Annotated in this window: 62 protein-coding genes and 1 riboswitch (2 of these 63 cut by a window edge); of the genes, 55 read left to right on the forward strand and 7 right to left on the reverse strand. The window is 35.6% G+C overall.

Annotated features, from left to right (window positions below; all coding sequences use genetic code 11):
- From JOE23_RS13425 to JOE23_RS18205, 3 genes are all read left to right on the forward strand, one after another.
- Positions 1-495 carry the 3' portion of an alpha-ketoacid dehydrogenase subunit beta gene (locus tag JOE23_RS13425; protein ID WP_204439126.1) on the forward strand. It extends 492 nt beyond the left edge of the window, so 495 of the gene's 987 nt are visible here — the last part of the coding sequence; its start codon lies beyond the left edge, outside the window; its stop codon occupies positions 493-495.
- Between the two features lie 19 nt (positions 496-514).
- A complete protein-coding gene (locus JOE23_RS13430) occupies positions 515-1,741 on the forward strand; it encodes a dihydrolipoamide acetyltransferase family protein (protein WP_204439128.1) in 1,227 nt (408 codons plus the stop codon).
- A gap of 297 nt (positions 1,742-2,038) precedes the next feature.
- The gene (locus tag JOE23_RS18205; protein ID WP_204439130.1) at positions 2,039-4,081 is read left to right on the forward strand and encodes a methyl-accepting chemotaxis protein; all 2,043 of its coding nucleotides are present in this window, start codon (positions 2,039-2,041) and stop codon (positions 4,079-4,081) included.
- Between the two features lie 43 nt (positions 4,082-4,124).
- Here JOE23_RS18205 and JOE23_RS13440 read toward each other — a convergent pair whose 3' ends face one another.
- A complete protein-coding gene (locus JOE23_RS13440; RefSeq protein ID WP_204439133.1) occupies positions 4,125-4,466 on the reverse strand; it encodes a DUF5634 family protein in 342 nt (113 codons plus the stop codon).
- Positions 4,467-4,562: 96 nt separating this feature from the next.
- Here JOE23_RS13440 and JOE23_RS13445 point away from each other — a divergent pair, with 96 nt between their 5' ends.
- Positions 4,563-5,522 (forward strand): aromatic acid exporter family protein, encoded by a 960-nt coding sequence (locus JOE23_RS13445; RefSeq protein WP_239585429.1) that lies wholly within the window; start codon positions 4,563-4,565, stop codon positions 5,520-5,522.
- A 657-nt stretch (positions 5,523-6,179) separates the two neighbouring features.
- Here the strand turns inward: JOE23_RS13445 and JOE23_RS13450 are convergent.
- Complete coding sequence (locus JOE23_RS13450) at positions 6,180-6,329, reverse strand: DUF4044 domain-containing protein (protein ID WP_204439135.1); 150 nt, start codon at positions 6,327-6,329, stop codon at positions 6,180-6,182.
- A gap of 152 nt (positions 6,330-6,481) precedes the next feature.
- Here JOE23_RS13450 and JOE23_RS13455 point away from each other — a divergent pair, with 152 nt between their 5' ends.
- Entirely contained in the window at positions 6,482-7,600 is a 1,119-nt protein-coding gene (locus JOE23_RS13455; protein ID WP_204439136.1) for a M20/M25/M40 family metallo-hydrolase, read from the forward strand.
- A 221-nt stretch (positions 7,601-7,821) separates the two neighbouring features.
- A complete protein-coding gene (locus JOE23_RS13460; protein ID WP_204439137.1) occupies positions 7,822-9,069 on the forward strand; it encodes a DNA polymerase IV in 1,248 nt (415 codons plus the stop codon).
- 21 nt (positions 9,070-9,090) lie between these two features.
- On the opposite strand, the gene rnz is transcribed toward JOE23_RS13460, so the two are convergent.
- Genes rnz through JOE23_RS13475 form a run of 3 tightly spaced genes read right to left on the reverse strand, consistent with a single transcriptional unit; the run spans position 9,091 to position 11,791 of the window.
- The gene (rnz, locus tag JOE23_RS13465; RefSeq protein WP_204439138.1) at positions 9,091-10,014 is read right to left on the reverse strand and encodes a ribonuclease Z; all 924 of its coding nucleotides are present in this window, start codon (positions 10,012-10,014) and stop codon (positions 9,091-9,093) included.
- On the reverse strand, positions 10,011-11,033 hold the full coding sequence (namA, locus tag JOE23_RS13470; protein WP_204439139.1) for an NADPH dehydrogenase NamA: 1,023 nt from the start codon (positions 11,031-11,033) through the stop codon (positions 10,011-10,013). The genes rnz and namA overlap by 4 nt, the downstream gene beginning before the upstream one ends.
- Positions 11,030-11,791: a glycerophosphodiester phosphodiesterase family protein gene (locus JOE23_RS13475; RefSeq protein WP_204439140.1), complete on the reverse strand. Its 762-nt coding sequence runs from the start codon at positions 11,789-11,791 to the stop codon at positions 11,030-11,032. Before JOE23_RS13475 ends, namA begins: the two co-directional genes overlap by 4 nt.
- A 119-nt stretch (positions 11,792-11,910) precedes the next feature.
- Between JOE23_RS13475 and JOE23_RS13480 the strand changes: the two genes are divergently transcribed.
- The 27 genes from JOE23_RS13480 to JOE23_RS13610 all read left to right on the forward strand — a co-directional run bounded on the left by JOE23_RS13480 (position 11,911) and on the right by JOE23_RS13610 (position 34,313).
- Positions 11,911-12,267: an iron-sulfur cluster biosynthesis family protein gene (locus JOE23_RS13480; RefSeq protein ID WP_204439141.1), complete on the forward strand. Its 357-nt coding sequence runs from the start codon at positions 11,911-11,913 to the stop codon at positions 12,265-12,267.
- On the forward strand, positions 12,254-12,799 hold the full coding sequence (locus JOE23_RS13485; RefSeq protein WP_204439143.1) for an NUDIX hydrolase: 546 nt from the start codon (positions 12,254-12,256) through the stop codon (positions 12,797-12,799). The genes JOE23_RS13480 and JOE23_RS13485 overlap by 14 nt, the downstream gene beginning before the upstream one ends.
- 8 nt (positions 12,800-12,807) lie before the next feature.
- Positions 12,808-13,974 (forward strand): endonuclease Q family protein, encoded by a 1,167-nt coding sequence (locus JOE23_RS13490; protein ID WP_204439144.1) that lies wholly within the window; start codon positions 12,808-12,810, stop codon positions 13,972-13,974.
- 105 nt (positions 13,975-14,079) lie between these two features.
- The gene (spoIIM, locus tag JOE23_RS13495) at positions 14,080-14,721 is read left to right on the forward strand and encodes a stage II sporulation protein M (RefSeq protein WP_204439145.1); all 642 of its coding nucleotides are present in this window, start codon (positions 14,080-14,082) and stop codon (positions 14,719-14,721) included.
- Between the two features lie 105 nt (positions 14,722-14,826).
- Positions 14,827-15,282 (forward strand): ferric iron uptake transcriptional regulator, encoded by a 456-nt coding sequence (fur, locus tag JOE23_RS13500; RefSeq protein ID WP_204439146.1) that lies wholly within the window; start codon positions 14,827-14,829, stop codon positions 15,280-15,282.
- A gap of 548 nt (positions 15,283-15,830) precedes the next feature.
- Complete coding sequence (locus tag JOE23_RS13505) at positions 15,831-16,031, forward strand: hypothetical protein (protein ID WP_204439147.1); 201 nt, start codon at positions 15,831-15,833, stop codon at positions 16,029-16,031.
- Positions 16,031-16,921, forward strand: a complete 891-nt coding sequence (xerD, locus tag JOE23_RS13510) for a site-specific tyrosine recombinase XerD (RefSeq protein ID WP_204439334.1) — start codon at positions 16,031-16,033, stop codon at positions 16,919-16,921. Before JOE23_RS13505 ends, xerD begins: the two co-directional genes overlap by 1 nt.
- A gap of 98 nt (positions 16,922-17,019) precedes the next feature.
- Positions 17,020-18,183 carry a D-alanyl-D-alanine carboxypeptidase family protein gene (locus JOE23_RS13515; RefSeq protein ID WP_204439148.1) on the forward strand — a complete coding sequence of 388 codons (1,164 nt, stop codon included), beginning with the start codon at positions 17,020-17,022 and terminating at the stop codon, positions 18,181-18,183.
- Positions 18,184-18,342: 159 nt separating this feature from the next.
- Complete coding sequence (gene spoIIAA / locus JOE23_RS13520; protein ID WP_204439150.1) at positions 18,343-18,693, forward strand: anti-sigma F factor antagonist; 351 nt, start codon at positions 18,343-18,345, stop codon at positions 18,691-18,693.
- Complete coding sequence (gene spoIIAB, locus JOE23_RS13525) at positions 18,690-19,142, forward strand: anti-sigma F factor (protein WP_204439152.1); 453 nt, start codon at positions 18,690-18,692, stop codon at positions 19,140-19,142. The genes spoIIAA and spoIIAB overlap by 4 nt, the downstream gene beginning before the upstream one ends.
- A gap of 2 nt (positions 19,143-19,144) precedes the next feature.
- Positions 19,145-19,894, forward strand: coding sequence for an RNA polymerase sporulation sigma factor SigF (gene sigF / locus JOE23_RS13530; protein WP_204439154.1), 750 nt, complete (start codon positions 19,145-19,147; stop codon positions 19,892-19,894).
- A gap of 112 nt (positions 19,895-20,006) precedes the next feature.
- On the forward strand, positions 20,007-21,467 hold the full coding sequence (locus JOE23_RS13535) for a spore germination protein (RefSeq protein WP_204439157.1): 1,461 nt from the start codon (positions 20,007-20,009) through the stop codon (positions 21,465-21,467).
- A 180-nt stretch (positions 21,468-21,647) separates the two neighbouring features.
- A complete protein-coding gene (gene lysA, locus JOE23_RS13540) occupies positions 21,648-22,949 on the forward strand; it encodes a diaminopimelate decarboxylase (RefSeq protein ID WP_204439159.1) in 1,302 nt (433 codons plus the stop codon).
- Positions 22,950-22,964: 15 nt separating this feature from the next.
- A complete protein-coding gene (locus JOE23_RS13545) occupies positions 22,965-23,402 on the forward strand; it encodes a peptidylprolyl isomerase (protein ID WP_204439160.1) in 438 nt (145 codons plus the stop codon).
- A gap of 133 nt (positions 23,403-23,535) precedes the next feature.
- Positions 23,536-23,886: a GNAT family N-acetyltransferase gene (locus JOE23_RS13550; RefSeq protein ID WP_204439161.1), complete on the forward strand. Its 351-nt coding sequence runs from the start codon at positions 23,536-23,538 to the stop codon at positions 23,884-23,886.
- Positions 23,887-24,231: 345 nt separating this feature from the next.
- On the forward strand, positions 24,232-24,969 hold the full coding sequence (locus tag JOE23_RS13555; protein WP_204439162.1) for a segregation/condensation protein A: 738 nt from the start codon (positions 24,232-24,234) through the stop codon (positions 24,967-24,969).
- 3 nt (positions 24,970-24,972) lie between these two features.
- The gene (gene scpB / locus JOE23_RS13560) at positions 24,973-25,563 is read left to right on the forward strand and encodes an SMC-Scp complex subunit ScpB (RefSeq protein WP_204439163.1); all 591 of its coding nucleotides are present in this window, start codon (positions 24,973-24,975) and stop codon (positions 25,561-25,563) included.
- 416 nt (positions 25,564-25,979) lie between these two features.
- Positions 25,980-26,882 carry a D-alanyl-D-alanine carboxypeptidase family protein gene (locus tag JOE23_RS13565; protein WP_204439165.1) on the forward strand — a complete coding sequence of 301 codons (903 nt, stop codon included), beginning with the start codon at positions 25,980-25,982 and terminating at the stop codon, positions 26,880-26,882.
- Positions 26,882-27,469, forward strand: a complete 588-nt coding sequence (locus JOE23_RS13570; protein ID WP_204439336.1) for a nucleoside recognition domain-containing protein — start codon at positions 26,882-26,884, stop codon at positions 27,467-27,469. Before JOE23_RS13565 ends, JOE23_RS13570 begins: the two co-directional genes overlap by 1 nt.
- Positions 27,469-27,999, forward strand: coding sequence for a spore maturation protein (locus JOE23_RS13575; protein ID WP_204439338.1), 531 nt, complete (start codon positions 27,469-27,471; stop codon positions 27,997-27,999). The genes JOE23_RS13570 and JOE23_RS13575 overlap by 1 nt, the downstream gene beginning before the upstream one ends.
- A gap of 105 nt (positions 28,000-28,104) precedes the next feature.
- Positions 28,105-28,842 (forward strand): pseudouridine synthase, encoded by a 738-nt coding sequence (locus JOE23_RS13580; RefSeq protein WP_204439340.1) that lies wholly within the window; start codon positions 28,105-28,107, stop codon positions 28,840-28,842.
- 164 nt (positions 28,843-29,006) lie between these two features.
- Entirely contained in the window at positions 29,007-29,723 is a 717-nt protein-coding gene (locus JOE23_RS13585; protein WP_204439167.1) for a response regulator transcription factor, read from the forward strand.
- Between the two features lie 71 nt (positions 29,724-29,794).
- A complete protein-coding gene (locus tag JOE23_RS13590; RefSeq protein ID WP_239585433.1) occupies positions 29,795-31,414 on the forward strand; it encodes a HAMP domain-containing sensor histidine kinase in 1,620 nt (539 codons plus the stop codon).
- Positions 31,403-31,571, forward strand: a riboswitch (cobalamin riboswitch). Its footprint overlaps the gene before it by 12 nt.
- Positions 31,572-31,653: 82 nt before the next feature.
- Positions 31,654-32,019, forward strand: coding sequence for a DUF4430 domain-containing protein (locus tag JOE23_RS13595; protein ID WP_204439171.1), 366 nt, complete (start codon positions 31,654-31,656; stop codon positions 32,017-32,019).
- Entirely contained in the window at positions 32,019-32,516 is a 498-nt protein-coding gene (locus JOE23_RS13600; RefSeq protein ID WP_204439173.1) for an ECF transporter S component, read from the forward strand. The genes JOE23_RS13595 and JOE23_RS13600 overlap by 1 nt, the downstream gene beginning before the upstream one ends.
- A 59-nt stretch (positions 32,517-32,575) precedes the next feature.
- The gene (locus JOE23_RS13605) at positions 32,576-33,088 is read left to right on the forward strand and encodes a sigma-70 family RNA polymerase sigma factor (RefSeq protein WP_204439175.1); all 513 of its coding nucleotides are present in this window, start codon (positions 32,576-32,578) and stop codon (positions 33,086-33,088) included.
- 16 nt (positions 33,089-33,104) lie between these two features.
- Positions 33,105-34,313, forward strand: coding sequence for a hypothetical protein (locus JOE23_RS13610; protein ID WP_204439176.1), 1,209 nt, complete (start codon positions 33,105-33,107; stop codon positions 34,311-34,313).
- A 153-nt stretch (positions 34,314-34,466) separates the two neighbouring features.
- On the opposite strand, the gene JOE23_RS13615 is transcribed toward JOE23_RS13610, so the two are convergent.
- Positions 34,467-34,712 (reverse strand): ferredoxin, encoded by a 246-nt coding sequence (locus tag JOE23_RS13615; protein ID WP_204439178.1) that lies wholly within the window; start codon positions 34,710-34,712, stop codon positions 34,467-34,469.
- 130 nt (positions 34,713-34,842) lie between these two features.
- Between JOE23_RS13615 and JOE23_RS13620 the strand changes: the two genes are divergently transcribed.
- The 5 genes from JOE23_RS13620 (at position 34,843) to JOE23_RS13640 (ending at position 39,885) form a co-directional block, all read left to right on the forward strand.
- Entirely contained in the window at positions 34,843-35,895 is a 1,053-nt protein-coding gene (locus JOE23_RS13620; protein WP_204439179.1) for a YpbB family protein, read from the forward strand.
- Positions 35,896-35,905: 10 nt separating this feature from the next.
- Positions 35,906-37,438: a RecQ family ATP-dependent DNA helicase gene (locus tag JOE23_RS13625; protein WP_204439181.1), complete on the forward strand. Its 1,533-nt coding sequence runs from the start codon at positions 35,906-35,908 to the stop codon at positions 37,436-37,438.
- A gap of 2 nt (positions 37,439-37,440) precedes the next feature.
- Positions 37,441-38,007: a CPBP family intramembrane glutamic endopeptidase gene (locus tag JOE23_RS13630; RefSeq protein ID WP_204439183.1), complete on the forward strand. Its 567-nt coding sequence runs from the start codon at positions 37,441-37,443 to the stop codon at positions 38,005-38,007.
- Between the two features lie 109 nt (positions 38,008-38,116).
- Positions 38,117-38,707 carry a hypothetical protein gene (locus JOE23_RS13635; protein ID WP_204439184.1) on the forward strand — a complete coding sequence of 197 codons (591 nt, stop codon included), beginning with the start codon at positions 38,117-38,119 and terminating at the stop codon, positions 38,705-38,707.
- A gap of 206 nt (positions 38,708-38,913) precedes the next feature.
- A complete protein-coding gene (locus JOE23_RS13640; RefSeq protein ID WP_204439186.1) occupies positions 38,914-39,885 on the forward strand; it encodes an asparaginase in 972 nt (323 codons plus the stop codon).
- A 328-nt stretch (positions 39,886-40,213) separates the two neighbouring features.
- On the opposite strand, the gene JOE23_RS13645 is transcribed toward JOE23_RS13640, so the two are convergent.
- Positions 40,214-40,789: a genetic competence negative regulator gene (locus JOE23_RS13645; RefSeq protein WP_204439187.1), complete on the reverse strand. Its 576-nt coding sequence runs from the start codon at positions 40,787-40,789 to the stop codon at positions 40,214-40,216.
- A 286-nt stretch (positions 40,790-41,075) separates the two neighbouring features.
- Here JOE23_RS13645 and JOE23_RS13650 point away from each other — a divergent pair, with 286 nt between their 5' ends.
- From JOE23_RS13650 to aroC, 17 genes are all read left to right on the forward strand, one after another.
- Entirely contained in the window at positions 41,076-42,131 is a 1,056-nt protein-coding gene (locus tag JOE23_RS13650) for a cell wall hydrolase (protein WP_204439189.1), read from the forward strand.
- An 18-nt stretch (positions 42,132-42,149) separates the two neighbouring features.
- Entirely contained in the window at positions 42,150-43,502 is a 1,353-nt protein-coding gene (gene ypeB, locus JOE23_RS13655; protein ID WP_204439190.1) for a germination protein YpeB, read from the forward strand.
- Positions 43,503-43,963: 461 nt separating this feature from the next.
- The gene (locus JOE23_RS13660; RefSeq protein WP_204439191.1) at positions 43,964-44,617 is read left to right on the forward strand and encodes a flagellar brake protein; all 654 of its coding nucleotides are present in this window, start codon (positions 43,964-43,966) and stop codon (positions 44,615-44,617) included.
- Positions 44,618-44,641: 24 nt separating this feature from the next.
- Complete coding sequence (gene cmk, locus JOE23_RS13665) at positions 44,642-45,322, forward strand: (d)CMP kinase (protein ID WP_204439192.1); 681 nt, start codon at positions 44,642-44,644, stop codon at positions 45,320-45,322.
- A 1-nt stretch (position 45,323) separates the two neighbouring features.
- Entirely contained in the window at positions 45,324-45,911 is a 588-nt protein-coding gene (locus JOE23_RS13670) for a lysophospholipid acyltransferase family protein (protein WP_204439193.1), read from the forward strand.
- Positions 45,912-45,999: 88 nt separating this feature from the next.
- Positions 46,000-47,142 carry a 30S ribosomal protein S1 gene (gene rpsA / locus JOE23_RS13675; RefSeq protein ID WP_204439194.1) on the forward strand — a complete coding sequence of 381 codons (1,143 nt, stop codon included), beginning with the start codon at positions 46,000-46,002 and terminating at the stop codon, positions 47,140-47,142.
- A gap of 499 nt (positions 47,143-47,641) precedes the next feature.
- The gene (locus JOE23_RS13680; RefSeq protein WP_204439196.1) at positions 47,642-48,202 is read left to right on the forward strand and encodes a YphA family membrane protein; all 561 of its coding nucleotides are present in this window, start codon (positions 47,642-47,644) and stop codon (positions 48,200-48,202) included.
- A 97-nt stretch (positions 48,203-48,299) separates the two neighbouring features.
- Positions 48,300-49,610, forward strand: coding sequence for a ribosome biogenesis GTPase Der (gene der, locus JOE23_RS13685; RefSeq protein WP_204439198.1), 1,311 nt, complete (start codon positions 48,300-48,302; stop codon positions 49,608-49,610).
- 14 nt (positions 49,611-49,624) lie between these two features.
- Positions 49,625-50,665 (forward strand): NAD(P)H-dependent glycerol-3-phosphate dehydrogenase, encoded by a 1,041-nt coding sequence (locus JOE23_RS13690; protein WP_204439200.1) that lies wholly within the window; start codon positions 49,625-49,627, stop codon positions 50,663-50,665.
- Positions 50,666-50,863: 198 nt separating this feature from the next.
- Entirely contained in the window at positions 50,864-51,124 is a 261-nt protein-coding gene (locus JOE23_RS13695; protein ID WP_204439202.1) for a stage VI sporulation protein F, read from the forward strand.
- A 318-nt stretch (positions 51,125-51,442) separates the two neighbouring features.
- Entirely contained in the window at positions 51,443-52,921 is a 1,479-nt protein-coding gene (gene spoIVA, locus JOE23_RS13700) for a stage IV sporulation protein A (RefSeq protein ID WP_204439204.1), read from the forward strand.
- A gap of 1,249 nt (positions 52,922-54,170) precedes the next feature.
- A complete protein-coding gene (locus JOE23_RS13705; RefSeq protein ID WP_026065213.1) occupies positions 54,171-54,443 on the forward strand; it encodes an HU family DNA-binding protein in 273 nt (90 codons plus the stop codon).
- A gap of 102 nt (positions 54,444-54,545) precedes the next feature.
- The gene (mtrB, locus tag JOE23_RS13710) at positions 54,546-54,758 is read left to right on the forward strand and encodes a trp RNA-binding attenuation protein MtrB (protein ID WP_204439205.1); all 213 of its coding nucleotides are present in this window, start codon (positions 54,546-54,548) and stop codon (positions 54,756-54,758) included.
- Between the two features lie 61 nt (positions 54,759-54,819).
- Positions 54,820-55,593 (forward strand): heptaprenyl diphosphate synthase component 1, encoded by a 774-nt coding sequence (locus JOE23_RS13715; protein ID WP_204439206.1) that lies wholly within the window; start codon positions 54,820-54,822, stop codon positions 55,591-55,593.
- 4 nt (positions 55,594-55,597) lie between these two features.
- Positions 55,598-56,581 (forward strand): polyprenyl synthetase family protein, encoded by a 984-nt coding sequence (locus JOE23_RS13720; protein WP_204439207.1) that lies wholly within the window; start codon positions 55,598-55,600, stop codon positions 56,579-56,581.
- 62 nt (positions 56,582-56,643) lie between these two features.
- A complete protein-coding gene (locus JOE23_RS13725) occupies positions 56,644-57,417 on the forward strand; it encodes a CheR family methyltransferase (protein WP_204439209.1) in 774 nt (257 codons plus the stop codon).
- Between the two features lie 180 nt (positions 57,418-57,597).
- A protein-coding gene (gene aroC, locus JOE23_RS13730) for a chorismate synthase (RefSeq protein ID WP_204439211.1) crosses the window boundary here: on the forward strand, positions 57,598-57,671 show its start. Its footprint extends 1,093 nt past the window's final position; the window shows 74 of its 1,167 coding nt (coding positions 1-74); it begins with the start codon at positions 57,598-57,600; the stop codon falls past the right edge of the window.

Below are 57,671 nucleotides of genomic sequence, written 5' to 3' on the forward strand. Positions count from 1 at the left end.
CCAGATCCTGTCTTATATTTTGAACATAAAAAGGCGTATCGCCTACTTAAAGAAGAAATTGACAACAATGAAGAAGTAATTGAAATAGGAAAAGCAAACCTCCTACAAGAGGGAGCAGATATAACGGTAATTACTTATGGACTTTGTGTGCATTATGCTAAAGAAGCAGCTAAAGAGTTAGCTGCAGAACAAGGGATAGAAGTAAACCTACTCGATTTAAGAACGATTTATCCGCTTGACCAAGAAGCGATTATCAATGCTGTTAATAAAACAGGAAAAGTATTATTAATAACCGAAGACAATAAAGAAGGTAGTATAATCAGTGAAGTGTCAGCGATTATTGGTGAACATTGTTTGTTTGAACTCGATGCCCCGATTAAGCGCCTAGCTGGACCTAATGTACCTGCGATGCCTTATGCACCCACATTAGAAAAAGCGTTTATGGTTAATCAAGATCAAATAAAACAAGCAATGTTAGATTTAGCATTATTTTAATTGCTTGGGAGGGAATAAGATGACCGTTAAAACAATAACGATGCCACAGCTTGGTGAAAGTGTTACTGAAGGGACCATTAGTCAATGGTTAGTACAAGTAGGTGATGTAATTGAGAAGTATCAACCACTGGTAGAAGTGATGACTGATAAAGTCAATGCAGAAGTCCCAGCTAGCTTTAGTGGAAAAATTACCAAACTTTTAGTAGAAGAAGAAACAACTATTGATGTCGGTACACCTTTGTGTGAAATAGAAGTTGAGTCAATGGAATCAACCGGGTCCAATCATCCGGAAATGGAGCATAATCACGAAGAAATAAGCTCTACTAAAGAGATAAACACGATGAAGAATCGATATTCGCCAGCTGTATTAAAATTGGCTTCAGAGCACCAAATTGATCTTGATTCTGTTCAAGGTACAGGAATGGGCGGACGTATAACGCGTAAGGATATCAATAATCGCATTAACCAAACGAAACAAGAACAAAAGCCTGTTACAGAAACGCCATCATCAAATACTTTAACAATTGAAAGATCAACAAGTATATTAGCGGATAAAGAAATCCCTGTTACTGGTATGCGAAAGGCAATTGCAACAAATATGGTAAAGGCCACTTCAGAAATTCCGCACGCTTGGATGATGATTGAAGTGGATGTAACGAATTTGGTCCGCTATCGAAACGAAGAGAAAGATCAATTTAAGCAAAGTGAGGGGTATAACCTATCTTATTTTGCCTTTTTCTTAAATGCAGTGGCTAAAGCTTTGAAAAAATTTCCTGAGTTAAATAGTTCTTGGGCGAATGATAAAATTATTCAGCATAAAGATATTAATTTATCTATCGCTGTGGGGAATGAAACAGAGCTCTTTGTGCCTGTTATTAGAAATGTTGATGAAAAAAGCATTAAAGGTATAGCGAAGGAGATACACGTTCTAGCTCAGAAAGCCAAGAGTGGTACCTTAACCCATCAGGACATGGCCGGGGGTACTTTTACCGTGAACAACACAGGGACATTTGGTTCTGTTCAGTCAATGGGTGTTATTAATTACCCACAAGCAGCTATCCTACAAGTTGAATCAATTGTAAAAAGACCAGTTATCATTGATGATATGTTTGCTGCACGGGATATGGTTAATTTATGTTTATCGCTTGATCACCGGATACTCGATGGTGTTATTTGTGGTCAATTTATGTCGCACGTGAAAGCCATTTTAGAAAACATTTCAGGTAATACTACCCCTATTTACTAAATTAAATTGGGATATGAAAAGTGATAAGTATTCCCCTAAATATGAGCTCGATCCTCATATTTAGGGGTTAAATGTTGAGAAGAGATTTTTGCCATTGCCATCCATCGATATAGCATTTACTAAATGACTCGCTGAATTTTACTTCGTTATGAAGTGAACAAAATGTGAACAAATTAACATATTAAATTCAAGAAAAAGCTTACAAAATATTAAAAATAAGGGTAAATCATCCGATATTACGATAGTCTGATTGTGATAAATTCACAATTTAATTCAAGCTATAAAAGGGTGATTTAAGTGAAAAGAAAAAGACAGAGAGAAGAAAAACGTGGAGGGATTAGACAGAAATTAGTTTTGTCATTTAGTATTATATCGATTATTCCAGTTTTACTGATAGGGAGTATTGTCTATCAATTGGCTGCTCATTCGCTTGAAGATGAAGTGGGTGAGAAGGTGGAAAATTTCGCTCAACTTCACATGGAGAAGTTAGATCGTTTTATGTATGAACGAACACGAGAAATAAAGAACATAACTAAATTAGAATCAGTAGAAGCTCTGCTATCTCATGATTATGATATTGAAGAAGAATTGAACCATCAATTGATCACTTCTACATATTTTAAGTCGTTTTCCATTTTAGATGCTTCTGGTGCAGTAGTTAGTCAAACAACGAGTCAGCTATCAACTAACTACTCTGTGGATCAACCTTGGTGGGAGCAAGCCATCGAGGAGGGGCAATCTTATTCTGATATTATCTACGACGCTTCCCTCGATGCTTATGTTATTATGTTTTATGTTCCGATATATCAAGGAGAAACATACTTAGGTATGATAGAAGCAGCTTTTGATGTCGAATACATCTGGAATGATATCAATGCGATCACATCAGATCATAATATTGTAGAATTGGTAAATCGCGATGGTAATAAAATTGCTGATACGATTTCTTCAGCTAGTATTGATCAAGATAGCTCAGAAAATTCCGAAGAATTAGATCCCAATGGCAAGGTTTATCAACAAATTCATAAAGCCAATCCAGATCAATCGGGTATTATAAATAGCCAATCAAGTATAGGTGTGGATTCTATTATAGGATACGCGACAAGTGCAGGTTATAGTGATTATCCGGGGAATGATTGGGTACTTCTAGTCAGTGAACCACGAGATATAATGCTTAATAGCATTAAACAACTGAGAAACATCGTGGCGTTAATTGCTGTCGTGACGTTAATTATCGTTATTCTAAGCTCGATTCTTATTGCTAGTAATTTATCTAAGCCATTAATTACATTGAAAAATAAAGCATTAAATGTAGCAGCAGGAAAGCTTAATGAGAAGATCGTGGTTAAAGGCAGTGGAGAAGTGAGACAATTAACTTTAGCCATGAATAAAATGATAGAAAATCTCCATTCAACTTTAAAAGAAACAAAACAGGCATCAACGGATATCAGTAATCAAGGACTTCACTTAGATAAAGTAAGTAGCGAATTACAAGTTGGAAGTGACCAAATGGCGTCAACGATGCAAGAGATTGCAACAGGAGCCGAAGATCAAGCAAATACATCAAGTGATATAGCCAAATCAAGTGAACAACTTGGTCAGCAGATACATTTAGTCGAAAAACAATCAAGTCTTCTGCAACGAATGGCAGGTGACGTTGATCAATTGTCTCATCAAGGTTCAGTGCAAATGAATCGGTCATTAGAGCAAATACATCAAGTCCATCAAGATGTTTTAAATTCTGTTACTAATATTAAAGCGCTAGAGCAGAGCACAGATAGTGTTGTATCATTAACTGAAGTGATTCATCAAATCACCGAGCAAACGCATTTACTTGCATTAAATGCTGCGATTGAATCCGCTCGTGCCGGCGAAGCTGGAAAAGGATTTAATGTTGTGGCTAATGAAATAAGAAAATTAGCTGAACAAGTGAGTCATTCCTCAGTTGATATTTCCAATGTTATTAATGGAATAAAAGAAGCGTCATCACTATTAGTACAAACATTAAACCATACAGCCTCACAATCTCATGATAGCCTCGAACAAATTAAACAAACGAAGGAAAGTTTTGACGATATAAGAAAACAAATGTTGGCAATGAATCAAACGATTGAAGCTGTTGCATCATCAATGACTCACATTGAGAAAAATAGTCAATCAATCCATAAAGGTATGCATCAAGTGGCGAGCATTTCAGAAGACAGTCTGGCCGGGATTGAAGAAACTGCTGCTTTTACCGAAGAACAAAAGGATCTGATGGATCAATTGAAAGCACAATCTGAATATTTCTTAACGCTGGCCGGGGAGTTAGATGTTATGGTTAAAAAGTTTCAATTGTAACAGAAAATAAGCAGCTGTATTTTTAGTATAACTGCTTATTTTCCTATGAACTTTGCTTTTCATCAGGTGAGTAGGTTTGTTTATTGATTGATAATAATGCTTCTAAAAAGCTGTCATACCCTCTTTTGGTAAGATGATTGTCTTCAATTTTTTCACATGTCCAAACAGGTGTAAATGGTAATAAAGATTGTTGCTCTAATTTTAGATAACGCAAATAAATTCTAAAAGTGGTTTGCTTGTGTTTTATTTCATAGCCAAGGTGTAATATTTCATTTTCAATATTTTTTTCATAAATGGTTAAATGTTCGATTTGGTGTTGTTGCTGAATTTGTTTAAGGTTATTAGCTAAATGACGATACACATCAGCATAATATAACTGTTGCAAGTTTATTCCTCCTATCGTTTAAATTGTTGTATAGTTTTATCATCACCGTTAATATGTAAATATATACATTGCTCAAGTAAGTTAATTAGGAAAGGAATGAAAGTATTGAAAATTGGTTATCGTACATTAAAAACAGCTATTGCAGCTCCTATGGCAGTTTTAATTGCTGAATGGTTACAACTTGATCATTATGGCTCAGCTGGTATTATTGCTGTATTATGTATTCAGCCTACACGGAAACAATCTTTTTTAACAGCATGGCATCGAATTGCAGCTGGTTTATTATCTATTGTATTTGCTTATCTTATTTTTGAATTTATCGGCTATCATCCAATTACTATTGGTTTATTGCTCTTATTATTTATTCCAGTAACCAATGCATTACATATAGCTCCAGGTATTGTGACGAGTCTTGTTATCTTATTTCATTTTTACGGTGATCGGGCTGTTACTTGGCCGCTGATTATCAATGAAGTAGCGATCATGCTTATTGGAATTGGTTCAGCGTTAATTTTAAACTTATACATGCCTAGCTTAGACGTAAAACTAATGAAAGTTAAAAGGGAAGTAGAAGCAAATTATCAGCTGTTATTTCGTGATATCTCTGCTTATTTAAAGGGAGAAAAACAGGCGTTAACAGATGACCTTATTGCAAATACAAAAAAACATCTCATCGCAGCTAATGAATTAGTTCAGCGCGATATAGAGAATACATTTAGCCAAAACGCTTATCGACAACAGCGTTATTTCTCGATGAGAGAGGTACAACTGGATTCGCTCGAACGCATGTTGTCAATTATTAAACCATTAGATGTTACGGTAGAACAATCACATAAAATAGCGGATTTATTTGAAGATTTGGCTGATGCGATCTATCCAGACAATGCTGTAAATTACCACCTACAGCAAATTAAGAAAATGCGCAACTATTTTGAACAAGACCAATTGCCGCAAACAAGGAAAGAATTTGAAGTGAGAGCTAATCTGTTTCAATTATTATTCGAGGTTGAACATTATTTGCTGATTAAGAATCGAGCATTAACGGATTTAAAATGAGTGAAGTGTCCAGGCACGAGCAAAATATCTTATCCTGCTTTAATTAAAAGAGGTTGGAACATAACAAAAATATGCTCTCCAAATACGAATGATGTTAGAATGTGTAGGTTAATCACATACCCGCAGAGGAAATATACTCCCTTTCTGCGGGCACGGCTTCAGCTAATTCAGTAAAGCCAAAAGCGCTTTACTGAATGGATCTTCAGCTCGTGCTGTTCCCGCTAGAGTGTCGCATATTTCCTCTGCTATTTGGTATCATTCGTTTTAATATAATAAAGACGAATCATCCATTCACTAAACAAACGGATCATTCGTAATTGATCTTATGTCTTTTACTTTTGACCCAACCTCAATTTTCTTATGTTTGATAGAACAATTAAAAATGGTCTCCCAAATCGATTAATTAATCGTTTACGGGAGACCATTTTAGTTTAAACTTTATCACAGATAACGGGCGCTAATGTTCGGATTCACTCAACTAACTAAACCATCAGTGGGTGGGTAAGATCGTAGACTGAAACCGCCCACGTCCTTAAGAAGGATTACAGACTAAGGCCGCCACGTCCTGTGGCAACGTCTGCATAACCTACATCCTGTAGGCCCACGTCTGCATGACCTACATCCTGTAGGCCTCCGCCCGCTGATTGAAGGTTCGTTTTATAAAATAATCGCTAATCCTGTTGTGAAAATAGAGCCGATCATTGCTATAATCATAAGGTAAACAATCATCTTGTTGCGACGTTCACGCTTTGAAGGTTTACGTGATTTCTGATTTTGATCTTGCTTTTGTTTTTTTGTTTTAGCCATGCTAATACCTCCTTTAACAAGGGAAATCTCATCCCTATTTTATCTTTATTTAGTTAAGCTGACAAGCGTTTCGTCTGTTTTTAATTAATTGACAATCAAAAAATAGTACGCTAACGTTAAAGAAACTATAATTATGGAAGAAGGCATAGAAAGTGATAAATAAAGAGCGTCTAGTTAATACATTTATCGAACTTATTCAAATTGATTCAGAAACAGGTGAAGAGAGGGAAATAGCAACCGTATTAAAAACATTATTTATTGAATTAGGTTTAACGGTCATTGAAGATCAATCTCAATCAGAAACAGGCCATGGTGCGGGTAACTTAATCTGTACCCTACCAGGGGACACGTCGATTAAACCGATTTACTTCACTTCACATATGGATACAGTTGTACCCGCTAAGGGAGTTGAGCCAGAAATCAAAGGGGATTGGATCACATCAGATGGAACGACTATATTGGGGGCAGATGATAAAGCGGGTATGGCTTCAATGATTGAAGCCATACGCTGTGTAAAAGAACAACAAACAAACCACGGACCTATTCAACTTGTCATTACAGTAGGCGAAGAATCTGGATTAGTTGGGGCAAGAGCCCTGGATTCCTCATTATTAAATGCTGAATTCGGCTATGCTTTAGATAGTGATGGAAAAGTTGGAGAAATTGTTGTTGCTGCACCTACACAAATTAAGTTATTAGCTAAAGTAAAAGGGAAAGCTGCGCACGCCGGTGTCGCTCCCGAAAAGGGGATCTCCGCTATTACGATTGCTTCAAAAGCAATTGCTAACATGCCTTTAGGAAGAATCGATGAGGAGACCACAGCTAATATTGGCCGCTTTGAAGGTGGCCAGAAAACAAATATTGTTTGTGATTATGTCGAAGTATTTGCTGAAGCCCGTTCATTAGATGAAGATAAAGTAAATCAACAAGTAGAAAGAATGAAGCACGGATTTCAAGAAGCGGCAGCAAAGCTAGGTGGGGAAGTAGAGCTCTTTTCAAAAGTTATGTATCCGGGTTATAAGCAATATCCTGAGGATCCCGTCGTAAAAGTTGCCCAGCAGGCAGCCAAGGCGATTAATAGATCAGCAACTTTAACACAAAGTGGTGGCGGGAGTGATGCAAATGTCATATCCAGTTATGGCATTCCAACGGTTAATTTAGCTGTTGGATATGAGAATATACATACGACAGCTGAACGCATGTCTATTAATGAACTTTGCAAACTTACTGAACTTGTTCTTGCTATTATTGATCAAGTCAATCAGCTATAACGATTAATGGTATTGGATCAATCTTTTTTATCAACAGATAACCGACCGTAAAACCCCAAAAAAATAGAGCGTAGAGCAAATCGATTGAGGTGGGTGATTGTCCTGATTCACTCAACGAACCCGCAACCAGTGGGAAACGAACAAGGTCCGTTTTATAAATGCGTTTAATATGGTATAATAACCAAAAAGAACAAACGTTCTCAAGTAAAGGAAGCGATTTTATGTCGAAGTGGTATCCTAAAAACGGGCGAGTCATTCTTCACGTTGATATGAATAGTTTTTATGCCTCAGTTGAAATGGCCTACAATCCTGAATTAAAAGGAAAACCACTGGCTATAGCTGGAAACCCTGAAGAACGTCGTGGAATTATTGTAACAAGTAGTTATGAAGCACGTGCTAAAGGGGTTAAAACAACAATGCCACTTTGGCAAGCGAAACGATTATGTCCAGAATTATTGGTGATGCGCCCCAATTTTGATCGTTATCGGAAAGCATCAAGTGAAATGTTTAAGATGATGGCAGAAATCACGCCATATGTTCAACCTGTTTCAATTGATGAGGGGTATATGGATATTAGTCATTGTCATGATTTAGGTTCACCATTAGATATTGCTAAAGACTTGCAGTTACGAATTAATAATGAGTTAGATTTACCTTGCAGTATTGGAATTGCACCAAATAAATTTTTAGCGAAAATGGCTTCTGATATGAAGAAACCTATGGGATTGACTGTTTTAAGGAAGCGAGACTTAAAAACAAAACTATGGCCTTTAGCTATTGAAGAAATGTATGGGGTTGGAAAGAAAACAGCTGATAAATTAAAAAATGTTGGCATTAATAAAATTGGTGATTTAATTGATGCTAATACGTTTGAGCTCAAGCGTATTTTAGGAATAAATGGTGAACGACTACAGCAGCGTGCTAAAGGTGAAGACATGAGCCCGGTCGATCCTAATGCAATTTATGATTTTAAAAGCATTGGAAATTCAGAAACCCTGAGAGAAGATACCATTGACGAATCAACAATAACGATGTTACTAAGAAAATTATCAAGGAAAGTGGCGACACGATTAGCACGAAAAGAAGTTGTCGGTCAAACGGTGCAAATCATGATTCGTTATTATAATCGTAAGACGATAACTCGAAGTATAACGAAATCTTCTTATCTATCTAGCGAGACAGACATATTTTCTGTTGCTACTGATTTATTTGAATTACATTGGAATGGTGAGCCGATTCGTTTATTAGGTGTGACCGTTCAAGGTTTAATTGAAAAATCACAAGTTGCTGAACAACTGGATTTGTTTCGCTACCAAGAACAGGTCGGTAACGAAGCTTTACATGAAGTTGTTGAGCAACTAACGACAAAATACGGGAAAAACCCATTTCAATCCTTTACACCAAGTGTTGATAAGGACCAACCAAGAACAAGTTTTCAAAAAGATTTTTTAGATGATTTTAGAAAATAAGCCAAAGCTAGCTAATGATCACTAACTTTGGCTTATTTCTATTTCCATAAAATCCTCTGCAATAATCGTATTCTCGAAGTAAACTTGGGCCTCTTTTTTAAAATCTTTGAGTTCTTCACCTTGATATCGGGCAGAAATATGGGTAAGAACTAATTTTTTCACATCAACAGCATCAGCTAATTTAGCCACCTCTGTATTCGTACTATGATAATATTGGTAGGCTAGCTGATCATCTGTTGACTGAAAGGTTGCCTCATGAACCAGTAAATCGCTTTCCGCAACAAAATCTAAAAATTGCATTGCATTTCTAGTGTCTCCCATGATCACTATTTTTCGTCCTTGCTTATCAGGACCAATTACATCTTCTCGTTTGATTTCTCTGCCATCTGGAAGAATGGTGCTCGGATTGGCCTTGATTTGCTGATAAATCGGGCCTGGTTCTATACCGTAATCTTTAAGTTTGTCCACTTGCAGAGCGCCACGTTGATTTTTTTCCATAATCCGATAACCAAAGCCATTAATGCCATGCTCTAATGCAATGGCGTCAATAATAAACTGACCTGTATCTAAATAAAAATTATCTGTAACTTCAATCACATGTAATGGATACTTCAATTTGGTGCAGCTAATTTCCAAACTTATACTTATAAATTGCTTTATTCCTTTAGGGCCATAAATGGAAACGGGCGTTTTCCCTTCTTGAAATGAGCGACTACTTAATAAGCCAGGGAGTCCATAAATATGGTCACCATGTAAATGGGTAATAAAGATTTTTTCGATTTTTCTCGGTTTAATACTTGTACGAAGAATTTGATGCTGAGTAGCTTCACCGCAATCAAACAACCAAATTGCACCTTGCTCTTGCATCAAATCTAAGGCGATTGCACTTACATTACGCTGACGCGAAGGTAAGCCAGCACCAGTCCCTAAGAATGTTAATTTCACGTCAGCCAACCTCTTTTGTAGGATAGAGGCGCTTCAAGATTATAACCGAGTTTAACTGCTGCTTGATGCGGCCAATAAGGCTCTCTTAACAATACACGTGCTAGGCAAACTAAATCAGCCCGTTTATTTTTAAGGATTTCTTCAGCCTGTTCAGCTTCAGTGATGAGCCCTACTGCAGCTGTTGGGATATTCACACGTTGCTTTATTACCTCTGCCTGTGGAATTTGATAACCTGGATAAACATCTATGTCTGTCTGTATCACACCACCTGTACTCACATCCACTAAATCAATCCCTTGTTTTTTCATCTTTTGGCTAAAATAAATCATATCATCTCGTTGATTACCATTTTTATGATATTCATCTGCCGAAATACGGACAAATAATGGTCCGTTCCACACTAACTGTATAGCCTCAATAACCTCCTCTAATAAACGATAGCGATTATCTCTGTTGCCCCCGTACTTATCGTTACGTTGATTGGTAAGAGGGGAGAGGAATTGATTTATTAAATAGCCATGCGCTGCATGGATTTCAATTACATCAAAACCTGCTTGCTTAGCTCGTAGTGCACCTAAACGAAAGGCATCTATCGTTTGCTCGATATCCTTAGCGGTCATGGCAACGGTGTGATCATCGTGATGATCTATCGCACCAACACTAGGAGCCATCGCAGCCATGTTCGTGCTTGCTTTGCGACCAGCATGCCCCAATTGAATGCAACTTTTAGCTTGATGTGCATGAATGCGTTTATTTAAATAGTTGAGTCCGCTGATGTGCTCATCGCTCCAAATGCCTAAGTCATTGAGTGAAATCCGACCTTCCGGTTGCACAGCTGTAGCTTCAACAATGATCAAACCTGTTTGTCCGACCGCTCTCGTTTCATAATGTGTCGTGTGGAACGGGGTGACCATACCATCTTGCTGTTCAACTGCGTACATACACATAGGCGCCATCACAATCCGATTTTTTAAAGTTACATCACGAAAAGAAATCGGATCAAATAATTTCACAGTCATTTATATGCCTCCAAACTTTGTAAATATAATGCTCTTTTTTTAATTGCCAAATCAGGTCTATCTGTTATGATCATATCACAATTTAATTGAAAACACCTTCTTAAATGATTAGGATGGTTGACCGTATAAGGCGCAATATACAACTGATTATCATGTAGGGTTTGAATAATACGACGATTTAAATGACGATATTTTAAATGTAAACCATTTGCTTTAAGAGCCATTAGCTCTTTCATGATCGGTCTATTTAAGTGCGAAGTTAACAAGGACACTTTATTATTTTTATTCATGACTTTTAATTTTTCAAGGGATGCTTTGTTAAAGCTTGAAAAGATAACACGATCTCTTAGGTTGAATTGATCAATTTGTTTAGATACAATTTTTTCAATGCCCTCATACGCTATTTTATTGGTTTTTAATTCTATATTCAATAATAAGTTAGTTGTAGACAGCCATTCTAATAATTCACTTAAACTTAGAATTCTTTCATCATGATACTGTGGGTCAAACCATGAACCTATATCCAGTTCTTTTAGGTCTTTATAAGTATATTGATGAACATACCCACTATTAATGGTTACACGATCGATTGTCTCATCATGAATCAGTACAGGAATGTTATCTTTAGTAAGATGGACATCAGTTTCAATTCCATCTGCCCCCAGTTGATTGGCAAACTTAAAAGCGGAAAAGCTATTTTCGGGTCTGTAAAAACTTGCTCCTCTATGAGCAATAATCAGTGATGAAATGGTAATCACATCCTTAAATTTGCGGTCTTATGAAAATCGTAGCATAATATAAAGTATATATATATATGCTGATTCATACGCATCTGTGTTCAATAAGAATTATAATGTAGAGGAAAGGATTAAAACAAATGAAATTAATCATCGATAGCCAGGCGACAGCAAGGTTAAAATCTTATCAAACAGAAGCTAAGCCTTATTTACTGTTGTACTTTGATTCTTCCGGCTGTCAATGTACGGTTACAGGTACACCAACATTAAGGTTTACTGCTAAGGTAGAGAAAAGCTATCACATAGTTGAACAAGCTAACTTTTGCGTATATATCAGTGATTTTGATCAGATGTTTTTTGAAGATGTAGTTGAATTAAAAGATTTAGCATACGGATTTAAACTGACCAGTCCATCAGGGCTTTTAAATCCAATGATTCCAAATCAACATTTGTTAAATGAAAACGAAAAGGTGGTAAAAGCTAATGAAAAAATTTGAAGAAAAAACAATTAAAACGGAAGAGATTTTTAAAGGTAAAATTATTAATGTGACGGTTGATGATGTTGTATTGCCAAATGGTCAGAAAAGCAAGCGGGAGCTAGTTAGACATCCTGGTGCAGTAGCTATTATTGCTGTAACTAAAGAAAAAAAATTAGTCATGGTTGAACAATATCGAAAACCACTAGAGAAAAGCATATTAGAAATTCCAGCAGGTAAGCTTGAACCTGAAGAAAATCATGCAGTTACTGCACGAAGAGAACTAGAAGAAGAAACCGGTTTTACATCGGCGGATCTCGAATATGTAACGTCTTTCTATACTTCACCTGGCTTTGCTGATGAGTTATTACATATCTATTATACTGATCAATTAGAGGTTATGGAAGAAAAGCGAGAACTTGACGAAGATGAATTCGTAGAAGTACACGAATATAATTTAAGTGAATTGAAAGCATTGCAAGAGTCAGGACGTATTCATGATGTGAAAACCGTATTTGCCATCCAATATTTACAGCTGCGCCATTTACAGTAGGTGGTACGATGACTTTAAATCACTATTTTGCTGATTTGCATATACATATTGGACGTGATCAATTTAATAAACCTATTAAGATTACTGGATCTAAAAACCTTACTTTGCCCCGCATTATTAAAGAAGCTAGGGAGAGAAAAGGACTAGATATGATAGGGATAATTGACTGTCACGTCCCTTCGATTCAAGATGAACTTAAACAATTGATTAAAAATAAACGAGCTTTTGAGAAAGAAGGAGGCGGTATTCATTTCGGTGACCTAACGTTGATACTAGGTACCGAAATGGAGATTTATGACATCAATTGCAACGGTCCTATTCATGTGCTCTGTTATTTTCCAACCCTAGCGGATATTGAACAGTTTACAGAATGGCTATCGCCTTTTGTAACTAACATAACACTTAGTTCACAGCGCGTTTACTTATCTGCTCAAACATTCCAAAAGGGTGTCAAAGCACATAATGGTTTATTTGTTCCTGCACATGTTTTCACACCATTTAAGAGTTTATACGGAAAAGGTGTGAATAAAACGTTGACAGAAGTATTTGATCCTGACTTTATAGATGCAATTGAATTGGGATTGAGTGCGGATACATCGATGGCTGATCGAATAAATGAATTACATCGATTCACATACCTAACGAATTCAGATGCCCACTCATTAAAAAAAATCGCTAGAGAATATCAAACCTTTAGATTAGAAAGTAATGATTTTACTGAATTAAAATTAGCGCTCGAAGAAAAACAAGGAAGAAGTGTATATGCAAACTATGGTATGCATCCAAGGTTGGGTAAATACTATCAGTCAGTCTGTAGAAATTGCTTGAGCCAAAACTTTGATAACGATCGATGTTGTCATTGTGGTCAAGCTAAAAAAATTAAAGGGGTTTCTGAACGAATTGAAGAAATAGCTGATCCTACAACAGTAGCAATGCAACGTCCACCTTACTATTATCATGTGCCGCTTGATTATATAAATGGGCTTGGTAAAAAGACCTATGAAAAGCTTTTAAATCACTTCGGAACAGAAATGTATATCCTTCATTATATAAAAGAGGATGACTTGGAAAAACTAGTAGGCCCACGTATTACAAGACAATTGATGATGATTCGAGCAGGTGAAGCTAATATTCAAATGGGTGGAGGCGGAAAATACGGTTCATTAATAGAATAATATAACATTGTTCTATTTTCGCTTATTTCGTCATAAGTTTCTTTATAGATTTAAAATAAGAAAGTTAATATTTTATCTTATTTTACTATAATGGAGGCGAAAAGCGTGCGGACAACGTATAACAGAGAATTTTTCAAGCATTTGCAAAATCACCATTTAAGCTATTTTTTTATTTGTATTTTATTTTTAATGGGATTAATATTTGGAGCGATTATCGTCATTACCATGCATTTTTCTCAGAAGCAAGATTTGCTTTTCTACTTCAATCAATATATTAGTCAAATAGATAATCATGTACTTGCTTCAAGTCATGAACTTTTTAAAACAGCCTTGTTTACACATGTTCAATATTTATTGATTTTCTTTTTGTTGGGTTTGTCGATTATTGGCTTACCCGCGATTTGGATCATGATCTTTGTTAAGGGAACTTTTATAGGTTTCTCTGTTGGTTTTTTTGTTAATCAATATGGAATAAGAGGTTTATTGCTAAGTGCTGCTGCTGTTTTACCACAAAATCTAATTGTTATTCCTGTCTATTTATTGGCTGGTGCAATCGCGATGATTTTTTCATCACAATTATTAAAGCGTTTATTAGCTAAGCGATTATCTCGTTTCACTTTTCAACCCTTTGTTCAATATTGCCTTATATTTGTAGGATTTTGTTTTCTCTGTGCTATCGCTGCTTTAATCGAATCTTATATTACGACTTATTTGATTGAACAGGTAACGAATACTATTACATTATAATTATTATTAATTATATAATTAAAGATTATTTTTTAATTATAATAATTTTAATTGACACTTTTTCACTCTCTGATTATAATTGAGAAAGTGAGGGAGGTTTCCGTTATGGAACATCGAATTGAACGTATAAAAAAGCATTTACATTCACAAAGTTATAAGCTGACTCCGCAACGCGAAGCTACCGTTCGAGTTTTATTAGAGCGTGAAGAAGATCATCTTAGTGCTGAAGATGTTTATTTGCTAGTTAAGGAAAAAGCACCTGAAATTGGTTTAGCAACCGTTTACAGAACACTCGAATTATTATCTGAGTTGAAAATTGTTGATAAAATAAATTTTGGTGATGGTGTGTCGCGTTATGATTTAAGAAAAGAAGGGGCAACGCATTTTCATCATCATCTTGTGTGTATGGAATGTGGAACCGTCGAAGAAATTATAGAAGATTTATTAGAGGATGTAGAAGAAATCGTCGAACGTGATTGGGGATTCAAAGTAAAGGATCATCGCCTTACTTTTCATGGGATATGCAAAAATTGTCAAGAAAAGGACTCCTTTTCTCTTTAAATGATTTTATGTGTTAGGGATGATTAGGGATGAGTACAGTTAGCTCATCTATTTGCTTACACAACAAGTAGCACTGGTGGGTAAAACTCATTGGTGCTATTTTTTTAATGCCATATAAGATGGATTTCAAGTTAACTGAATCTTTACTTCCGGTCGGCATGGGGCATGACATCGCTTTATTTTTTCACCGTGTTGTGGATTTGAACGGAGGGCAGTTGATAAGCACTTATGATCCTATCAAATGCGAGCGTTAAGAAATAGGTATAGAGCAAGACTATCAAGTTATACGCTCTGTCGTCTCACCATTTCTTCTGTTCATAAAACGAACCTTGTTTTCTTTCTATTCCCACTGATTGCAGGTTCGTTGAGTGAATCAGGTCATTAGCGTCTGTTAGCACCCATCTCAATCGATTTGCTCTACGTTATGGACGGTTATCTATGATAAACGGGTGTGTGCTTCTATTTGTTGTTAGCGATATAGGTATAAAAGGAAATCTTTTTGTCAAAAGTGGTAATGACAAGAATAATAGTTGAAAGGAGACAAGCAGATGGGTAAACTAAAGGTAATCATGATTGATGTAACCAAATTAATTATTATTTTTATGACTGCAATTTTTATTTTCTCATATGGTGTAGTGGTGATGAGAAATGAATATCAACAACGGATTAGAGAATTAACACCAGAGCGAGCCGCAGAAGAGGTTAGTTTATTTAAAACTTATTTTACACTCGATCATTTAGGAGATTGATTATGCAACTAGAATTAGAAGACTTTATCCATTATATTCAAATCGAACGTGGGCTATCTGTTAATACTTTAGAAGCTTACCGGCGCGATTTAAAAAAATATATTAAATTTTTGAACAATAAAGAATTAATTGACCAGTGGGATGGCATCGAGCGTACGTCAATAACGAATTTTCTCTATGACCTAAAGGATAATGGTGCTTCAGATGCTACCATTGCTAGAACATTATCTTCAATTCGTTTATTCCATCAATTTTTGTTGCGAGAGCATGTACTTACGACTGATCCAAGTATACATATTGAGACACCTTCAAAAAAACGCTCACTTCCCAAAGTACTTTCTTCAGAAGACGTCGAGCAATTATTAAAGATCGAAACAAATGATCCACTTTCAATAAGAAATAAAGCAATGATTGAGACTTTATATGCTACTGGTTTACGTGTTTCCGAATTGATCCAATTAACTGTTAGTGATCTTCATTTAATGATGGGCTTTGTCCGTTGTTTTGGAAAAGGTGGGAAAGAAAGAATTGTTCCACTCGGTGATTTGGCTAAGGAATCGATTGAACATTACCTTGAAGACGGACGCCCTTACTTAATTAAAGGCAAAGCTATTGATCAAATATTTGTTAACCATCATGGTCGAGCCCTATCAAGACAGGGATTCTGGAAAATCTTAAAGGCAGTAGCAAAAGATAAACAAATTGAAAAAAATTTGTCGCCTCACATGTTACGACACTCATTTGCAACTCATTTACTAGAAAATGGAGCTGATTTACGAGCTGTACAAGAGATGTTGGGTCATGCCGATATTTCAACGACACAAATCTATACCCATGTCTCGAAAAAAAGATTAAAAGATATTTATAGTAAGCACCATCCTCGTGCTTAACATAAGACATAAAGAATTAAATTCTTTATGTCTTTTTTTGTTATAAAAACTGATGAGGATGGCAAAAATGAAAGTACTAACAATAGGAGGTTTAGACAATGAAAAAAATAGCCGCGATTCTTGGATCTATCATGTTGTTGATTTGTCCATTAAATCTATCTGCTCAAGAAAATGATCAGGTATTAGATTTAAATGCCAAAAGTGTTGTTCTTATTGAACGTAATACAGGAGAAATTCTCTATCAAGATAACAGTAACGAATCGCTTCCACCAGCAAGTATGACGAAAATGATGACTTTATTATTAATCGCTGAAGCGATCGATCAAGATAAACTAGACTTAGCAGAAATGGTTCGCATTAGTGAGTATGCAGCGTCAATGGGGGGATCACAAGTTTTCTTAGAAGAAAATGAAGAAATGTCAGTTGACGATCTATTAAAGGCAATTGCTGTTGGATCAGCCAACGATGCTAGTGTAGCTTTAGCTGAACATTTATATGGTAGCGAATCAGCATTTGTAAAAGCTATGAATGAAAAAGTTGGGCAACTAGATTTAAAGCATACACATTTCAATAACACAACAGGATTGCCAGCCAAAGAACATTATTCATCAGCTCACGATATGGCTATGATAGCAAGAGAACTGCTGAAATATGACTTTATTACGGATTATACTTCGATTTATGAAGATTATTTAAGAAAAGGTACAGAGGACGAGTTTTGGTTGGTTAATACAAATCGTTTGATTAAATTTTATCCAGGCGTTGATGGACTCAAAACAGGGTTTACACAAGAAGCAAAGTATTGCCTTACAGCAACAGCGGAGAAAAATGATATGCGTTTAATCGCAGTAGTAATGGGAGCAGAAACCCCTAAAGAGCGTAATGCTAACATCACCCGACTGCTCGATTATGGTTTTTCACAGTTTGAACATCATAAAGTTTACGGTAGACATGAGGCTGTTCAAGAATTAGATGTTCTAAAAGGAAAAAAATCTAGAATTGCTCTCGTGACTGATGATGCGGTTTCTATCGTAACTAAGAAAGGCGGGAACCTTGATCAACTAGAGGTCAAAGTGAAGATTAATGAGAACGTCATGGCTCCATTAAAAGCAGGTGAAATGCTCGGATCTCTTATGTTGTATTGGGATGAAGAACTTGTTGATGAAATTGCATTAATTAGTAAGGAAGCAGTTGATCGAGCAAGTTTTTGGCAATTGATGAAAGATTCAGCAAAGCATATTTTAGAATTAGGACAATCATAATATGATGAAAAAAAACACAAGTTTTTACTAGTTTTGTCGACATAGAGGTATTTGCATTTCATATAGCGAAAACAAAAAGGCAAATGAAATTATATTTTGAAAAGAATAAAGGAATTTTCTTTTCATAGTATTTCAAAGTAATAAGGGAGGAAATCGACTATGCTGAAAAAAGAATTTGTGGTAAAAGATGATGTTCTATTAGTGCGTTTAATTGGAGAACTTGATCACCATGAAGCTAATACGTTAAAGGATGCCTGGCAATTAGAAATAACAAGTAAGCGAATCAAGCACATGATATTGAACTTAGAAGAGTTAAACTTCATGGATAGTTCTGGATTAGGAGTTATTTTAGGACGTTACAAAGAAATTAAGCAACGAAATGGTGAAATGGTGATTTGCGCAATTTCACCTTCAGTTAAACGGCTATTTGATTTGTCTGGATTGTTTAAAATTATGCGTTTAGAACAAAGTGAAAAAGAAGCCTTTGTATATTTGGGGGTGGCTTCATGAATAACACCATGCAAGTTTCATTTAAAAGTAAAAGTGAAAACGAGGCCTTTGCTCGTGTTGTGATTGCTTCTTTCCTTGCTCCGCTTGATCCGACATTAGATGAACTAACAGAGATAAAAACCGTTGTTTCTGAAGCTGTTACGAATGCCATCATACACGGCTATGACCAATCAGATGCGTTTGATGTGTATTTGAGTTGTGAAATAAATGAGCAAAATGTAAAAATTGTCATAGAAGACCTGGGAGTAGGGATTGAAAATGTTGAAAAAGCGGTACAACCTCTTTATACGTCGAAACCAGAATTAGAGCGATCCGGAATGGGATTTACCATTATGGAAAATTTCATGGATAAAGTGACTGTCGAATCTGCTCCTAGTCAAGGGACTAAGGTGACACTTGAAAAAACATTTCAAATGACACATTCCTATTGCCGTAACGGGAGCGAATGAAGATGTCCATGAATCAAGTGAAAAAGCAAAAACCTTTGACTAATGAAGAGGTCAAGTATTATATAAAAAAGAGCCAAGCAGGTGATCAAGCGGCAAAGGATATTCTTGTTGAACGCAATATTCGTCTTGTTTGGTCGGTTGTTCAACGCTTTTTAAATCGAGGCTATGACCAAGAAGACCTATTTCAAATCGGTTGCATTGGATTATTAAAGTCTATCGATAAATTTGATTTAACCTACCAAGTCAAGTTTTCAACCTATGCTGTTCCAATGATAATTGGAGAAATTCAACGTTTTATTAGAGATGATGGCTCAATTAAAGTAAGTCGCTCGCTTAAGGAACTTGGTCATAAAATAAGAAGAGAAAAAGAATTATTATCTAAAGCATTTGGTAGATCGCCGACTATTTCTGAACTTGCATGTTCACTTGAAATAACGCCTGAAGAAGTCATCCATGCTGAAGAAGCAGTTAAGCAACCGCACTCCATTCATGAAACAGTATATGAAAATGAAGGAGATCCAATCACCTTGCTTGATCAGTTGGCGGAAGATGAAGAGAAATGGTTTGATAAATTATTAATTGAAGAGATGCTTAAAAACTTAGGTAAAAGAGAACAACTCATTGTTTACTTACGCTATTATCAAGATAAAACACAATCTGAAGTGGCTGAGCGATTAGGTATTTCTCAAGTTCAAGTCTCTCGACTCGAAAAGAAAATTTTAATGTACATGAAAGATCAGATCAGTCATTAGCGGTAAATCTAAAGGTGCGTCATCACTTAACGCACCTTTATTTGATTTTAAAGTATAGTTGAAATCATTTTATCTATACTAAGTATAGTTAAAGATAAAGGATGTGTACAGCATGATTAAACGTAAGGACGCACCCTTCAAGTTGGGACAAATCAAAAAAGTAGAAGACTATATGCGTGAATGTGTGGGCGTGGGTGAGTCATTTGACGTGGACTTTCGAGAAATTATTTTGTTAAAACAGAAAGTCCACTTATACTATGTTAATGGTCTTTGTGATTCTCTTATTATTGTTGAGTTATTAAAAGTTTTAATTGCTATTAATGACAATGAACATGAAGCTGAACAGTTGCCAGCTATTGTGAAAAACCGTCTTGTTCATCAGCAATTTGAAGAGACTGATCAAATCGATAAAACGATTACTGATGTATTGTCTGGGCTTATTGCTGTTTTCATTGAAGGTTACGATCAAGCTATGATTGTTGACGTGAGAACCTACCCAGGTCGAAGTCCAGAAGAGCCGGATACCGAAAGAGTTGTAAGAGGTTCGAGAGATGGTTATACAGAAAATATTATTGAAAATACAGCATTAACGAGAAGACGGGTACGTGACCCGCGTTTGCGTCATGAAATTATAAAAGTTGGCGAGCGTTCTAAAACAGATATTTGTTTGGCGTATATCAAAGATTTAGCTGATCCCAAATTGGTAAAGTTGATTAAAAAAGAATTAGAAATGGTGAAAACAGATGGTTTATCAATGGCTGATAAATCCTTAGAAGAATTCATTGTTCATCAAGGCCTTAATCCGTTTCCTTTGGTGAGGTATACTGAACGTCCAGATGTGGCTTCAAATCATTTGTTTGAGGGACATATACTTATTATGGTTGACACCTCACCAAGTATGATTATTACACCGACTACGTTCTTTCATCATTTGCAACATGCTGAGGAATATAGACAATCTCCGGCAGTTGGAACATTTGTAAGGTGGGTAAGATTTTTTGGTATATTAATTTCAATTTTTCTACTGCCTTTCTGGTATTTATTATCGATAGAAGAACAATTATTACCTGAAATGCTTCAGTTTATTGGCCCTAATGAGGAAGGAAATATTCCTTTGTTTTTACAGATTATATTTGCAGATGTAGGTATTGAATTTTTACGTATGGCAGCTATACACACCCCTGCCCCGTTATCAACTGCGATGGGGTTAATTGCCGCCGTATTAATTGGAGAAATTGCTATTGACGTTGGTCTTTTTTCGCCAGAAGTCATACTGTATGTTGCCTTAGCAGCGATCGGTTCCTATGCAACACCAAGTTATGAACTAAGTGTCGCAAATAAATTAGCTCGATTAGCGATTGTTATTACAACGGCGATCTTTGGATTACCTGGTTTCGTTGCTGGAACAACACTATATATATTAGCGCTGGCTAAAATTAAATCATTAAATACGCCTTATTTATGGCCTTTTATCCCGTTTAATCTGAAGGCGCTACTTCAGATACTCATTAGATATAGTGTACCTGCTACTGAAACACGTCCAAGTATAACTCACCCTAAACAGAAACGTTGATCATTTGACTTACTAGTTGATTAGTCCAAGTAGTTATGATAAATTAATTCTATTCTTATAGAAGCATAATAATATCTTAAATCAGCATCCCTTACTTAAGTTTGATGATTTGAATTTAAATCTTACTTAAAGGGATGTTCATTTTTGAATGTTTAGTGGTTAGATAAAAAAGGGGGGGCAATGGTGCTTGGACACGAGGCAATAAACGAGAAGGGTCATCTTACTATTGGAGGTATTGATACGACTTATTTAGCTAAAAAATATGGAACGCCATTATTTGTTTATGATGTTGACAAGATCAGAGCAAATGCCCGAGCATTTGTTAATGGCTTTAAGAATCTTGGTGTTACTGCTCAAGTTGCATATGCTAGCAAAGCATTCTCTTCTATAGCTATGTTACAAGTAGCTAAACAAGAAGGGCTAAGTTTAGATGTGGTCTCACAAGGAGAGCTTTATACAGCGTTAGAAGCCAACTTTCCTGTTGATAAAATCCACATGCATGGTAACAATAAAAGTGTAGATGAGTTAGAAATGGCGATAAAAAATAAAATAGGTTGTATTGTGGTAGATAATTTTCACGAAATAGAATTACTTGACCATTTATTAACTGTACATGATCAAGAAATTGACGTATTATTACGTGTTACTCCTGGAATTGAAGCACATACACACGATTATATATTAACGGGTAACGAAGATTCAAAATTTGGTTTTGATTTAACTAACGGACAAGCTGACAAAGCATTCAAGCTAGTTAATCAGAATAAAAGGATTCAAATGAAAGGTTTACACTGCCATATTGGCTCGCAAATCTTTGAAACGGATGGGTTTATTATGGCTGTGCGTCGACTTTTTGATGCATTAGCGCAATGGAAAGAGAACGAGAACTATCAGCCTAAAGTATTAAATCTTGGTGGTGGATTTGGTATTCAATATACCGAAGAAGACCAGCCTTTAGCCTTAGATCAATACGTCACAGCACTTGTAGATGAAATAACGATTCAAACAAAACAACATGAAATGAACTTCCCGGAAATTTGGATCGAACCCGGTCGAGCGATCGTAGGGAATACAGCACTAACGCTATATCAAGTAGGTTCAAAAAAAGAAATACCAGGCGTTCGTAACTATGTTTCCATCGATGGGGGAATGACTGATAACATTAGACCTGCACTCTATCATGCAAAATATGAAGCGACTATAGCTAACAAAGTAAATCACGCCAAAACGTATAAAGCTTCTATTGCGGGGAAATGTTGTGAATCAGGTGATATGTTAATATGGGATATTTTGTTGCCAGAAGTGGAAGCTGGTGATATACTAGCAGTGTTTAGCACAGGAGCTTATGGCTATTCCATGTCGAGCCACTATAATCGATTTCCTAAATCGGCGGTAGTTTTTGTAGAAAATGGTCATGATCAACTGGTTATGCAAAGAGAATCTTATCAAGATCTCATTCGATATGATCTATCATATGAATAAATGGAGGATGTTAGTATGGCAAAACAAGCAATAATTACTTTTGAAAATGGTGAAGAAATTAAAATCGAATTATATGAAGAAGCTGCCCCGAACACCGTTGCTAACTTTGAAAAACTTGCCGATGAAGGGTTTTATGATGGGGTTACTTTTCATCGTGTCATCCCTGGGTTTGTTGCACAAGGTGGCGATCCTACGGGAACTGGAGCGGGTGGACCTGGTTACACGATAAAATGTGAAACAGAAGGAAATCCGCACAAGCATGTCGCTGGTTCTTTATCGATGGCACATGCAGGAAAAGACACAGGAGGTAGCCAGTTTTTCCTTGTCCATGAACCCCAACCACATTTAGATGGTGTACACACCGTTTTCGGGCAAGTTACTGAGGGAATGGAAACTGTACTACGTATTCAGCAAGGCGATGTTATGGAAAAGGTCGTTGTAAAAGACGTTTAAAGCGACAAGGGTGAGCGTAGAACGAACAAATGGCATGATCAAAATCATATCTACATGTTTACACTTTTATACGATTAGTTTTCTATTCACAATAAAGTTATAAGACCTTATCACGGTCTAGTAAGGGGTTAATATGTTAATAAGATTCAAAAAATCGATGGAAAAGATTGCAATGGGTCTGTTGTCTTTTATGCCTGAAGAAAAAGATGTTAAGAAATTGCAACAAACGATGAGAGCTTATGAGGAAAATGACGCTTGGCAACTTTATTTATGGAAAGAGGAAGAAGATGTATTAGGTGCTATTGGTATTTATATTGATGAATCATCTCAAAAAGTGGTTGTACAACATATTTCTGTCAATCCATCACATCGAGATTTGGGAATTGGTCACAAGATGATTGATGCCATTCGTTCTAGTTATCAAGAGAATTATCAAGTTAAACCTAATGATTTGACCGAGGACTTTCTTAATAAATGTGAATAGTGGGAAATATAGCCTTGAAGCACTACAGTAATCTACTGTAGTGCTATTTTACTTCGATGATGATATAGCATGTAGAGCGATTGACTCTTAAACTTATCCTATATCTAGATTATGTAATTAAAACGGATATAAGATGGTAAGTTATAAAATCAATGTGTTATAATAAAACGAACCTTCAATCAGCGGGGAAAATTCATCCTTCACTGATTGGTCGTTGAGTGAATCTGGACACTTGCGTCCGTTATCTCCAGCCTATATAGATGATCTCTGCTCTCTATTTTGAGGCGTACGGTTATTTGTAATAAAGGCTGATTTAGGAGAATGATATTGAGGGGGCTTAACATAATGTTAGAATCTTATAGTGTTAGTGTAGAAGGTTTCGAAGGGCCACTCGATCTCTTGTTACATCTTATCAATCGTTATGAAATAGACATCTACAATATTCCGGTAGCTAAAATATCAGAGCAATATATGCAATACATTCATACGATGCAACAACTTGAATTAAATATAGCAAGTGAATATTTGGTTATGGCGGCAACCCTTTTAGCTATTAAGAGTGCGATGCTTTTACCGAATCAAGAAATAGAGGAAGGCGACGATTACGAGGGTGAAGATCCACGCGATGAATTAATTGCTCGATTAATCGAATACCGAAAATATAAGGAAGCAGCCCAGACGCTTCAGGAGCTAGAGGGTGAAGAGAAGGAAAGCTTTACACGACCTCCAGAAAAATGGACAGAGGATAAAAAATTAATCTCAAAACCTAAAAAAGGAGCAGTTACGGTTTATGACATGCTATCTGCCATGCAGAATGTTTTTGATCGAAAAAAATGGAATCGGCCAATGACAACAACAATTGAAAAGATAGAAATTCCGATTAAACAGCGCATGAAAGAAGTACTATCTCAAGTCGAAACAGCTAAGCAAGGCATACCGTTTGACCAACTTTTTCCTTACCCTTCAAAAAGCCATATGGTAGTGACATTTATGGCTGTGCTTGAGTTAATGAAGGATAAATTGATATTTTGTGAGCAAGAGCGCACCTTTGATTCTTTAATAATACATAGATGGAGAGGATAAAGATTGGACATAAATCATTATAAAGCCATTATAGAAGGATTATTATTTGTATCGGGCTCAGACGGATTAACGATCAAGCAAATAGCAAATATTCTAGAAACAGATAAAGATACAGTTGATCATCTGATTAATGAATTAAAGTATGATTATGAAAGTGTCTATAGGGGAATACAAATACTTGAATCTGAAAGCCATTATTTTCTGTCTTCCAAGTCTGAACATGCTGAATATTTTAAAAGGTTAATGACAGACTCACATACAACTAAGCTTTCACAAGCCAGCCTCGAAACATTGGCGATTATAGCGTATAACCAACCCATTACCCGGACTGAAGTCGAAGAGATAAGAGGAGTCAAGAGTGACCGACCGATTCAAACGTTATTATCACGTGGTTTTATTGAAGAAATGGGTAGAAGAGATACAGTAGGAAGACCGATGATGTTTGGAACAACATTGGATTTCTTGACTTATTTTGGACTGAAATCAATTGAAGAATTACCACCTTTAACTGAACAATCGATGATCGATGATGAAATAACAGAAGAAGCAGATTTATTTTTTAATCAATTAAAAAATAAAGAACAAGAAAAGTAAAGAGGTTCTACATATGTAGAACCTCTTTACTTGATGTTGAACTCCATTTTTTGTATGTTAGCAAACTATAAAAAATTCAATGAAAGAAATTTGAGCAACAAAGTAAACATAGAAGTGTTCCATTATAAGACCATTTTTTAAAAAAATTCATCTCAACCGTTCAGATAACCGTCCGTAAAACACCCTCTCAAAATAGAGCGTAGAGCAAATCGATTGAGGTGGGTAACAACGGACGTTAATGTTCGGATGCTCTCAACTAACCATTAGTTTGAACCATTAGTTTGAAGGTTCGTTTTATAAAATAAAATGCAGAAGGGGTAAGTTTTGATAATCACTTCAATCAGCGCATAACTTAAATTTTCTCACATAAATTGATTAGAGAAAACAATAAATTGCGACGATAAAGAAGGTGTATTATGCAAAACACAATGAAAAAAAAGTTAATTACAATTATAGTTTTAATTGGTGTTGCATTTTTAATCCCGCAACAAGTACAAGCTAAGCCGTTCGTTTCTGCGGAACAAGCCGTTTTATTGGATCAAGCAACCGGTGAAATTCTTTATCAAAAAAATACAGAAGAACCACAATTAATTGCAAGTATTACAAAAATAATGACAGCGCTCATTGCCATTGAATATAGCGAATTAGATGAATACGTAAAAGTCAGTAATGATGCTGTATTAACAGAAGGATCGTCTATTTATTTAATCGAGAATGAACGGATCTTATTAAAAGATCTTGTTTATGGTTTAATGCTTAGATCAGGCAATGATGCGGCGGTGGCTATTGCAGAGCATGTGGGAGAAAGTCTTGATGGATTCGTTTTTTTAATGAATGAAAAAGCAAAATGGCTCGGTATGAATGATACATCTTTTGCTAATCCTCATGGGCTTGATGCGGACAACCACTATTCGACAGCCAAGGATATGGCGATTTTAATGCGTTATGCGATGGGAAATGAGTTATTTGCTGAAATAACCGGTGCCAAATCTTTTCAATCCGAGAATCGAACGTATGCATGGGGAAATAAAAATAAACTTTTAACGACCTATTATCCGCCTACAATTGGTGGAAAGACAGGTTATACAAAAGCCGCAGGAAGAACGCTAGTCTCAGTTGCTGAGAAAGAAGGCAAACAATTGATCGTTGTAACGATCAATGACCCTGATGATTGGCAAGATCATATGCGCTTATATGAGTGGGGCTTTGAACAAATTGAAGATCAAGCCTCGTCCACATTTCCATCAGAAGCTGAACATCGATATACGACTTTAGAGCAAACAAAAATGCTATTTAAAAAGATGGTGGGTTTACCATGATGGTACACCTTATTTGGGCTGGTTTGGCTTGCATCGGTATTATATATGGTTTATTTAACGGAACAATTGCCGATGTTAATGAAGCGATTTTTTCAAGTGCACAAGAAGCGATTCAATTAATCATTGGACTGGCTAGTGTATTAGTATTTTGGTTAGGCATCATGAAAATAGCTGAAGAAGCAAATATTCTAAAACAGTTAAGTCGTGCATTTAAACCTTTCATTGCAAGGCTATTCCCTGATATACCTAAAGATCACCAAGTTATTGGTTATATTACATCTAACTTTATTGCTAACTTATTTGGTTTAGGAAATGCTGCAACACCATTAGGACTTAAAGCAATGCAAGGGATGCGAGAGCTATCTCAAAATGATGAAGCAACACGGTCAATGATTACATTTTTAGTTATAAACACATCAAGTTTAACTTTAATCCCAACAACTGTAATCGCACTAAGAATGCAATATTTATCACACAGTCCGACTGAAATTGTATTAGCGACGTTAATTGCAACTTGCTTATCAACTTCCGCTGCAATTTTAATTGATCGCTTATTCTATTTTAAAAGGGTGAACAAAAAAAGATGATGAGTGTAATTTCAAATATAAGCTTGTTGTTTATTCCAATGTTTGTACTCGTTGTGCTCAGTGTAGCTACATTTAAAAAGTTACCAACCTATGACTTGTTTGTAGAAGGGGGTAAGGAGGGACTATCTATGGCCATCTCTTTACTTCCTTATTTGTTAGGTATGCTCGTATCTGTTTCAATATTTAGAAGTTCAGGTGCACTCGATGCGTTTGTGCAGTTGTTACAACCACTTTTAACATTTTTGCACGTGCCCAGTGAAATCATTCCTCTTGCGCTTACCCGTCCTATTTCCGGTACAGCAGCCTTAGCCATTACATCTGATCTTTTGAAAACGTTTGGACCTGATTCCTTTATTGGGCGTTTAGCTTCAACAATGCAAGGGAGTACCGACACGACATTTTATATTATCACGATATATTTCGGCTCTGTCGGTATTAAAAAAATGGGGGATGCCCTAAAGGTTGGACTATTAGCCGACCTAATTGGTATAATAACAGCAATTATAGTTGTATCGATTTTGTTTGGGTGAACATTTTGAACTATACAGTAAAGAAATCAAGTTGTGTTATACTATAATTTCTGGCAAAATAAGAGATGTTAAGATAAAATAATTAAAGTGAAAATTGGTGATCGGATGTCTGCAAATGAAGAAAGACTCCAAAAAGTAATTGCTCATAGTGGGATTACTTCTAGGAGAAAAGCTGAAAAATTAATTGAACAAGGTAGAGTTAAGGTAAATGGTACAACGGTTACAACGCTTGGATTTAAAGTGACAAAAGATGATAAGATTGAAGTAGATCATGTGCCTATCACAAAAGAAAAACCTGTTTATTACCTTATTTATAAACCTCGGGGTGTAATCTCAAGTGTAAAAGATGATAAGGGACGCAAAGTGGTTACTGATCTTATCCCTCATATTGATGAACGTGTATACCCAGTAGGACGCTTAGATTATGACACGTCAGGCTTAATTTTATTAACAAATGATGGTGAATTAGCACAATTACTTATGCACCCAAGCCATCAAATTGACAAAGTATATATAGCTAAACTTGAAGGTGTCCCAACTAAAACAGCACTGAGTCAACTAAAGAAAGGGATTCAATCAAATGGAGAACGTTTGAAGGCTGTTAATGTCATCATACAGTCGGTTGATCAACAAAAACAAACGTCGATTGTTGAAGTGACGTTGCATGAAGGTAAAAACCGCCAAGTAAGACGTATGTTTGAATCGATTAACTTACCCGTGCAGAAATTAAAAAGAGAACGTTATGGGTTTTTAAATTTAAACGGTTTACAATCTGGAGATTATCGAGAGCTCACTCCTCATGAAGTTAAACAATTAAGAGCAGAAGCATTAAAAAATAAATAATTGGTGTTGCTCTATGGTTTATAGGTGCGTGGATTGAAATTAACGCAGGTTATCCTCACATCGCATATAAATTATGACATCACCGCTTTTATGCAAAAAATGTTGAAATAGACTTGATTACGGGTGGGGAATGTTAGTTGGTGTCAAAGAAAGGGGTATCTGGGATGGAAAACGAACAAACGATATTAATTATTGAAGATGAAGACCGGATTCGACGTTTGCTATCCATATATTTAGAACGAGACGGCTTTCACATTATAGAGACGGATAATGGTAATGACGGTATAACCTATGCATATGAACAATCTTTTGCGTTAATTATTCTAGATTTAATGTTACCGGGTATTGATGGTATAGAAGTATGTAAAGCTATTCGAGAGCAGCAAACAACACCGATTCTTATGTTGACAGCTAAGGGAGAAGAAGCGAACCGGATTGAAGGATTTGAAGCTGGAGCAGACGATTATGTTGTGAAACCTTTTAGCCCAAGGGAGGTTGTTCTCCGAGTGAAAGCCCTCCTACGACGGTCGCATCATTTAAAAAGCACTGTGCAAGATAAGCCGGTTAAAAATGTGTTAGCTTTCGATCATTTAACGATTGATAATGACGCCCATCGTGTGACGGCAAATGATGTTGAAATTACATTAACACCTAAAGAATATGAACTTCTTTATTTTTTAGCAAGTAATCAAGATCGCGTATACGATAGAGAGCAGTTACTTAAGGAAGTTTGGAAGTATGAATTTTTTGGTGATTTACGTACGGTCGATACCCATATTAAGCGATTAAGAGAAAAATTAACTAAAGTATCAGAGGATGCTGCACAGATGATTGTGACTGTTTGGGGCGTTGGTTATAAATTCGAAGTGGACGACCTCTAATGCTTTGGCGAAGTATTGTTGTTAAATATTGGTTTTTCTTTATCCTTATATTTATCATATGTTATACTTCTATGAGTTTCATTATCTATTCTCAATTTAACGCGCACTTAATTAATCAAGCTGAAAATGAGCTAACATTAACCGTTAAAAGCGTTAATAAACTTATGAATAACACGACCAACCGTCAGATTGATGAGATCCGCGATCACGAATATGGTATTATTATGTTCAATAAGAATAATCAAGTTGCCAATGAAAGTGAATGGCTTTCCTTTATAAATGAAGTGAGTGGGGTTAAACAAATACATAGTGATCAAATTAACATGCATGATAAGCAATTATTGATTGTCGGTCATTTTAGCCCTCAGTCAACGATAATGGCATACCGATCTTTAGATACTATTGCACAGACGCTTACTAAAGTTGAACAACTTTTGTTCATGATTGGGCTATTGCTATTAATTGTTTTCAGTGCGTTCAGTTATCTATTGTCGAAACGTCTCTCTGAACCTTTGTCTAAAATGAGAAAAACAGCTCTCACTTATGCGAAAGGAGACTTTAATTTAAAATTACCGATGAATAACCCAGATGAAATCGGTGAATTAGCAATGGCATTTAATCGAATGGGCAGACAATTAAGTTATCAACTTAATGCATTAAAGCAAGAAAAAGAAATCTTATCTAACATACTTCGCTCTATGCATGATGGTGTGCTCACGTTGAATCTTGATGGGGAAATAATTATCTCAAACCCGCAAGCTAATCAATTTATTGCTGATTTTCTTTATCAGGAAAATCAGGTATCAACCAGACAGATTCCAGATCAATTATACGACTTTATTCAAGACGTGATTAAAAAAAGCATTCCTCAGAGCTATCATTTAAAAATTCAAGGACGAGATTGGACGATGGTCATATCACCCTTGTATGAAGAGCAAAGCATTCGAGGCGTTGTAGCTATTGTTCGAGACGTGACAGAACAGAACCAACTTGACCAACTTAGAGAATCATTTTTAGCAAACATTTCACATGAGCTAAGAACACCGATATCTTTGATGCAAGGTTACAGTGAGGCTATTATTGACGGTGTTGCGAGATCACGGGAAGAACAAATCGATTTAGCACAAATCATTTTAGATGAATCGTTACGAATGGGACGTCTTGTTAATGAACTATTAGACTTAGCTAAACTTAAGTCAGGACAAATCGATTTAATCATTAATAGCTACTCCATTTCTGAATTTTTAGCAAGAATTATAAGGAAATTTAAAGTCAAATGTACGAATAATGGTATCTCGTTCTCATTTGGGAATAATGCAACCGTTGACGAAATACCGTTTGATAGGGATCGATTAGAACAAGTACTAACAAATTTAATTGATAATGCGATTAGACATACACCTGTAAACGGAGAGATTAAACTAATCTTAACGGAGGCCAATGACAACCTTATTTTCGAACTTCATGATACAGGTTCAGGTATACCAGAACAAGATTTACCTTTTATCTTTGAACGTTTTTACAAAGCTGATAAGTCGAGATCACGGACACAATTGAACAAAAAAGGCACGGGTTTAGGCCTGGCTATTGCTAAACAAATTGTTGAAGCACATGGCGGACAAATATCCGCGCAAAGCAAGTTAGATAGAGGAACGACTTTTAAATTTAGTTTACCCAAAAATAATCTATAATATATTGGTGTATAACAGGGAATTTGGTGTGAATCCAAAACTGTCCTCGCAACTGTAAATAGTTACGAAATGAAGAAAGCCACTGGAATTTGATTCTGGGAAGGACTCAGAGTAGCATGCTATAAGTCAGGAGACCTACCAATATATATCAATAAATGCTTCGGGGATTGGGCGTTTTGTTATTCAAAAATAGAATATAGACGTTTAATTCTCCATATTAAATTGGAGGAGATTTCACAATGAAGAAATTAATTGGAATGTTTTGTTTTGTTTTATTATTGACAGGCTGTCAAGCTGGCAATCAAATTGAAGGAGAAGCCATTGATATTGAAATATTGATTTCAACGAATCATCAAGAAGAAATCATACAGCAAGACCAGTTAGAGGTAGAAGACGGCGCGATTTTATTAGATGTTCTAAAAGAACATTACGAAATTGAAGCGTCTCCTGATGGTTTTATTACAGCAATTGAAGGTATAGAGCAATATGATGATTTTTATTGGTTGTATGAAGTTAATCAGGAAGAAGTATTTGTAGGAGCAGGTGAGTATGAACTTTCTGATGGTGATGAAGTGAACTTTGATTTACATGAATGGGAAGAGTGATGCGGTTTAATTTACATAAATTAACTCTCGTTTCCATTATAGCTGCTATAAGTGCTGTCGGAAGAATCGCTTTTCAGTTCATTCCTAATTTTCAACCGACGACTGCGATTATTATTATCGCTTCTTACTTTCTCGGCCCTCTATCTGGTGTATTATTAGCTATAGTATCAACTTATTTGTCTAACCTTGTACTGGGTATTGGATTATGGTCAATTTGGCAAATGTTTGCTTGGGCAATGATCAGTTTATTATCATCCTTACTTAAAAAAATAAACTTAAAAAAAACATTACCGATCTTAATAATAATTGGTGTTTTTGCTGGTTTCTTTTATGGGGCTGTTTTCGCTTTCGTTAATTTGTTGATAACGAATAAGTTCTGGCCTTATTATTTGGCTGGGCTAACATTTGATTTAAATCATGCAATAAGTAATGTCATTTTCATTGTGATTTTATACAAACCGATGACGCGTTTGTTTGCAAACATCAGTATACTTTAATCATGTAACTTTTTTGTAAGCATGTCGACTAATAAATTGAAGACAGGGGGTCTTATCTTGTGAAGACCACATTTGATTCGCTTTATGACCAGTATCATAATGACTTATTTCAATATGTTTTTTACTTAGTTAAAAATCGAGAGGCGACAGAAGATATTGTGCAAGATGTCTATATCAAAGTATTGAAGTCATATGATAGTTTTCGTGGTGATAGTAGTGAAAAGACTTGGCTTTTTTCTATTGCAAGGCATACCGCGCTGGACTATTTTCGAAAACAACATCGACAACAAAATAGATTGGCCCATTTCTTCAACAAAGATCAAGAAATAGGGAAGTTAAAAGATCAGGATCCCTTGCCTGAAGAAATTGCAGAAATGAATGATGAAATGAAAATGATATATAGACTTTTGGATCGGTGCACATTGGATCAGAGAAATGTGCTTATCCTACGTTATATTCAATCATTGACTATCCATGAGACTGCTCAAGTACTAGAATGGTCAGAAAGCAAAGTGAAAACAACACAACATCGAGCGATTAAGAAACTTCAACAATTGGTTGCTGAAGAATAAAAGGGGTGAGGCAGTGATGGATCAAAATAAAAGGGAAAAGCAGCTCATGCAGAAATTAAAACAGTTCCCAACTATAAAAGATGAACAGAGTAAAACAACCCTTTATCAATCTATAGAAAACCAGCTAAATGAAAAACAAGCTAGTCAGCATCATTCTAAATTTAAATGGATCATTCCTTCGATTGCTTCGGCAACTTTAATCGTATTAATCATTATTATGGTGCAACCCCAATGGTTTCAAAATGACCAATTATCTGATACACCGATGACAACACAAGATCATAACGTGGAACAAAAAGATCAACAAATGGCGATCATGGAGTCAGAGGAAGATGACAGTGATGACTTGGAAGACCTTCAAGGTTTTGAAACCCTTGAAGGTGGTGAACGAGCTGGAGAATTGATTTATTATCATGATGAGTCTAATCGATTCCCAATATTTACGATTGCTGTTTCGGACAGAGAAGGGCAGTATGTAATTCCCATTTCTTTAGTATCTACATCTTCAACGGGTGATCCAAATGACTATTACAATCGCATTCATACGTTTATAGATGAAGGCGCCTTAGGTGTAAGACTGTTTCCTTTTGAAGACATTCATTTTGAGTTTGCTAATCAAAACCAGACGATTTACATGACTGTTGATGACGATTATCAATTTCCACAAGGATCGACCCAAGCATATATCTTTCAAATGAGTATCAATTTTATGTTTGCTGATTACCCGGCAACTAGCTTGACGCTAAGGACTGAATCACACGATTATATAGACTTGGGACCACTTGGTGAAATGGAGAGTTTGGAAATAGAAGAGATGGTACATTTGGCTTATAAATTATATCAAGATGAAAACCGGGAACGTTTGCTTGTTCCTCTTAGAGAGACACTATCTGGAGATCGATTTTATACAATAGATGAAGCCTTTGTTGAAATGCAACAGACAGAAGAAGAGCAAAACATCTACGCACCGATCCCGATCGATGTCACTTTTGAAGTAGATGCTGCAGATTCTAACCAACTAAAAATTTTCTTTGAATCACATGCTGAATTTGGTAATAATACTTTTACAAAAGAAATGATTGAATCGATTTTAATGACCGCTAAAAGTTTTGGTTTTAGTGAAGTAGATCTTACAATAGATGGCGTGGATTCAGAGATCAGCAACTTTAATCTAAATGATCCACTTCCAGTTCCTGACGCGGTAAACCCTATTATATTACATTAAACGCTAAACGAAATTGAATTTAAGTAACGAATCTTTGAACAATTGCTATTAATATTGTTCAAAGATTCGTTTAACAGCGTCTCATTTATAAATAGAAAATAGGTCTAAGTCTATTTTTTGACAATTCCACGAATATGAATGATATTCAACATGTTAAAATTTAGCATGTTTTTGCACAAATGGTGTTTCTTTCACTTTTATTGAACCCGTTGGACAACTTTCAAATGCGGCAAACATGTCATCAACCAATATATTTGGAATAGCAGCTTTGCCTTGATTTTGATCTAGTAAACCATAAGCTATTCCCTCATCATCATAATCATATACTTCTGGAGCATGTGCTCCACAAGCACCGCAAGCAATGCAGGTTTCTTTATCAACACACGTATAATAGCTCATCGCTATTTTCAACCTCCCTAGTCAGTTAACTTCCTCTATTCTAAATGGTATCTTATTAATAATCAATAATAGCATTAATATAACAAGATTGATAAAATAAAAAGAGATTACTATGAAATGAGTGTAAAACATGTTTACCTTTATCATTTTGTTTTGTGTTGAACGATTAAAGTCTCAACGCAGTATGGCTTCTGTTTATCATATTTTGCAAGGTAAAAGAGCAGCACAAACCATACAAGATGCGAATCTGTATCAATTAACAGATGTTTTTTCTATATATAGTAAACTACGAAGATCTCAATTTGATCAAGTCATGAATCAATTATTACAAAGTGGCTGGATAGCATTAGATTTGGACAAGCATGTTTATGTGACTGAAGAGGGGAAGAAATATTTAACAGATCACCAGGGTTGTTTTCAAATTCAATACTTTAATGGAGCGACATATGCAAAAATATTTGAGCTTTTTGTTAAAAGATTTTCTTTAACGATTCAAACGTATTCGAATGTGGTTATGCACCGCAGAACGTTTGTACCCATTATTGAGGATGATGCCACGCAACAGTGGGTAAAGCGACATTATCAAATCGATCAAAATGACTTAAAAGCTTATTTAGTGGATCTCCACGAGAGTACGAAAGCTTTTTTACAAACTATTGACAGGCGGTCAGCTCAATTATTTGTAGATCGCCTGACAGGTTATCAACAAGTTGGCTTATCTGTCCAACAACTAGCAAAAAAAAATAATGTATCTGAACATGATATTCAAATGATGTTAACATTAACTTATCATCGTTTTTTACAGTATATTGAGGATCGACGGCCCCAAAGTTTATTAAGATTTATTGATGACGAACTTAGCTTAGTTAATCAACACTTTATGACTAATTCTGCAGAAAAAACCTATCAATTAATCCGTACAGGGCTGACTATTGATGATGTCATGGCAGTAAGAAAATTAAAAAGGAGTACAATCGAAGATCATATTGTCGAACTGGCTTATGCTCTACCTAATTTAAATATTGAAACGTATATTAGTGAGGTAGATTTCAATAAAATTGCAGAAGTTGTTCGAATGAATGATAACCGTAAATTATCATTGATTAAATCTCATTTAAATGATGAGTTCAATTATTTTCAAATAAGATTGGTGCTGGCACGCTATCAAATAAAGCTTAACTAGGAGTGGGAGCTTGGAAAATCTAGAAAATTCTTTGGAGCGTTATTTTAGTTATAAAACATTTCGCACAGGACAAAAAGAGATTATTAGTGATATCATGGCTGGTCAGCATGTTTTGGCGACGTTACCTACGGGGGCAGGTAAATCGATATGTTATCAACTGCCAGCTTTATTAGTAAAGGGGGGTGTCATCGTTGTTACACCTTTACTTTCATTGATGGAAGATCAAGTTAAACAAATGAAGCAACGTGGTTATTCACATATTACTTCATTAAATACCTTTAATACTGAACAAGAACGTTTAACGATCATACGAAATCTACACAAATATAAACTTATATTTTTATCACCAGAAATGCTCCAAAATCAAAATGTATTAAAAAAATTGATGCTTATTGATATTTCACTATTTGTCATTGATGAAGCACATTGTATTTCACAATGGGGGCACGAATTTCGACCTGACTATTTAAAATTAAATAATGTAATTGTTGATCTTAAATATCCGACTATCCTTGCTCTAACTGCTACTGCCACACCAGATGTTCAAAAAGATGTCATCTCTCAATTAGCATCAGTAAAATTCAAGAAACATATTTATCCAATGGATCGAGACAATATAGCCTTATACGTCAAACAGGTAGATCATCATCATGAAAAGGATCGCTTTATTATAGCTGTATTAGAACGCTATAATGTCCCTACCATGATCTATTTTTCAAGTAAAAAAGAGACAGAACGTGTTGCTTCGATTATTAATCAGCGATTTGATCAATTAAATGTTGCTTATTATCACGGAGATCTTGATACAAGTGATAGACTGCTAATACAACAACAATTTATGGAAAATCAACTTGATGTCATTTGTTGCACAAGTGCATTTGGTATGGGGATTAATAAATCGGACATACGTTTAATCATTCACTATCACTTGCCGACACAACTTGAATCGTTTATTCAAGAAGTGGGGAGAGCTGGGCGTGATCAATTAGAAAGTGTTAGCATTACTTTGATATCACCAAATGACCATCAAATTCCCCAGCGTTTAATCGAGAGTGAGTTACCTTCTTTAGAATCTGTTGAAATGCTATGGTCAGAAATTGAATTACTGTCACAAAGCAAACTAACTGTAAAAGTAGATACAAACGAATGGGCCCAACGTTATAATTTTTCTGAAGTTCATTTACGTTTTATTAAAAATTTTTTAGAAGCTTACGGAATTTTGAAGTATAATAAATATATAGTGAGTCATTCATCGATTCATGAAGCAAAGATAGCCATTATTAATAAAATTAAAGAGCGGAGCCGATATAAAAAACACAAGTTAAATGAATTGTTAAACTGGTTAGCAACCAGTGGATGTCGAAGACAACGGCTTTATGCGAAATTTCAATCGCATATTTCTCCAGCTAAATACCAATGTTGTGATCGTTGTGGTTTTGATCTGTTTCAATGGCAGCCGAAACAATCGGGCTATCGCCAACGCATCAATGATTATTTATCTCAATTAAAATCGGTAATGATACCTTTTAATGAGGACGAATGATCATGAATGGTTTCCGTGAAATTGTAGAACAGTTGTCAGCAAAACAGTTAAGACAAGCTGTCTATTTCACTCAATTGATCATAACTGGTTGTGCAGGCCTTCTGACTATTTTTTATAGTTATAGGGGCGTTGAATTTTCTAAGTTTATTACGTTTGATTGGATTGAACTTTTTTATTTTTCATTTATACCGGCTGTCATTATTTTAACGATTGATTTGTTATTATATCATTATTTACCTGATAAATATTTAGACGATCAAGGTGTGAACAAGAAAGTATTTAAGGATATTACTTTATGTGAGTTATTATTGATAACCGCTTGGATTGCTATCGCTGAAGAATGGTTATTTCGGCTTGTTATTCAGAGTCAATTTGGCATTGTTGTAACGATGCTGACTTTTATATTTTTGCATACTCGCTATCTAAAACAACCTTTATTGTTAATAAATATTAGCTGTTTAAGCCTTGGATTAAGTTTAATTATGGAATTAACAGGGAATATCTTAACGGTGATTGTTTTACATTTTCTTATTGATTTTGGTCTAGGTTTATACATTCGGAAAGCATAATGTTGTGATAATAAAAGTGATTTTAAAAGTTTTAATTATAAAAAACGAACACATTTGTTAAAGTTAGAACAATTACGAAATATGCGTTTTCTTTCAGGGGGGATATTAAATGGATAAGCCAAAAGAAGATCAAGCACATTTGTTAAGAGAGCAAATGGATGCTATTAATAACAACGGAAAATTATTCGCAACTGAAGAACAAGAAGACGCTCACGGTCAAGAGGATATTGATGTTTTGAACTTACCACCTCGAAGTGTAGTTCATGATGAAAAGTCGTCAAGAGTGAAATGGAAAGTCAGTTATGCGCTTATCCGATTATTTGCGATTTTATTCATTATCATTGTTGTGCTTGTTTTAACCTTCAATTATTGGGGCAATTATTTTTTTCAGTTCAATAATTCTTCTGAAGCACAGGCAAATCAAGTGGGAGAATCCGTGCAAATTGTTTCACGAGGCAACCATTTGTCAGATGAAGTCACAAGATGGTTTCAACTGAATGATGACAATGATCAACAAACAGAAATAACCGGACGCTATTATCAAACTCAAGATAACGATTCTTTACAATCAATCATTGAAATGTTTTATGATGATGAGCAATATCTTTCTTTAATAAAACGAATCAATAACTTAAATATTTCAACAGATGCATTATTAGAGGAAAATCGCTCGTTATTCTTACCAAATATGGTGGATTAATGATATTAAAATTATTAGTGATAAAAACCTGTTTTTCTATATTATAACAACATACTGACTTGTAATGATATGTAAGTCAGTAAAATTAAGGCTGTCACAGAGGAGTCTGGCTGATATGTCTTATTTTTTTTATAACCTTATTCGGTTAGTTATTTCTCTCATGCTATACTTAAAAATAAACGCTGATTACAGAAAGGGGCGACCACATGAAAAAAATTCTTATTATACATACAGGTGGCACAATTGCTATGGCTGAAAACGAAGTAACCGGTTCGGTAACGCCTGTAAGCCATCACCCATTAACTGAACACATTAATCAGTTACAAGCGATTGCTGATGTAGATGAGATACAAGTCTTTGATCTTCCTTCACCACACATGACGCCAAATCATATGTTGGTATTAGGTCAACAAATAGAAGAGCAAGCAAAAAAAGCTAAATATGATGGTATAGTTATTACTCATGGCACTGATACGCTAGAAGAAACGGCCTACTTTTTAGATTTGTACTTAAGCTGCACCATACCTGTTGTCATTACTGGAGCCATGCGATCAAGTAATGAGATTGGTTCTGATGGACTATATAACCTCATTAGTGCCATCAGAGTAGCGAGTGATGATGAAGCAACACAAAAAGGTGTTTTAGTTGTTATGAATGATGAAATTCACTCCGCAACTTATGTGACAAAAACTTCAACTAGTAATGTAGCAACTTTCCAAAGTCCTCAGTTTGGTCCGATTGGTATTTTAACAAAACAAGAAGTCTATTTTTATCATAAATGGATTCGATTTGAACCGATAAAATTTAATGCAATTACTAAAACGGTAGTTTTAATCAAAGCATATACCGGGATGGATCAAGCGTTTATAAATGCTGTTTGTCAATTGCCACTAGATGGATTAGTGATAGAAGGGTTTGGTCAAGGAAATCTACCTCCTTGTATCGTTAGTCAAATTGAACAATTAATCGAAAATAGGATTCCTGTTGTTTTAGTATCACGAAGTTTTAAAGGTGTGGTGCAACCCACTTATGGCTACAAAGGTGGGGGGGAAGATCTAAAAAACAAAGGTGTGTGGTTCGCAAAGCGATTGACAGGTCAAAAAGCTAGAATAAAATTACTTGCTTTGCTAGAAGCAGGTTACCAATGGGAACAGATTAAAGCAATATTAGAAAGATAAGCATTAATGACCTTATTATATGGGCAGTCATTAATGCTCTTATGTTAGGGAATAGCTGTTTATTTTAGTAGCACGTATATAACAATAAAATGAATAAATTGAGGGAAACATTCACAATGAGGTTTATGACATATTAGCTAAGTCATAAACCTCATTTCTAGGTAACAGATCCTAGCAAATCAAGCAAATTAACACGTAAAACGAAACCAATCAGTAGGCTTTTTCGTTCTTCGCCTACTGATTGTTAGATGAGTGAATCCGGACATTAGCGTCTCTATTTTGAGGTGGGTGTTTTACGGACCGGATGGTTACCCGTGATAAATGTGTCTTAGCATTTAAATTTCTGTCGAATAAGATGCATAGCTTGCTCGATCATAATCGGCGTACCGTATTCAATTATTCTTGCGGGTGCGACGACGCTAGCCTCAGAGTATTCAGACAATAACGCAATTAAGTCTTCTTGGTGATGTTTGGCTAAGATATCGTCCGAAAAATAAACATAATAGTATCCCTCATAGTAATAGATCGATCCTTCATCAATATTTAATCGCTCTAGTGTATACGCCAGTTGAATAATATCGTCAAAATCGTCAAAGACGTAAAGCAGAGCATCACTCTCATCTAACGTCACTTGCATTTCAATATAATCATCATCAGCGTCAAAATATTCCTGAGTCACGATAATTAACATGCCTTGTGCTTGTAATAAGTATACTTGGACCGATAATATACCTGACAGTTCAAAATCTAATTCATCACTCGCTTCAAACATCATGTCATGAAATAGAGCTTGCATTGCAGGAAGGTCTTTCCACAGCACATCTTCTGTAAGTCCTCTTTCAACAAGATCATCAAAAGTTAAAAAAATCTTAAACTGGTTGGATGATAACCTTTCTAATCGCACGTCAATTACCCCCTTTTCGCTTTCACACTAAAGAAATGACAAAAAAACCACGGATAATCATTTCAATTACTTAAAACTTATCTACTTCTCGCCATCTTCTTTCATTAAAAATTTTTCTCATACTTAAAAAAGATCTTTTGATTATTATATGATATTCAATTCAATTTTGAAACATAGACGCATAGATGAATTTTTAAGAGATATCTGTATTTTGTGTATAAAAAAAAGCTTTTATTAAAAACTAGTTAGCAACAATCCATATTCAATCCGTTTAGGAGGCGAGTAAATGAAAAGCACATTAATTAAATGTTTACTTTTAAGTTTTGTCTTAACGATTACAAGTATCCATCATAATCAAGAAGTTTATGCCTTTAGTCCACAAGTGGTTCAACACGGTGCAACTGGAGAAGATGTCGTCGAGTTACAAGCACGACTTCAATATATTGGTTTTTACAATGGTCAAATAGATGGTGTATTTGATTGGGGAACATATTGGGCTTTACGTCATTTTCAACATGAATTTGGGATGAAGGTAGATGGTTTAGCAGGTGATCAAGTGAAAGATATGCTTGAAAGGGCAACTGACTATGATGAGGCCTTTGTCCGAGAAAACTTAAAAGCTGGGAGAACATTCACTCACTACGGTGGAATGAACAAAGAAGATCAAGTCAAACACGAACAACCTCCTGCTCAAGAGCAGCAGAAAAAAGAACAACCTCCTGGGGGGGAAGATCAGTCTGACCAAGAAAAACCTGATCCGAAACCAGAACAACAAGTGCCTGATCCTGAACCTGGTGCAGAACCGGAGCAACCAGCACCTGAGCCCGAGCCTGATGCAGAACCGGAACAACCAGCACCTGAACCGGAACAAGAACCCGAACCCGATTTTCAGGAAGAGCCACAACCAGAACCTGAAGCTGAACAGCCTGATCCAGAACAAGATGGTGAGCCGATTGAACCAACCTCCGTTAATGTGCCAAATGGGTATTCACAAAATGATATTCAACTGATGGCTCAAGCAGTTTACGGTGAAGCAAGAGGTGAACCCTATGAAGGTCAAGTAGCAGTTGCAGCAGTTATATTAAATCGTATTCAAAGTTCAACCTTTCCCAACACGGTATCGAGTGTGATCTTTGAACCTTTAGCCTTTACTGCAGTTGCTGATGGTCAAATATATATGGACCCGGATGATACTGCTAGACGTGCTGTACTTGATGCAATCAATGGTTGGGACCCATCTGGGGAAGCGATTTACTATTTTAACCCAGATACTGCAACATCAACTTGGATTTGGTCAAGACCACATATTAAAAGAATTGGTAAACATATTTTTTGTATGTAATATACTGGAGGGATTTTAATGGCGAAGTGGATTACTATCACTTTACTGTCTATAGGATTGATCGTATCAGCCACCTGGGGTTTTCAACAATCAAATCAAAAGGAATCAATGATGATACATGCAGAAAACAATTATCAGCGAGCGTTTCATGATTTAACTTATCATATTGATTTATTACATGACAAAATCGGGACAACATTAGCTTTAAATTCAAAAGAGCAATTGTCTCCACAGATGTTAGATATATGGCGATTGACATCACAAGCTCAAACAGATGTCAGCCAATTGCCACTTGTCTTATTACCATTTAGCAACACAGAAGGTTTCTTATCTGAAGTAGGAGATTTCACATATGATGTTGCCGTACGAGATTTAGAGCATGATCCCTTGTCAGATAAAGAAGTAGAAAAACTTTCCGCTCTGTATGATGCTTCTGATGACATCAGAAAACAGTTGCGGACTGTACAACATGAAGTACTAGATCAACAATTAAGATGGGTAGATGTAGAATTAGCACTTGCATCTGAGGGAGAGAACGATCCTAATTTAATTGTAGATGGTTTTACTGCTGTAGAAAACCGCTCATCAGGCTTTAGTGAGACACATTTTCAAAACTTATCATCTTCACTTCCGCAACAACATGATCACTTTAGCTTTTTAGAAGGAGACGAAATATCAGAACAAACCGCCATTAAAGAAATTAAAACACAATTTGATTTAAGTAATGATTTCGATATTAACTTACAAAAAAGTGGTGATGGTGCCCAACTACCGACGTATAGTGGTTCTTTCACTTATGATGATGAGCATGGGTATGTAGAAATTACTGAAAAAGGTGGTCATATCTTGTCTTACATGCTTGATCGCCCCCTAAATGATATTAACTTAGGTTTAAATGAAGCACAAATAGAAGCAGAGAAACTTTTGAAAGAACAAGGATTTGAAGATATTATTTTACTTCAATCTAGTCAATATGACCAAACAGGGTTTTTCCAATTTGTTAGCTCTCAAGAAGATATTTGGATTTATCCAGACAAAATCCTAGTGAAAGTTGCTCTAGATAATGGAGATATTATCGGATATAATGCAACAGATTTTTATCGTAATCACCGAAATCGGGATTTAGATGAACCTAAACTTTCATTAGAAGAAGCTGAAGATAAAGTCAATCACGGGTTAAATATTGAAGATCAACATCTTGCGGTGGTAGAAGATGTTGAGGGACAAGAAGTGTTGTCTTATGCATTTTTCGGGACGCTTAATCATGATACGTATCGAATCTTTATTAATGCAGAAACGGGAGAAGAAGTTCTGGTTGAGCGATTGCAGGATGTAGAATCTAAATGGGGGCAAGCCCAACAAGAAGAATAGCTGACCTATAAAAAGAAATTTCAGATCAGTGGGCGGAGGGCTACAGGATGTAGATCATGCAGACGTGGGCCTACAGGATGTAGGTTATGCAGACGTTGCCACAGGACGTGGCGGCCTTAGTCTGTAATCCTCTTAAGGACGTGGCGGTTTTAGTCTACGATCTTTACCCTCCCACTGATTGTTAGTTGAGTGAACCAGGACAGCGCCCACTTAAATATTCTCTGTTTTGAGGTGGCTGCTTTACGAACGATTATCTATGATAAAACATTAAAACAAAAGATGAAACTCATATAACATTGCCTTACACGAGGGGAGTTTCTTAAAAGTAAATAATATGATCCAAGACGAATGAATAATTTATAAAAGTTCATTCGTCTTTTTTTACACAATTATCTTGTACTTTACCAAAGATTTTTGCAATAATGTAATTAATAAGATTTAACGCTAAGGGAATGATTAATATGAAAATTGGGACGCAGTTGATTTTGGAACAAGAGCAACAAGATAGTAGTATACGGCGTTATCGTTGTCGAATTGTTGAACTAAAGGGCTTAAAATGCTATATCGACCAACCTATTAATATAGAAACAGGACGAACCCAAGCCATACCTGTAGGAAGTTGTTTTTCTGGATATTTTGTAGATAAAGATGAAGCCATCTATACATTTACTACAGAAGTAATGGAACGAAAAAAAGATAATATTCCCATGTTGATTTTAGCTTTTGATCAGAGTAAAATGAAAAAGGTTCAACGGCGGGAGTACGTTAGAGTACCTGTGAATCTAGATATTTCAATACTAAACTTGAACAATCCTTTAAAACCATTAGTGACTGTCACAAAAGATATTAGTGGGGGTGGAGTTGCCGTCGTTTTACCACCAGATCATTTTTATGAGCCGGGGGTTTCATTAGAGTTAATTTTGGTATTATCTTCTGGTGACCGTCAGATTGATTACATTGTAACTGAAGCAGAAACGATTCGTATCGAAAGTAGTAACGACAAACAAGTATTATCAATGAAATTTGTCACTATAAATGAAAATGATAGACAGCGCATTATTCAGTTTTGTTTTGACAGGCAATTAAAACAACGACGTCAACAAATGAATATTTGACATTAGATCGAGAGGAAGAAAAGCATGACAAAAGAAAAATTGGCAATTGCCATCGATGGACCAGCAGCTGCTGGTAAAAGCACTGTAGCTAAGAAGGTAGCTCATGCGTTAAAATATATCTATATTGACACTGGCGCCATGTATCGAGCACTTACCTATATTGCTTTAGAAACACACGTAGATACAAATAATGAGGAGCAACTGTATCAATTATTACTTACATCAACGATAAAACTTGTCCAATCAAAAACAGGACAAAAAGTATACATAAATGATCAAGATGTAACAGAAAGTATTCGTAATCAACACGTCACCAACCATGTATCTCAAGTTGCTAAACATCGTATGGTTAGAGAAGAGATGGTGAAGCGACAAAGACAGTTAGCAACTAAACGTGGTGTTGTTATGGATGGTAGAGACATAGGTACACATGTTATTCCCGACGCAGAAGTAAAATTTTTCCTTAAAGCATCTGTGGATGAGCGTGCTAAGCGTAGATATGCAGAAAATAAAGCGAAAGGTTTTACGACAAACCTAGAACAATTGAAATTAGAGATTTCCAATCGTGATAAACTTGATTCAGAACGTGAAGTATCACCACTGATACAAGCTAATGATGCCATTGTTATTGATACAACAGCATTAAATATTAATCAAGTAACGAAAAAGATTCTTGATATCATTAAGACAAGGGGAGAGCGTTAAATTGACTTTCTATCATATAGCTAAAAATGTTGTCTGGCTTATTTTGAAGCCTTTATATCGCATGGAAGTGATTGGTAAAGAAAATATTCCTAAAGAGGGGCCGGTAATTATATGCTCAAATCATATATCTAATTTAGACCCTCCAATAGTTGGAATAACAGCCACACGCGATGTGCATTTTTTAGCGAAAGAAGAACTATTTGAAAAGCCGTGGCTAGGAAAGCTTATGACACACTTAAATGCCTTTCCTATTAAACGTGGCATGAGTGATCGTCAAGCGCTAAGGCAAGCATTATCCTTGCTTAAAAATGGAAAAACATTAGGGTTGTTCCCGGAAGGTACCAGGAGTAAAACAGGTAAATTGGGTGAGGGACTTTCAGGTATAGGATTTTTTGCACTTCGATCTGAAGCAACAGTCATACCGTGTGCGATAATTGGTCCCTATAAAATAGGTAAAAGATTAAAAGTCGTTTACGGTTCGCCAATTGAAATGAACAAGTTGCGTCAAGACAAAGTATCTGCAAAAGTCGTAACTGAAAAGATTATGAGTAACATTCAATCATTGTTAGAAAATAATTCTCAAAAATAATTTATATGACTTGACAAATGCGTAGAAATGTTAGAAGTTAGAAAAAGGATAGTTTATTTCTTGTCGCAAATTGAAGGAGGCTTTTTTTATGGATGAAATGAATAAAGAAGTATCAGATTTCAAAGAATTAGCGGAGGGTGAACTTGTTACCGGTAAGGTGGTAAAAGTAGAAGACAACCAAGTTTTAGTTGATATTGGTTGGAAAACAGATGGCATTGTTCCAATTAGTGAGTTATCAAGTCTCCATATTGAAACAGCGAGCGAAGTTGTCTCATTGGACGATGAGTTAACATTAAAAATTAAGAAAATGGATGATGATGAAATCATTTTATCTAAACGTGCGGTGGACACAGAACAAGCATGGAACGACTTAGAAGCTAAATTGCAGTCTGGAGAAGTTTTTGAAGCAACTGTAAAAGAAATTGTTAAAGGGGGCTTGGTTGTTGATGTAGGCGTTAGAGGATTTATACCAGCCTCTTTAGTTGAAACTTATTTTGTTGATGACTTTTCTGAATATCAAGATCGTGCATTAACATTAAAAGTTGTTGAACTCGATCGCTCGAAAAATCGTGTCATTCTCTCACATCGAGCGGTAATTGAAGCTGAGCAAACCGTAAAAAAAGAACAACGATTGCAAAGTCTTGAGGAAGGACAAGTTGTTGAAGGTACAGTGGCAAGAATTACTGACTTTGGTGTGTTTGTTGATTTAGGTGGTATTGACGGTTTAGTTCATATATCTCAACTATCACATGAACACGTTGAGCACGCAAGTGATGTCGTAAACGAAGGTGATCCTATCAAAGTTAAAGTACTTGCGGTTGATCCTGAAACTGAGCGTGTCTCATTATCGGTTAAAGCGACTTTACCAGGTCCGTGGGAACAAGTCGAACAAGAAATTTCTCAAGGGGATGTTGTTGAAGGTACAGTTAAACGATTGGTTCACTTCGGCGCATTCGTTGAAATTTTACCACAAGTTGAGGGATTAGTTCATATCTCCCAAATTTCAACTGATCATATTGGTACACCTCAAGAAGTCCTTGAAGTTGGACAGAAAGTGAATGCTAAAGTATTGGATGTCAATCAAGCCGAAAAACGCATTTCTTTAAGCATTAAAGAACTTGAAGTAGAAAAGAACCAACAAGAACTGAAATCATATGAAAAAGAAGATGATGACACTGGTTTTTCTTTAAGTGATATGATAGGTGATCAGTTAGATAAATTTAAAGATTAAATGACGAGTTTAGGACAAAAATAAAAGAAATAAGATCAAATGCGAATGATCCGTTAATTTTACGAATGGATTATTCGCATTTATTTTATTAAAACGAATGATACTAATAGCAGAGGAAATATGCGACACTCTAGCGGGAACAAATCTTTTCGGTGGGGCGAGTGTTGCAGTCCTAGCACGAGCTAAAGATCCATTCAGTAAAGCGCTCTTGGCTTTCCTGTGGAAGGTTAGACTAAACCGGTCACCTCGCGTGACAACGTCTAACTCACCCACATCCTGTAAGCCCGAAGCCGTGCCCGCAGCAAGGGAATGCGAGTATGTGACAAACCTACACATTCTAATATCACTCTTATTTACTTATGTCCCGCCCCATTTTACTTTCGGGTATTGAAAATAGCATAGATAACATGTATAGCTTAAACATCAAGATACCAAAATTTGATCCCCTCGTTTACAATGAGCGGTTAAAAGACATAATGATAGCTAGAGGTGATCAATAATGGCTTATTATTGGGTAAGTTGGTTAAGTTTGATTTATATTATTTTTTTTGGTTTGGAGCAACATAAAATTAATCAGGTAATAAAGATAATCCTTTTATTAAATATCATCTTAATCCATTTTCAAATCGAGTTTGGGTATTTTGTCGGGACACTGCCCTATACGTATAGTTTTTTCCTAGTATGGATTTTCATTTTTAAATATCGCTTCACAATTAAGCATTGGATAAGTCTGATTTGTATCGTGTTAGCGTACACTGGTCTTCGGTATATATTAATTACAAGTCCGATTTGGCTTTTTCTTAATGCTTATTTATTGATACACCTTGCTTTGATACTAATGGTCATATTTATCGAACGCAACTTATTAACAAAATTATTGCTTTACAGCACATCATTATTAACAGGAGAAATTCTGTTTGCTTATCATGTAAGAATCATTGATTGGAATGTTATCTTAGGGGAACCTATGTTTTTTGTTGGACTATACATAAGTACACTGACCATCATCATACATCATCAGCTAATTAACCATTACAAAATGAGTAAGATTTTTGGTTAGATCATTGTTTAACAAGCATACTTTTGCTAAACTATAAAAGTTAGTGGCGTTATTATATGCCATTTGATAAGTAAATCATAGAAAGGATGAACCTTTCATGCGAAAATCTATTGTAGCCATCGTAGGCCGACCTAATGTAGGCAAATCAACGATATTTAATCGTTTAGTTGGTGAACGTATTTCAATTGTAGAGGACACACCAGGTGTAACAAGAGATCGGATATATGCACAAGCAGAGTGGTTAACCACACAGTTTAATTTAATAGATACAGGCGGAATTGAGTTAGGAGATGAGCCATTACTTGTTCAAATGCGAGAACAAGCTGATGTTGCCATTAACGAGGCAGATGTGATTATCTTTATTGTTAATGGTCGTGAAGGTATTACTGCGGCTGATGAGGAAGTAGCAAAAATACTTTATAAGTCAAACAAGCCTGTCGTATTAGCCGTAAATAAAGTTGATAATCCAGAAATGAGAGAAGAAATTTATGAATTCTATAGTCTTGGGTTTGGAGAACCGTTTCCAATATCAGGGACACATGGTTTAGGCTTAGGCGATATGCTTGATAAAGTAGTCAGTTATTTCGAAACACTTAATGATCAAATTAATGATAACGACACGATTTATTTTAGCTTAATTGGTCGGCCAAATGTAGGGAAATCGTCGCTTGTTAACGCGATTTTGCAACAGGAGCGTGTAATTGTAAGTGATATTGCGGGTACAACACGTGATGCAATAGATACCCCATTTAAAAAAGATCAGCAAGATTACGTTATTATTGATACAGCGGGTATGCGAAAAAGAGGAAAGATATATGAAGCAACAGAACGATATAGCATATTGCGTGCACTAAAAGCAATTGAACGATCTGATGTAGTCTTGACATTAGTTGATGCTGAGTCAGGCATTATCGAACAAGATAAGAAAATTGCAGGGTATGCTCATGAAGCCGGAAAAGCAGTTATTATTGTTGTGAACAAATGGGACACCATTGCTTCTGATGAGAAAGCAATGAAAAGTTTTGAAGAAAAAATCAGAGCCCATTTTCCTTTCCTAGAGTATGCTAATATCGTATTTTTGTCAGCTCTAACAAAGAAAAGACTGCATACTTTAATTCCTCAAGTTCGATTAGCAAGTGAAAATCACACAAAACGTGTAGAAACAAATATTTTAAATGATGTGATCATGGATGCTGTCGCGATGAATCCGACACCTACTCGCCATGGCAAACGTTTAAAAATTCTCTATACAACACAAGTTGCTGTTCAACCACCAACATTTGTTGTGTTTGTAAATGATCCTGAGCTGTTACACTTTTCTTACGAACGTTTTTTAGAAAATAGGATAAGAGATGCTTTTGGATTTGAAGGAACGCCAATTAAAATATATGCTAGAAGACGTAGTTAGGAGTGTGAAGAATAATGGAGAAAATCGCAGTTCTCGGAGCCGGTAGTTGGGGGACAGCTTTAGCAATGGTTTTAAATGATAATGGACATGAGGTAAGGCTTTGGACACACCTTGAAGACCATGCAAACGAAATCAATTTATCACATCAGAACAAGGCTTATTTAAAAGATGTTAAATTAGCGGAAAGTATTATGGCATATCATCACTTAGAGCGTGCGCTCGACGATGTTACGGCTGTGATTTTTGTTTTACCAACGAAGGCGATTCGCTCTGTCTGCCAACAGGTTAAAAAAACATTAAATCGACCTGTAACAATTATTCACGGTACAAAAGGTATTGAGCCTGATAGCTTTAAACGTGTTTCTGAAATGATGGAAGAGGAGCTTCCTAAGGAGATATATGATGAAATTGTCGTTTTATCAGGTCCAAGTCATGCAGAAGAAGTCAGCATGGGCCAACCTACAACCGTTACTGCTTCCTCTAAATCTGAACAAGCAGCTAAACATACACAAAACTTATTTATGAATGATCGATTTCGCGTCTATACAAATAATGATATTATTGGTGTTGAGCTTGGTGGCTCATTAAAAAATATCATAGCATTGGGAGCAGGTATATCTGATGGTCTTGGCTATGGTGATAATGCAAAAGCAGCCCTTGTGACCAGAGGATTAGCTGAGATTGCAAGATTAGGCACAGCTATGGGAGCAGATCCGCTTACCTTTGTTGGTTTAACAGGTGTGGGTGATCTCATTGTTACATGCACGAGTATCCACAGTCGTAATTGGAACGCAGGTAATATGTTGGCTCAGGGCCAATCGTTAGCTGATATTTTAGAGAAAATGGGTATGGTTGTAGAAGGTGTACGTACAGCTCAAGCAGCTTATCACCTTGCTAAAGAAAAAGGAATTGATATGCCTATCACCTCTGGTATATATCAAATTTTGTTTGAACAGGCAAACCCAAGAGAAGTGGTTGATCAACTTATGACAAGGACAAGGCGTCCCGAAACTGATGAAGTACATGCCATGTTAAAACAACATTATTACAGATAATCGTCCGTAAAACAGAATTTCTATTCTAATCAGGCGGGCGCTAAATATCCTGATTCACTCAACTAACGATTCGCGTACAAAGAATGAAAGCGCCCACTGATTGAAGGTGATGGTTCATTTTATAATGATTAATGGATGAACAGCACCGACTCCTCTTGCATATAGTATCTTGACAATGCTAAACAAGGAGGAGACTAGGTGAACGATTTTCAAAAAGGGTTATTTGATCATATTCAAAATAAGGCCAATATTAAACCTGATGAAATCTTTAAAGTTGCACAGTCAGTTCAAAATGCAGATTTTTCAAATGAAACAACAGTTAGAGATCTTGTAAAGCAACTGAGTCAATTAGCTAATAAACCTATATCAAAAGAAAAAGAAGATAAACTGGTACAATCTATTACAAAAAATAAATTTCCAAAAGATATTAATACATTAGGACAACTATTTAAAAAGTAAACAAGTAGGCATATGTTTATACCAAAAGACTTTTAATGCATAAACTATTATGCACAAGTATTCACGTTAAAGTTGCCCTGGGTATTAATTTTAGTCACGCCGAGTTAGAGCGCCCCTTCTAACTCGGCTTTTTAATCCCCTTTAATCAAACGTTTTTTTCCTAATTGTTCTAATTATTTCATTCATGCATAAATTGAAGATGTTAAATGGTGAAAATATTATTTAATCAACAGTCATAATATAGTGGGACAACGTCATAGACTTTTAATGTCAGAGCATCGTACTTTACGACGTTGAAGGAGATCGGGAGGGGATTATGTGGAAAAGGTAGACATTTTCAAAGATATTTCAAAACGAACGAACGGAGATATTTATTTAGGTGTAGTCGGAGCAGTTCGAACAGGGAAGTCAACGTTTATTAAGAAGTTCATGGAAAAGGTTGTTTTACCAAATATTGAAGATGAAGGAGATCGGGCGAGGGCGCAAGATGAATTACCGCAAAGTGCAGCAGGTAAAACGATAATGACAACAGAACCAAAGTTTGTTCCTAATCAAGCCGTTCATCTTCAAGTTGATGAAGGTATTGATGTCAATGTCAGATTAGTTGATTGCGTAGGTTATACCATCAATGGGGCGCAGGGATTTGAAGACGAAAACGGTCCTCGAATGATTCACACCCCGTGGTATGAAGAGCCTATTCCATTTCATGAAGCTGCAGAAATCGGGACACGAAAAGTGATACAGGAGCATTCAACCATTGGCGTCGTTGTAACAACAGATGGAACTATTGGAGACATACCAAGAAATGATTATGTAGAAGCAGAAGAACGAATTGTAGAAGAATTAAAAGAAGTAGGTAAACCGTTCATTATGGTTATAAATTCAACGAAGCCTTATGACCAAGATACAGAGCTTTTACGTCAATCGCTAAATGAACAATACGATATCCCAGTACTTGCAATGAGTGTAGAGAGTATGCAAGAAGATGATATCTACAACGTATTAAGAGAAGCATTATTCGAATTTCCTGTACTTGAAGTTAATGTTAATTTACCGAGCTGGGTAATGGTGTTAAAAGATGATCACTGGCTCCGCATGAGCTATCATGAAGCGATTCAAGAAACGGTTCAAGATATTAAGCGATTACGCGATGTTGATCGAGTTGTCGGCTATTTTGATGCTTATGATCACATTGAACGTGCACAAATTAACGGAATTGAAATGGGTGAGGGGATTGCAGAAATCGATTTAGATGCACCAAGTTACTTGTACGATCAAGTGCTAAAAGAAATAGTTGGAGAGGAAATTCGTGGGAAAGATCATTTACTTGAACTTATGCAAGATTTTGCTCAGGCCAAGCGTGAATATGACCAAATAGCAGATGGACTTAATATGGTAAAACAAACAGGGTATGGAGTTGCCGCACCTACGATTAATGATATGAAACTTGATGAACCTGAAATTATCCGGCAAGGAACACGCTTCGGTGTGAGATTAAAAGCCATTGCACCATCTATTCATATGATTAAAGTAGATGTAGAATCAGAATTCTCTCCAATTATTGGAACTGAAAAGCAAAGTGAAGAACTCGTTCGCTACTTGATGCAGGATTTCGAGGATGATCCCCTATCTATTTGGCAATCGGATATCTTTGGTCGCTCTTTAAGCTCGATTGTTCGTGAAGGCATACAAGGAAAATTAACATTAATGCCTGAAAATGCGCAGTATAAATTAAGAGAAACACTTGAACGCATCGTTAACGAAGGGTCAGGTGGACTAATCGCAATAATACTCTAACGACTTGTGGTCACAAGTCGTTTTATTTTTTCTAGCTATACAAGCGTCCGTTATCACCCACCCAAATAGATTGCCCTCTGTTTTCTATTTTGAGATAGGTGTTTTACGGACGGTTTTTCTAATATCTACTTTATTATCTGTTGAATTTCATCAGTAGGTGCTTCATAAAATCATAAATCCGTATTTTTAGAATTTAAAAAATTACTGCCAATAAAGCCTCTTACACAAATTAATATTGTCAAACTAAAACCCTTTGTGTCTAAATGCACAAAGGGTTTTAGAGCATAGATGATTTAACCATAGATAAAATTATTTAAAAAAAGTTATATTTAATTTTTCTCTAACAATTACAGAAAGAATTATCATTGATAACAATATTATTTGAAGGCTAGAATCACTAATCCAATTTAATATATATCTCATGCCAAAAAAAACAAAAAGCAATACTAATAACAATATTATAAATATAGCATTCTTCATAAACATACCGATCCTTCCATAAAGTTTCCAAAAAAACTTTATTTTTTTATGATTATACCATATAATAAAAAAATTGATATACTGGGTATTGTGGGTATTTTTTACCGCCTTTTGCGGACAAGTGTACCAGTCTTTGCGCAATAATTTACCAGAAGATGAAGCAGCGATAAAACCAAGGAGATTTTATTTACTGACTTCGCTTCTCGAACATATTCATCATGAAGTAAGGTTAAGGTAACATAACATTTGGTTAGAAGAGGGTATAATCTTAGAGAACAAAGATCAAATTATTAAAAATATAGATCAAAAAGGCGTTAAAGAATGGAAAGATTAATTATCATATTAAATATCTTATGATAATTTAGAACTAGAACATATGACTTAATAAATTTCTAAAATATCTTGAATTAATAGTTACATATAATATCCATATATAACTTATTTTGGTTTAATTTTGTGTGGAAGTTGCATAAATAGAGCCTGTATGATAAGATTCTAGTGATAAAAAAACGATATTCCCAGCTAATCATGCCTGTTTTATAGTTTTACTGAAATCTAAAAATGGTATTTTATGATTAGGTAATTTGAACAATTTTAATAATTATTGTGATTTTTGTTGAATTTGCAGGGAAAGTCGTTTATTATAAGCTTTGTCATCATTTAAATTGATGATCAGAAGTATAGGATTCAGAAAACTTGTGAACAAATGGAGTAAAACCATTTAAGTTCGTATGCTTCATGAATTTAAATGTGGGAGGAGGTGAATATCATGAACAAGACAGATCTAATTAATGCAGTTGCTGAGAAAAGTGAACTTTCTAAAAAAGATGCAACAAAAGCTGTTGATGCAGTTTTTGAATCTATCATGGATTCACTAAAAGATGGTGAGAAAGTACAATTAATTGGTTTTGGTAACTTTGAGGTGCGTGAACGTGCTGCTCGTAAAGGACGTAATCCACAAACTGGAGCTGAGATTGAAATCCCAGCTAGCAAAGTACCTGCTTTCAAACCAGGTAAAGCCCTTAAAGATATCGTTAAATAATGTTTTACATAGGGCAAAAAGGGGGTGCAATTATTGCACCCTTTTTTTCTTATACATAGATATATCTTTCGCGAAGGTAAAAAAAATTAAAAGGTGAGGATAATGGAATCTGATTTTTTTATTATTAAGGCTTTAGAAGATGGTGTGCAAGTGATTGGCCTAACAAGAGGTGAAGCTACAAAATTTCATCACGCTGAAAAACTAGATAAAGGTGAGTTGCTTGTCGTGCAGTTTACTGACCATACTTCAGCGATCAAAATTAAAGGTAGAGCAAAGGTTCAGTCTCGCCACGGAGAGATGAATACAGAAGTATAGAATCAGTCTAGTTTGTCCATAATAACTGTTGTATACCGTCAATATGGAGGCTATTGCCATTGTGGAACTAAAAGATCTGGTTATTGATAAATTGAAACAACTCATCAATCAAAAGAACGGTGATATTGTGGATGTGAATTATTGGGAGTCCAATCCAAGGTTAGCTATATTCACCCAACTGATCGAACAATCCAATTGGACACAAACAAAAAAAATAGATTGTATAGCAGCTGTTGCACTTTTACAATTATCCCTTGACATTCACGATCTTGTCTCGAATCAAAATATGAAAAACAATTCCAATTTCATTTTGCATGGTGATCTTTTAAGTGGTCAACATTATAAGCTACTTGTCGCTCATAAAGAAATTAAGCTATTAAAAGCATTAGCTAAAGCAATTAAAGACACTAATGCCATAAAGGCTCATTTAGCTGTGCTAAATAATGAGAGGCAAGATGTTATTACACTTTTAAGCAAAAAGCTTGAAGTTGATATGGCATTGGTCTATTGTTTAATAAGATTTTTTAACTTGACTTATTTAGAAAGATTTATTAAAACGTTGGTATTGCATCTTTCTTTAACCCCCCAAAAAATAGAAGCATCAATTAACCATAACACAGATCAATCGCTCTCTTTATCTCATAAACGTATTCAAGAGCATTTAAGAAAATCAAGGTCGGATATTGATATGCTCGTTCTTAAGATGCCGGATGCTTTAAAGGAGCTTATTGCGCCGATCCAAGTGTCATTAATGACTTTTTATGGCGTATCAGCTAGAAGTAACACGATTAACTCCATTGATATTAGAAAAATTATAGATTTGAGTATGGGATGATAATATGCATTTACCTAAACAATATTCATATTTGCAAATGGATGTAGATTGTGTCAACAAACAGTTGTACGACGCTATATCGGAAAGCGACCATTTAATAAAGGATCCTTCTCTCGATTTACTGCAATCTGGTGGAAAAAGAATTCGCCCTTTACTATGTTTAATTGCAAGTTATTTCGGTGAGCGAAAGACAGGAGAAACATATAAATTAGCGACTATTTTAGAATTGATTCATATGGCTAGCTTAGTTCATGATGATATTATTGATCATGCTGCGATTAGAAGAGGCAGACCTACTGTTCATTTTCAGTATAATAAATTATTTGCTACCTACACAGGTGATTATTTATTTGGATTAGCCCTTGAGTTAACAGCAGATATAGAGGTAATACAAATACATCAACTACTGGCTAATACGGTTACACAGTTATCTACTGGCGAATTAAATCAATTACACAAACGGTATATCATTGATATTTCATTAAAAAACTATTTGCGTAAAATACGTGATAAAACAGCCAAACTTATTGCCACTTGCTGTCAAATGGGTGCAATAGTAGCTCAGTCGTCCCAAAAGATCAATAATAACTTGTACTGGTTTGGTTATTTCCTCGGCATGGCCTATCAAATTACTGATGATATTAGTGATTTTACTGATCCTCAAGAACAAACGGGAAAGCCACAAGGACAGGATTTAATCGAAGGCTATCTGACTTTACCTACACTACTTGCTATGAGGGATAAAAAGGTTTATGATCATGTTCAATACATTTTTGAACAAGGACCGTCTAGTTCATCTCATATCTCTAAAGACACCATTAACCGAATCAAACAAACCAATGCAGTTAATGAAGCGATTATATTCAGCCATTGGTATTTAGATAAAGCTATCGAACGTTTAAAACCATTGCCTAATCAACCTGAAAAGCAGCTTTTAATGCAAATGGTTGCCTATCTCAGAAAAAAAAATAATTCTCAGATTGTTTAATTAAATACATATTCACCGATATATAATTATAGGTAGCGTTAGTGAGTGGAGGGGAAAACCGAATGTCTGATTATCAAGCATTTGTCAAGTCAATTAAAAAGAAGACAGGAATTGATTTAAATCTTTACAAAGAAGTGCAAATGAAGCGACGATTAACTTCATTACGCGATAAAAAGGGTTTTAAGGATTTTTCATCATATTTCAATGCATTGGCCAGTGATCAAGAGCTTCTATCTGAATTTTTGGACAAAATGACGATTAATGTATCTGAGTTCTACCGAAATTCAGCTAGATGGCAAGTTCTGGAAAAAAAGATTTTACCTGATTTATTAAAAAAGCAATCCCATTTAAAGGTATGGAGCGCAGCTTGTTCAACTGGTGACGAGCCTTACACGATAGCAATGATGTTAAGTGAGCACATTGATTTAAGTAAAGTTTCTATATTAGCAACTGATATTGATGATAAAATATTAGAACGTGCTCAAAAGGGTATATATACTGAACGTGCATTAAAAGAAGTTCCAAAATCGTTAAAAGATAAGTATTTCAAGTATGAAAATTCACTATATACTATCGATGATAGATTTAAAAAAGCGATTACTTTTAAGAAACATAATTTATTGTCTGATCCTTATCCTTCAGGGTTTGATTTGATTGTCTGTCGAAATGTACTTATCTATTTTACTGAAGAGGCAAAAACTGAAATTTATCATAAATTTAGCCGTTCATTAAATAATAATGGTGTTTTCTTTGTCGGTAGCACCGAACAAATATTCAGTCCAGAAAGTTATAATTTTAGAGTACTAGATACATTTTTTTATCAAAAAAATGATTAACATTAAAGAGACGTACATGAGCATGAATCATGGGCGTTTCTTTTTTACTCATACATACTAAGAAAAATAAAACATTAAAGAAAAGTTTGAAAAAAAAGAATAATCTATCTATTGGGTGTCCACAGATACAGCTAGTTGTGTTATATTTATTAAAAACTTAACTAATCAGGGGGAAGCAATATGCGTTATTTAACGGCTGGAGAATCTCACGGTAAACAATTAACAACCATCGTAGAAGGTGTACCTGCTTTAAT

It is taken from the genome of Amphibacillus cookii (genome assembly GCF_016908375.1).
Taxonomy (GTDB): Bacteria; Bacillota; Bacilli; order Bacillales; family Amphibacillaceae; genus Amphibacillus_C; species Amphibacillus_C cookii.

Bases quoted from the DNA above. Each gene is read 5' to 3' on its own strand.
- JOE23_RS13430 (WP_204439128.1), top strand. From the start codon at position 515: ATGACCGTTAAAACAATAACGATGCCACAGCTTGGTGAAAGTGTTACT.
- JOE23_RS13445 (WP_239585429.1), top strand. From the start codon at position 4,563: ATGAAAGTATTGAAAATTGGTTATCGTACATTAAAAACAGCTATTGCA.
- JOE23_RS13450 (WP_204439135.1), bottom strand. From the start codon at position 6,329: ATGGCTAAAACAAAAAAACAAAAGCAAGATCAAAATCAGAAATCACGT.
- JOE23_RS13460 (WP_204439137.1), top strand. From the start codon at position 7,822: ATGTCGAAGTGGTATCCTAAAAACGGGCGAGTCATTCTTCACGTTGAT.
- namA (WP_204439139.1), bottom strand. From the start codon at position 11,033: ATGACTGTGAAATTATTTGATCCGATTTCTTTTCGTGATGTAACTTTA.
- JOE23_RS13480 (WP_204439141.1), top strand. From the start codon at position 11,911: ATGAAATTAATCATCGATAGCCAGGCGACAGCAAGGTTAAAATCTTAT.
- JOE23_RS13485 (WP_204439143.1), top strand. From the start codon at position 12,254: ATGAAAAAATTTGAAGAAAAAACAATTAAAACGGAAGAGATTTTTAAA.
- JOE23_RS13490 (WP_204439144.1), top strand. From the start codon at position 12,808: ATGACTTTAAATCACTATTTTGCTGATTTGCATATACATATTGGACGT.
- fur (WP_204439146.1), top strand. From the start codon at position 14,827: ATGGAACATCGAATTGAACGTATAAAAAAGCATTTACATTCACAAAGT.
- JOE23_RS13505 (WP_204439147.1), top strand. From the start codon at position 15,831: ATGGGTAAACTAAAGGTAATCATGATTGATGTAACCAAATTAATTATT.
- JOE23_RS13515 (WP_204439148.1), top strand. From the start codon at position 17,020: ATGAAAAAAATAGCCGCGATTCTTGGATCTATCATGTTGTTGATTTGT.
- spoIIAA (WP_204439150.1), top strand. From the start codon at position 18,343: ATGCTGAAAAAAGAATTTGTGGTAAAAGATGATGTTCTATTAGTGCGT.
- spoIIAB (WP_204439152.1), top strand. From the start codon at position 18,690: ATGAATAACACCATGCAAGTTTCATTTAAAAGTAAAAGTGAAAACGAG.
- sigF (WP_204439154.1), top strand. From the start codon at position 19,145: ATGTCCATGAATCAAGTGAAAAAGCAAAAACCTTTGACTAATGAAGAG.
- JOE23_RS13535 (WP_204439157.1), top strand. From the start codon at position 20,007: ATGATTAAACGTAAGGACGCACCCTTCAAGTTGGGACAAATCAAAAAA.
- lysA (WP_204439159.1), top strand. From the start codon at position 21,648: ATGGTGCTTGGACACGAGGCAATAAACGAGAAGGGTCATCTTACTATT.
- JOE23_RS13545 (WP_204439160.1), top strand. From the start codon at position 22,965: ATGGCAAAACAAGCAATAATTACTTTTGAAAATGGTGAAGAAATTAAA.
- JOE23_RS13550 (WP_204439161.1), top strand. From the start codon at position 23,536: ATGTTAATAAGATTCAAAAAATCGATGGAAAAGATTGCAATGGGTCTG.
- JOE23_RS13555 (WP_204439162.1), top strand. From the start codon at position 24,232: ATGTTAGAATCTTATAGTGTTAGTGTAGAAGGTTTCGAAGGGCCACTC.
- JOE23_RS13565 (WP_204439165.1), top strand. From the start codon at position 25,980: ATGCAAAACACAATGAAAAAAAAGTTAATTACAATTATAGTTTTAATT.
- JOE23_RS13570 (WP_204439336.1), top strand. From the start codon at position 26,882: ATGGTACACCTTATTTGGGCTGGTTTGGCTTGCATCGGTATTATATAT.
- JOE23_RS13575 (WP_204439338.1), top strand. From the start codon at position 27,469: ATGAGTGTAATTTCAAATATAAGCTTGTTGTTTATTCCAATGTTTGTA.
- JOE23_RS13580 (WP_204439340.1), top strand. From the start codon at position 28,105: ATGTCTGCAAATGAAGAAAGACTCCAAAAAGTAATTGCTCATAGTGGG.
- JOE23_RS13585 (WP_204439167.1), top strand. From the start codon at position 29,007: ATGGAAAACGAACAAACGATATTAATTATTGAAGATGAAGACCGGATT.
- JOE23_RS13590 (WP_239585433.1), top strand. From the start codon at position 29,795: ATGAGTTTCATTATCTATTCTCAATTTAACGCGCACTTAATTAATCAA.
- JOE23_RS13595 (WP_204439171.1), top strand. From the start codon at position 31,654: ATGAAGAAATTAATTGGAATGTTTTGTTTTGTTTTATTATTGACAGGC.
- JOE23_RS13600 (WP_204439173.1), top strand. From the start codon at position 32,019: ATGCGGTTTAATTTACATAAATTAACTCTCGTTTCCATTATAGCTGCT.
- JOE23_RS13610 (WP_204439176.1), top strand. From the start codon at position 33,105: ATGGATCAAAATAAAAGGGAAAAGCAGCTCATGCAGAAATTAAAACAG.
- JOE23_RS13615 (WP_204439178.1), bottom strand. From the start codon at position 34,712: ATGAGCTATTATACGTGTGTTGATAAAGAAACCTGCATTGCTTGCGGT.
- JOE23_RS13620 (WP_204439179.1), top strand. From the start codon at position 34,843: ATGTTTACCTTTATCATTTTGTTTTGTGTTGAACGATTAAAGTCTCAA.
- JOE23_RS13630 (WP_204439183.1), top strand. From the start codon at position 37,441: ATGAATGGTTTCCGTGAAATTGTAGAACAGTTGTCAGCAAAACAGTTA.
- JOE23_RS13635 (WP_204439184.1), top strand. From the start codon at position 38,117: ATGGATAAGCCAAAAGAAGATCAAGCACATTTGTTAAGAGAGCAAATG.
- JOE23_RS13640 (WP_204439186.1), top strand. From the start codon at position 38,914: ATGAAAAAAATTCTTATTATACATACAGGTGGCACAATTGCTATGGCT.
- JOE23_RS13650 (WP_204439189.1), top strand. From the start codon at position 41,076: ATGAAAAGCACATTAATTAAATGTTTACTTTTAAGTTTTGTCTTAACG.
- ypeB (WP_204439190.1), top strand. From the start codon at position 42,150: ATGGCGAAGTGGATTACTATCACTTTACTGTCTATAGGATTGATCGTA.
- JOE23_RS13660 (WP_204439191.1), top strand. From the start codon at position 43,964: ATGAAAATTGGGACGCAGTTGATTTTGGAACAAGAGCAACAAGATAGT.
- cmk (WP_204439192.1), top strand. From the start codon at position 44,642: ATGACAAAAGAAAAATTGGCAATTGCCATCGATGGACCAGCAGCTGCT.
- rpsA (WP_204439194.1), top strand. From the start codon at position 46,000: ATGGATGAAATGAATAAAGAAGTATCAGATTTCAAAGAATTAGCGGAG.
- JOE23_RS13680 (WP_204439196.1), top strand. From the start codon at position 47,642: ATGGCTTATTATTGGGTAAGTTGGTTAAGTTTGATTTATATTATTTTT.
- der (WP_204439198.1), top strand. From the start codon at position 48,300: ATGCGAAAATCTATTGTAGCCATCGTAGGCCGACCTAATGTAGGCAAA.
- JOE23_RS13690 (WP_204439200.1), top strand. From the start codon at position 49,625: ATGGAGAAAATCGCAGTTCTCGGAGCCGGTAGTTGGGGGACAGCTTTA.
- JOE23_RS13705 (WP_026065213.1), top strand. From the start codon at position 54,171: ATGAACAAGACAGATCTAATTAATGCAGTTGCTGAGAAAAGTGAACTT.
- mtrB (WP_204439205.1), top strand. From the start codon at position 54,546: ATGGAATCTGATTTTTTTATTATTAAGGCTTTAGAAGATGGTGTGCAA.
- JOE23_RS13720 (WP_204439207.1), top strand. From the start codon at position 55,598: ATGCATTTACCTAAACAATATTCATATTTGCAAATGGATGTAGATTGT.
- JOE23_RS13725 (WP_204439209.1), top strand. From the start codon at position 56,644: ATGTCTGATTATCAAGCATTTGTCAAGTCAATTAAAAAGAAGACAGGA.